Source organism: Phaeobacter sp. JH204B (genome assembly GCF_048055755.1).
Classification (GTDB): Bacteria; Pseudomonadota; Alphaproteobacteria; order Rhodobacterales; family Rhodobacteraceae; genus Phaeobacter; species Phaeobacter bryozoorum.
The window spans coordinates 57,672-115,342 of sequence record NZ_JAYMXF010000020.1 but is presented as its reverse complement, the minus strand read 5'-3'; the positions used below and the strand labels follow the sequence as shown (position 1 = coordinate 115,342).

51 protein-coding genes and 1 pseudogene (2 of these 52 cut by a window edge) are annotated in these 57,671 nt (G+C 61.7%); 25 read left to right on the top strand and 27 right to left on the bottom strand.

Going from position 1 to position 57,671, the window contains the following annotated elements:
• Together VXL81_RS12195 and VXL81_RS12190 are read right to left on the bottom strand one after the other, a co-directional pair.
• Positions 1–685, bottom strand: partial view of a DUF3306 domain-containing protein gene (locus tag VXL81_RS12195; protein ID WP_416554462.1) — the 5' portion only. It extends 80 nt beyond the left edge of the window; 685 of the gene's 765 nt are visible here — the first part of the coding sequence; the start codon lies at positions 683–685; its stop codon lies beyond the left edge, outside the window.
• Positions 682–1,218, bottom strand: a complete 537-nt coding sequence (locus VXL81_RS12190; RefSeq protein ID WP_340547534.1) for a DUF3305 domain-containing protein — start codon at positions 1,216–1,218, stop codon at positions 682–684. The genes VXL81_RS12195 and VXL81_RS12190 overlap by 4 nt, the downstream gene beginning before the upstream one ends.
• A 394-nt stretch (positions 1,219–1,612) precedes the next feature.
• Here VXL81_RS12190 and VXL81_RS12185 point away from each other — a divergent pair, with 394 nt between their 5' ends.
• Positions 1,613–3,562, top strand: a complete 1,950-nt coding sequence (locus VXL81_RS12185; RefSeq protein WP_416554460.1) for a 4Fe-4S binding protein — start codon at positions 1,613–1,615, stop codon at positions 3,560–3,562.
• 29 nt (positions 3,563–3,591) lie between these two features.
• Here VXL81_RS12185 and VXL81_RS12180 read toward each other — a convergent pair whose 3' ends face one another.
• A complete protein-coding gene (locus VXL81_RS12180; RefSeq protein WP_340547417.1) occupies positions 3,592–4,374 on the bottom strand; it encodes a hypothetical protein in 783 nt (260 codons plus the stop codon).
• A 129-nt stretch (positions 4,375–4,503) separates the two neighbouring features.
• Between VXL81_RS12180 and apbC the strand changes: the two genes are divergently transcribed.
• The 3 genes from apbC to VXL81_RS12165 are packed head-to-tail and all read left to right on the top strand — an operon-like array spanning position 4,504 to position 6,765.
• On the top strand, positions 4,504–5,568 hold the full coding sequence (apbC, locus tag VXL81_RS12175; protein WP_340547418.1) for an iron-sulfur cluster carrier protein ApbC: 1,065 nt from the start codon (positions 4,504–4,506) through the stop codon (positions 5,566–5,568).
• Between the two features lie 13 nt (positions 5,569–5,581).
• Positions 5,582–6,289 carry a DUF4444 domain-containing protein gene (locus VXL81_RS12170; RefSeq protein WP_416554573.1) on the top strand — a complete coding sequence of 236 codons (708 nt, stop codon included), beginning with the start codon at positions 5,582–5,584 and terminating at the stop codon, positions 6,287–6,289.
• A complete protein-coding gene (locus VXL81_RS12165) occupies positions 6,289–6,765 on the top strand; it encodes a DUF6505 family protein (RefSeq protein WP_416536615.1) in 477 nt (158 codons plus the stop codon). Before VXL81_RS12170 ends, VXL81_RS12165 begins: the two co-directional genes overlap by 1 nt.
• A 142-nt stretch (positions 6,766–6,907) precedes the next feature.
• Here the strand turns inward: VXL81_RS12165 and VXL81_RS12160 are convergent, their stop codons facing one another.
• From VXL81_RS12160 to VXL81_RS12150, 3 genes are read right to left on the bottom strand one after another with little or no spacing between them, the layout of a single operon-like run.
• Positions 6,908–7,711, bottom strand: coding sequence for a substrate-binding domain-containing protein (locus VXL81_RS12160; RefSeq protein WP_416554458.1), 804 nt, complete (start codon positions 7,709–7,711; stop codon positions 6,908–6,910).
• Positions 7,708–8,424 carry an ATP-binding cassette domain-containing protein gene (locus VXL81_RS12155; RefSeq protein ID WP_416540009.1) on the bottom strand — a complete coding sequence of 239 codons (717 nt, stop codon included), beginning with the start codon at positions 8,422–8,424 and terminating at the stop codon, positions 7,708–7,710. The genes VXL81_RS12160 and VXL81_RS12155 overlap by 4 nt, the downstream gene beginning before the upstream one ends.
• 5 nt (positions 8,425–8,429) lie before the next feature.
• The gene (locus tag VXL81_RS12150; RefSeq protein ID WP_340547422.1) at positions 8,430–9,134 is read right to left on the bottom strand and encodes an ABC transporter permease; all 705 of its coding nucleotides are present in this window, start codon (positions 9,132–9,134) and stop codon (positions 8,430–8,432) included.
• Between the two features lie 346 nt (positions 9,135–9,480).
• On the opposite strand from VXL81_RS12150, the gene nadA reads away from it, so the two are divergent.
• The 3 genes from nadA to nadC are packed head-to-tail and all read left to right on the top strand — an operon-like array spanning position 9,481 to position 13,058.
• A complete protein-coding gene (nadA, locus tag VXL81_RS12145) occupies positions 9,481–10,533 on the top strand; it encodes a quinolinate synthase NadA (protein ID WP_340547423.1) in 1,053 nt (350 codons plus the stop codon).
• Between the two features lie 3 nt (positions 10,534–10,536).
• Positions 10,537–12,207 (top strand): L-aspartate oxidase, encoded by a 1,671-nt coding sequence (locus tag VXL81_RS12140; RefSeq protein WP_416554456.1) that lies wholly within the window; start codon positions 10,537–10,539, stop codon positions 12,205–12,207.
• The gene (gene nadC / locus VXL81_RS12135; RefSeq protein ID WP_416554455.1) at positions 12,204–13,058 is read left to right on the top strand and encodes a carboxylating nicotinate-nucleotide diphosphorylase; all 855 of its coding nucleotides are present in this window, start codon (positions 12,204–12,206) and stop codon (positions 13,056–13,058) included. Before VXL81_RS12140 ends, nadC begins: the two co-directional genes overlap by 4 nt.
• A gap of 94 nt (positions 13,059–13,152) precedes the next feature.
• Here nadC and VXL81_RS12130 read toward each other — a convergent pair whose 3' ends face one another.
• The 8 genes and pseudogenes from VXL81_RS12130 to VXL81_RS12095 form a co-directional block, all read right to left on the bottom strand.
• Positions 13,153–14,613: a hypothetical protein gene (locus tag VXL81_RS12130; RefSeq protein ID WP_416554453.1), complete on the bottom strand. Its 1,461-nt coding sequence runs from the start codon at positions 14,611–14,613 to the stop codon at positions 13,153–13,155.
• Positions 14,613–15,398, bottom strand: a complete 786-nt coding sequence (locus tag VXL81_RS12125; protein ID WP_416554451.1) for a hypothetical protein — start codon at positions 15,396–15,398, stop codon at positions 14,613–14,615. The genes VXL81_RS12130 and VXL81_RS12125 overlap by 1 nt, the downstream gene beginning before the upstream one ends.
• Positions 15,399–15,414: 16 nt before the next feature.
• Positions 15,415–15,816, bottom strand: a complete 402-nt coding sequence (locus tag VXL81_RS12120) for a GtrA family protein (protein WP_340547428.1) — start codon at positions 15,814–15,816, stop codon at positions 15,415–15,417.
• Positions 15,813–16,817, bottom strand: a complete 1,005-nt coding sequence (locus VXL81_RS12115; protein WP_416554449.1) for a glycosyltransferase family 2 protein — start codon at positions 16,815–16,817, stop codon at positions 15,813–15,815. The genes VXL81_RS12120 and VXL81_RS12115 overlap by 4 nt, the downstream gene beginning before the upstream one ends.
• 211 nt (positions 16,818–17,028) lie before the next feature.
• Complete coding sequence (locus tag VXL81_RS12110; RefSeq protein WP_416554447.1) at positions 17,029–19,017, bottom strand: CocE/NonD family hydrolase; 1,989 nt, start codon at positions 19,015–19,017, stop codon at positions 17,029–17,031.
• Positions 19,018–19,089: 72 nt separating this feature from the next.
• Positions 19,090–20,217, bottom strand: coding sequence for a CaiB/BaiF CoA transferase family protein (locus VXL81_RS12105; RefSeq protein WP_416554445.1), 1,128 nt, complete (start codon positions 20,215–20,217; stop codon positions 19,090–19,092).
• 573 nt (positions 20,218–20,790) lie between these two features.
• Positions 20,791–21,018, bottom strand: coding sequence for an amidohydrolase family protein (locus tag VXL81_RS12100; protein WP_416554571.1), 228 nt, complete (start codon positions 21,016–21,018; stop codon positions 20,791–20,793).
• A pseudogene (locus tag VXL81_RS12095) lies at positions 20,999–21,142 on the bottom strand (IS5/IS1182 family transposase); the annotation flags it as partial. The pseudogene VXL81_RS12095 and the gene VXL81_RS12100, both read right to left, overlap by 20 nt.
• 537 nt (positions 21,143–21,679) lie before the next feature.
• On the opposite strand from VXL81_RS12095, the gene VXL81_RS12090 reads away from it, so the two are divergent.
• The 7 genes from VXL81_RS12090 (at position 21,680) to VXL81_RS12060 (ending at position 30,856) form a co-directional block, all read left to right on the top strand.
• Complete coding sequence (locus VXL81_RS12090; protein WP_416554443.1) at positions 21,680–22,582, top strand: LysR family transcriptional regulator; 903 nt, start codon at positions 21,680–21,682, stop codon at positions 22,580–22,582.
• 77 nt (positions 22,583–22,659) lie between these two features.
• A complete protein-coding gene (locus VXL81_RS12085) occupies positions 22,660–23,490 on the top strand; it encodes a putative hydro-lyase (protein ID WP_416554441.1) in 831 nt (276 codons plus the stop codon).
• Positions 23,491–23,510: 20 nt separating this feature from the next.
• A complete protein-coding gene (locus tag VXL81_RS12080) occupies positions 23,511–24,548 on the top strand; it encodes a TRAP transporter substrate-binding protein (RefSeq protein WP_416554439.1) in 1,038 nt (345 codons plus the stop codon).
• 26 nt (positions 24,549–24,574) lie between these two features.
• Positions 24,575–25,129 carry a TRAP transporter small permease subunit gene (locus VXL81_RS12075; protein ID WP_340547435.1) on the top strand — a complete coding sequence of 185 codons (555 nt, stop codon included), beginning with the start codon at positions 24,575–24,577 and terminating at the stop codon, positions 25,127–25,129.
• Positions 25,126–26,412 carry a TRAP transporter large permease gene (locus tag VXL81_RS12070; RefSeq protein ID WP_416554437.1) on the top strand — a complete coding sequence of 429 codons (1,287 nt, stop codon included), beginning with the start codon at positions 25,126–25,128 and terminating at the stop codon, positions 26,410–26,412. The genes VXL81_RS12075 and VXL81_RS12070 overlap by 4 nt, the downstream gene beginning before the upstream one ends.
• A gap of 75 nt (positions 26,413–26,487) precedes the next feature.
• A complete protein-coding gene (locus VXL81_RS12065) occupies positions 26,488–30,117 on the top strand; it encodes a hydantoinase B/oxoprolinase family protein (RefSeq protein WP_416554435.1) in 3,630 nt (1,209 codons plus the stop codon).
• Positions 30,118–30,226: 109 nt separating this feature from the next.
• The gene (locus VXL81_RS12060; RefSeq protein WP_416554433.1) at positions 30,227–30,856 is read left to right on the top strand and encodes a Glu/Leu/Phe/Val dehydrogenase dimerization domain-containing protein; all 630 of its coding nucleotides are present in this window, start codon (positions 30,227–30,229) and stop codon (positions 30,854–30,856) included.
• Positions 30,857–31,151: 295 nt separating this feature from the next.
• On the opposite strand, the gene nagA is transcribed toward VXL81_RS12060, so the two are convergent.
• The 4 genes from nagA to VXL81_RS12040 are packed head-to-tail and all read right to left on the bottom strand — an operon-like array spanning position 31,152 to position 35,064.
• Positions 31,152–32,312: an N-acetylglucosamine-6-phosphate deacetylase gene (gene nagA, locus VXL81_RS12055; RefSeq protein ID WP_340547438.1), complete on the bottom strand. Its 1,161-nt coding sequence runs from the start codon at positions 32,310–32,312 to the stop codon at positions 31,152–31,154.
• Complete coding sequence (locus VXL81_RS12050) at positions 32,309–33,337, bottom strand: SIS domain-containing protein (protein WP_416536599.1); 1,029 nt, start codon at positions 33,335–33,337, stop codon at positions 32,309–32,311. Before VXL81_RS12050 ends, nagA begins: the two co-directional genes overlap by 4 nt.
• Before the next feature lie 24 nt (positions 33,338–33,361).
• A complete protein-coding gene (locus VXL81_RS12045; RefSeq protein ID WP_340547440.1) occupies positions 33,362–34,120 on the bottom strand; it encodes a GntR family transcriptional regulator in 759 nt (252 codons plus the stop codon).
• The gene (locus VXL81_RS12040) at positions 34,117–35,064 is read right to left on the bottom strand and encodes a BadF/BadG/BcrA/BcrD ATPase family protein (RefSeq protein ID WP_416554431.1); all 948 of its coding nucleotides are present in this window, start codon (positions 35,062–35,064) and stop codon (positions 34,117–34,119) included. The genes VXL81_RS12045 and VXL81_RS12040 overlap by 4 nt, the downstream gene beginning before the upstream one ends.
• Before the next feature lie 177 nt (positions 35,065–35,241).
• On the opposite strand from VXL81_RS12040, the gene VXL81_RS12035 reads away from it, so the two are divergent.
• The 10 genes from VXL81_RS12035 (at position 35,242) to eda (ending at position 47,506) form a co-directional block, all read left to right on the top strand.
• A complete protein-coding gene (locus tag VXL81_RS12035; RefSeq protein WP_416554429.1) occupies positions 35,242–36,171 on the top strand; it encodes an N-acetylmuramic acid 6-phosphate etherase in 930 nt (309 codons plus the stop codon).
• A 77-nt stretch (positions 36,172–36,248) separates the two neighbouring features.
• Positions 36,249–37,502: an ABC transporter substrate-binding protein gene (locus VXL81_RS12030; RefSeq protein ID WP_416536596.1), complete on the top strand. Its 1,254-nt coding sequence runs from the start codon at positions 36,249–36,251 to the stop codon at positions 37,500–37,502.
• An 83-nt stretch (positions 37,503–37,585) separates the two neighbouring features.
• Positions 37,586–38,512: a carbohydrate ABC transporter permease gene (locus VXL81_RS12025; RefSeq protein ID WP_416536595.1), complete on the top strand. Its 927-nt coding sequence runs from the start codon at positions 37,586–37,588 to the stop codon at positions 38,510–38,512.
• 10 nt (positions 38,513–38,522) lie between these two features.
• Positions 38,523–39,362: a carbohydrate ABC transporter permease gene (locus tag VXL81_RS12020; protein ID WP_044040979.1), complete on the top strand. Its 840-nt coding sequence runs from the start codon at positions 38,523–38,525 to the stop codon at positions 39,360–39,362.
• A gap of 157 nt (positions 39,363–39,519) precedes the next feature.
• Complete coding sequence (locus VXL81_RS12015; RefSeq protein WP_416554427.1) at positions 39,520–40,620, top strand: Gfo/Idh/MocA family protein; 1,101 nt, start codon at positions 39,520–39,522, stop codon at positions 40,618–40,620.
• A 12-nt stretch (positions 40,621–40,632) separates the two neighbouring features.
• Entirely contained in the window at positions 40,633–41,628 is a 996-nt protein-coding gene (locus VXL81_RS12010; protein ID WP_416542983.1) for an ABC transporter ATP-binding protein, read from the top strand.
• 184 nt (positions 41,629–41,812) lie between these two features.
• Complete coding sequence (gene pgi / locus VXL81_RS12005) at positions 41,813–43,453, top strand: glucose-6-phosphate isomerase (RefSeq protein WP_416554425.1); 1,641 nt, start codon at positions 41,813–41,815, stop codon at positions 43,451–43,453.
• A gap of 49 nt (positions 43,454–43,502) precedes the next feature.
• The gene (zwf, locus tag VXL81_RS12000) at positions 43,503–44,963 is read left to right on the top strand and encodes a glucose-6-phosphate dehydrogenase (protein WP_340547448.1); all 1,461 of its coding nucleotides are present in this window, start codon (positions 43,503–43,505) and stop codon (positions 44,961–44,963) included.
• Between the two features lie 68 nt (positions 44,964–45,031).
• Positions 45,032–46,855 carry a phosphogluconate dehydratase gene (gene edd, locus VXL81_RS11995; protein WP_416554423.1) on the top strand — a complete coding sequence of 608 codons (1,824 nt, stop codon included), beginning with the start codon at positions 45,032–45,034 and terminating at the stop codon, positions 46,853–46,855.
• A gap of 3 nt (positions 46,856–46,858) precedes the next feature.
• Entirely contained in the window at positions 46,859–47,506 is a 648-nt protein-coding gene (gene eda, locus VXL81_RS11990; protein ID WP_416554421.1) for a bifunctional 4-hydroxy-2-oxoglutarate aldolase/2-dehydro-3-deoxy-phosphogluconate aldolase, read from the top strand.
• Positions 47,507–47,598: 92 nt separating this feature from the next.
• On the opposite strand, the gene VXL81_RS11985 is transcribed toward eda, so the two are convergent.
• The 6 genes from VXL81_RS11985 to VXL81_RS11960 form a co-directional block, all read right to left on the bottom strand.
• Positions 47,599–47,928: a GFA family protein gene (locus tag VXL81_RS11985; RefSeq protein WP_374015609.1), complete on the bottom strand. Its 330-nt coding sequence runs from the start codon at positions 47,926–47,928 to the stop codon at positions 47,599–47,601.
• Positions 47,929–48,125: 197 nt separating this feature from the next.
• Positions 48,126–49,097, bottom strand: coding sequence for a carbohydrate kinase family protein (locus VXL81_RS11980; RefSeq protein ID WP_416554419.1), 972 nt, complete (start codon positions 49,095–49,097; stop codon positions 48,126–48,128).
• On the bottom strand, positions 49,094–49,738 hold the full coding sequence (locus tag VXL81_RS11975) for a nucleoside/nucleotide kinase family protein (protein ID WP_416554417.1): 645 nt from the start codon (positions 49,736–49,738) through the stop codon (positions 49,094–49,096). Before VXL81_RS11975 ends, VXL81_RS11980 begins: the two co-directional genes overlap by 4 nt.
• The gene (locus VXL81_RS11970; protein ID WP_340547453.1) at positions 49,735–50,511 is read right to left on the bottom strand and encodes an ATP-binding cassette domain-containing protein; all 777 of its coding nucleotides are present in this window, start codon (positions 50,509–50,511) and stop codon (positions 49,735–49,737) included. The genes VXL81_RS11975 and VXL81_RS11970 overlap by 4 nt, the downstream gene beginning before the upstream one ends.
• Complete coding sequence (locus VXL81_RS11965; protein ID WP_340547454.1) at positions 50,511–51,572, bottom strand: ABC transporter permease; 1,062 nt, start codon at positions 51,570–51,572, stop codon at positions 50,511–50,513. The genes VXL81_RS11970 and VXL81_RS11965 overlap by 1 nt, the downstream gene beginning before the upstream one ends.
• A gap of 169 nt (positions 51,573–51,741) precedes the next feature.
• Positions 51,742–52,758, bottom strand: a complete 1,017-nt coding sequence (locus VXL81_RS11960; RefSeq protein WP_340547455.1) for a sugar ABC transporter substrate-binding protein — start codon at positions 52,756–52,758, stop codon at positions 51,742–51,744.
• Positions 52,759–52,926: 168 nt separating this feature from the next.
• On the opposite strand from VXL81_RS11960, the gene VXL81_RS11955 reads away from it, so the two are divergent.
• Entirely contained in the window at positions 52,927–54,129 is a 1,203-nt protein-coding gene (locus tag VXL81_RS11955) for an ROK family transcriptional regulator (protein ID WP_416554415.1), read from the top strand.
• 9 nt (positions 54,130–54,138) lie between these two features.
• Here the strand turns inward: VXL81_RS11955 and VXL81_RS11950 are convergent, their stop codons facing one another.
• The 3 genes from VXL81_RS11950 to dnaE all read right to left on the bottom strand — a co-directional run.
• Positions 54,139–54,669 carry a GNAT family N-acetyltransferase gene (locus tag VXL81_RS11950; protein WP_416554413.1) on the bottom strand — a complete coding sequence of 177 codons (531 nt, stop codon included), beginning with the start codon at positions 54,667–54,669 and terminating at the stop codon, positions 54,139–54,141.
• 86 nt (positions 54,670–54,755) lie between these two features.
• Positions 54,756–55,436, bottom strand: coding sequence for a hypothetical protein (locus tag VXL81_RS11945; RefSeq protein ID WP_416554411.1), 681 nt, complete (start codon positions 55,434–55,436; stop codon positions 54,756–54,758).
• Position 55,437: 1 nt separating this feature from the next.
• On the bottom strand, positions 55,438–57,671 hold the 3' portion of the coding sequence (dnaE, locus tag VXL81_RS11940; RefSeq protein WP_340547458.1) for a DNA polymerase III subunit alpha. The gene runs 1,279 nt beyond the window's last position; 2,234 of the gene's 3,513 nt are visible here — the last part of the coding sequence; the start codon falls outside the window, past its right edge; it ends in the stop codon at positions 55,438–55,440.

Here is a 57,671-nt window from a genome sequence, read left to right as displayed (position 1 = left end):
GATCAGCAACAGCGGCAAAGACGGGATCAGCCGCTGTCGGCATTGACGGCATCCGGGCCGCCGCCTCCTGTGCATGGTCTGGACCGGCACCATCTGACGGCGACTGCAAGCCCATGGTCGGGCGGCGCACGGATTCGAGCGGCGCTGTCTCGGCCTGCCCAGCACCGGCCTGCAAAGAGTCGCATGAGGCTGCCTCATGCGGCGCGACAGCCGCGACCGTCTCCTCAGCGGCCAGCGCTTCGGCCTCCTGCTCGGTGTCAGCGGTCGTGGCTGCGGCCTCTTCCGCCTGCCGCGCCAGCTCCTCTACATGCGCGGTCATGCCCTTGCCGACCTGATATGCGGTCTGAAGATTCTCGATCACCATGGCGCTGTCGGTGAAATCCTCGCCGTAATCCAACAGCCCGTCGACATTGGCCAGAACCGGATTGCTGGTCCACAAACGGCGAAGGGCGCGGGTACGGATCCGCGCCGGAATGGTCTCTTTCAGGAACACGCTGAAGTCATCGCCCTGTTGCATCTCATCGGGGTCCGGCAGGTTCAGCTCTTGCAGGATCTCGGCGTCACTTTTCTCCTCCAGCGCCTCTTCGGCGGCCTGACGTGCGGCAGCAGCGACCTCGGCAGCCTCGGCCTCCTGTTCGGCCGCAACACGGGCGCGGCGGCGGGACCAGAAATCATCCCGGCTCATGACAGGCGCGCCTTCTTCAGGGCGGGCGAGCGATAGACATCGGTCATCTGCGAGATGCGCGGATCGCCGATTCCGTCCTCGCTGGCGTCGGTCTTGACCCGGTCCCGGCGCCGTTTCTTGAACGGCTCGTCGTGAAAATGCAGCTGCGCAAAATCGCGGACCCAGGCAATCAGCCCGTCCGGCATCGGTACTTTTTCCACCAGATCCTCGCCGTTGTCGGCGTAATCCTGCGCCTCATAGGGCGAGGCCGTCACCAAGAGCACCTCAAGCGGCCGATCGTCCGACACGCCGTCGCGCAGGACGACATAGATGCAGGGTGGTTCCGCGGTCAGCCCGTGCAGATAGGCCTCGGCCTCGCTCCGGTGCAGCTCCAGCGGCAGGGTGGCGGCGTGGTACTCCCGCACCTCGCCCGCTTCGCGTAACAGCTGCCAGTCCGCCTGCGCCGCACCCGGTAGCACCGAGGTTGCCTTCCACGACCAGCGCGCCCAACGGGTCACCCCTGGCTGACGCCGCAGGACGACACCCAGCGGCATCACATCCGTCTTTGCACTGCGATCCCCGGTCTCAGACACGTCAACGCCCTATTTGGTCAGTTCGGTTGACAAAACAGTGCCGCATTCTGCGACCACACGGGAAGATAACTTTTGCTGATGGCGCGTTAAATCAACATCAAAGGTCAATTTGACCAGCCCGATATGCCCCCTTTGGACAGTCCGGACGAAAAGTCTAATTCGACTAATTGACTCAGGCTTAACGCAGGGGAAGCGCGATGCCCCGACACGGCGAATCACTTGCCTCATCTAAGCCACCCGGCGGCACGGCTGACCGGCAAATTGCGGTTTACCTGCTTGCGCAAACATGCCTAGTCTAAGCCCGGAGCGGCGGATTTCTGCTGCTTTCACCAAGCGAGAAACACGCGGAGAAAACATGTCTAAGCAATTGATTCTATGTGATTGTGCCGGAACGCAATCAATCGATTCCGAGGCATTGTCCCGTAGCACAGGCCTGCCCTGTTCAAAGCTGCATTCAGCGCTTTGCACCGATCAGATCGAACAGGCGGCACAGGCCATCTCGCAGGGGGACGCAATTATTTGCTGCGCCCAGGAGCACCGGATTTTCGAGGCGCTGGCAGAGGAAATCGACCAGCCGGCCCCGGCCTTTGCCGACCTGCGCGACCGGGCCGGATGGACCGCTGATACCGCCTCGACGCTGCCCAAAATGACCGCGCTGATTGCTGAGGCAACGCTGACACCGCCCCTGTCAAAGACCATAGACCTGCATTCGGAGGGGCTCTGCCTGATCCTTGGCGCGCCGGAGGTGGCCTATGCCGCAGCCGAGCGGCTGCAGGAGAGCCTCGCGGTGACCGTGCTTCTCGAGACGCCGAGCGACGCCCCTCATAGCCGCGCCTACGATGTGATTTCCGGCCAGCTGCGCCATGCGCGAGGCGCCTTGGGACAGTTTTCCGTCACCATCGACCGGCTGCAACAGCTGGACGTCACCGGGCGCAGCTGGACCTGGGACGAGGCGCGCGACGGCGGGCAGTCGGTCTGCGATATCATTCTCGACCTGCGCGGCGTCCAGCCGTTGTTTCCCGCGCCCGAAAAACGTGACGGCTACCTGCGCGCCGATCCAAAGTCCGCCCCGGCCGTCGCCGAGGCCACGCTGAGCGCCAGCCAGCTGGTCGGCACTTTCGAAAAACCCCTCTACGTGCGCAGCGAGCCGTTGCTTTGCGCCCATTCGCGCGCCGAGCAGACCGGTTGCACCCGCTGCCTCGATGTCTGCCCGACCGGTGCCATCAGCCCGGCCGGCGATCATGTCAGCATTGACCCGATGATCTGCGCCGGATGTGGCTCCTGCGCCGTGCTCTGCCCCTCCGGCGCAATCACCTATGACGCGCCGCCAACCGATGCGCTGATGCGCCGGATCCAGACCCTGGCCAAGGCATATGCAGAGGCTGGCGGCAGCGCCCCCCGCCTGCTGGTGGTCGATCAGCACGGTGATCAGATGGTCGAGCTGGCCGCCCGCCACGGCCGCGGCCTGCCGGCGGATGTGATCCCCCTGTCGGTTGAGGCGCTCAACAGTTTTGGTCACGCCGAAGCCCTCGCCGCCCTCGCTGCCGGTTTCGCCGAGGTTTCGGTGCTGCTCTCGCCTAGGGCTGAGCGCGACGTGCAGGACCAAGAGCTGGCTCTGGCCACGGCGATTGCCGGGCCCTACCTGCATCTGCTGGAGCTGAACGACCCGGATCAGCTGAGCGACCGCCTCTTTGACCGCAGCGGCGCTCAGGCGCGGGTGGAAACCCCGCAGCGCCCGATGGGCACACGGCGCCAGATCACCCGTCAGGCCGCCAAGGCTCTGCTGCCCGAAGCCGAAACGCTGCCCCTGCCCGAAGGCGCCCCCTATGGCGCTGTTCTGGTCGCCGCCGACAAATGCACGCTCTGCCTCTCCTGTGTCTCGCTCTGCCCCTCCGGCGCGCTGGGGGACAACCCGGACCTGCCGCAGCTGCGCTTTCAGGAGGATGCCTGTCTGCAATGCGGTCTCTGCGCCAATGTCTGCCCCGAGGACGCGATCCGCTACGAGCCACGCCTGAACCTGACCTCCGACGCGCTGTCACAGGTGGTCCTGCACGAGGAAGAACCCTTTGCCTGCGTCGAATGCGGTTCGCTCTTCGGCGTCAAATCCACCATCGACAAGATCACCGAGAAACTGGCCGGGAAACATTCGATGTTCGCCAACCCGGATGCCGCCCGGATGATCCAGATGTGTGACAATTGCCGAGTCAACGCGCAGTTCCATCAAAAGAACTCGCCCTTTGCAGGCGCGGAGCGCCCCCGTGTCCGCACCACCGAGGACTACCTCAGCAAACGCAAGGATCACTGATCCCGAAATGCCGCGATAAGATGATGACGCTACTTATGCTCCAACGGCGCCCCCAGATCCGCGGGGCTGAGCACGGCCACATAGGCGAGGATATTCTCCAGCTCGTCCAGCGTGAGTTCGACCGGAACAATCGGCGAGGGGCGTGCCTCGTCGAAGGGCGGCGTGATCTCGGCAATCTGGGTAAAGGCGGGATGCGGGTTCAGCGCGTAGAAGGCCTGAAACCGCTCCTCCCAATTGGCGAGGCTGCGCAACACATAGAACGACGGGGTCGAGCCGATACTGTTGATCCGTCCGGCCTCCTCCACCGCGTGACAGCGCCCGCAGTGGGATTTGGACAGATCGTATCCGCGTCCGGCGTCGCCGTCCCATGTGGTCACAGCCACCGCGGCCTGTGCCTGCTTCGGCACCCGGAACATCTGGCGCCCCTCGGGGGCAAAGGCGGCGATCGTGCGCGCGCCCACATCAGAGGTCAGCCAGTCTGCAAAGCGCCGCGCCCCGGCGTGATCCGGCGCGATCAGCTCCAGATGCCAGACGGTCCCGTCCCCCTCCATCACGGGCTGGCCGGTCGTGCCCAGCATCATCTCGGCGACATCATTGCTGTCGACCAGTTCGATCCGCACCTGCGTCTTCAGCGAAAACCGCGGCAACAGAAACCCCAGCACCCCGGTCTCCACCAGTGGCGCAGGCGCGGCCAGTCGCAGCTTTGCCGGATCGCTCTCGGCCTGTCCGCTGGCCGGTCGCAGGATCAGCGCAAGCAGAATTATCGCCAGTATTCCCGCGTAACCGCGCAAAAGAGTACATACCCAGACCATATGAAATGCTAGGAAACCACCTACATCCCCGTCAAGAGCCGTTACAGCCGGGGCCAAAAGCCCCGCAGGCCATCAAAAACAATCAAGCCAGCTTAGACCAAGCTCGCCCCAATAAGGAGCAACCCCGGCGTGTCCCTCACTCGTGAAACTGTCCTAGAGGCGCTCAAGACCATCAAAGACCCGGTGTCCGGCAGCGATATTGTCGCCGCTGGCATCGTCCGCGCGCTCAATATCGAAGAGGGCACAGTCCGCTTTGTGCTGGAAATCGACCCGGCCAAATCCGATATCTACGCGCCCGTGCGCGATGAAGCCGACGCCAAGGTGACGGCGCTGCCCGGCGCGGGCAAGGTTTCGGCCATGCTGACGGCCCATTCCGAAAAGGCGCCGCCGGACCTGAAGCCCAAACCGGCCGCCCAGCCGCAGGGGCCGCAGAAAATTCCCGGCGTCGACCGGATCATCGCGGTTGCCTCCGGCAAGGGCGGCGTCGGCAAGTCCACGGTTTCGGCGAATATCGCCTGTGCCTTGGCCGCTCAGGGCCGCCGTGTCGGCCTGCTTGATGCTGATGTCTACGGCCCTTCGCAGCCCAGGATGCTGGGGGTCTCCGGTCGCCCCGCCAGCCCGGATGGCAAAACCATCCTGCCGATGCGCAACCACGGGGTCACCATGATGTCGATCGGCCTGATGACCAACGAGGATCAGGCGGTTGTCTGGCGCGGCCCGATGCTGATGGGGGCCCTCCAGCAGATGATGATGCAGGTGCAATGGGGCGCGCTGGACGTGCTGATCGTGGACCTGCCGCCGGGCACCGGTGATGTGCAGATGACGCTGGCGCAAAAGGCGCATGTGGACGGCGCCATCGTGGTGTCCACCCCGCAGGACGTGGCGTTGATCGACGCCCGCAAGGGCATCGACATGTTCCAGAAACTCAACGTGCCGATCATCGGCATGGTGGAAAACATGTCCACGCATATCTGCTCCAACTGCGGGCATGAGGAACATGTCTTTGGCCATGGCGGCGTTGCTGCCGAGGCTGAGAAACTGAATGTGCCGCTGCTGGCGGAGATCCCGCTGCATCTGGATGTGCGCGTTGCCGCCGACGGTGGCGCGCCGATTGCGGTCAGCAAACCCGACAGCGCGCAGGCCAAGGCGTTCCATGATCTGGCGGCAGATCTGATCGCCAAGGGTCAGGCCTGATCCGATGGCCGAAATGAGCGACCTCAGCTTCCCCCCCCTGATGGAGGGGCTCGCGCTCAGCGGGGCCGACGATCCCTTTGCCATCGCCTGTCAGAAGGCGGTTCTGGGCTGCGACGCAGGTCTGGTGGTGCATAACCTGCTGCATGACCGGCTTCAGGCGGCCTTTGTCTTTGCGCCCGAGGTTGCCCTGCGGCAGGCCATGACCATGCTTCCGGTCTGCGGTATTGCACTGCAAAACGCCCTTGGCGCGCTGGCCCCGCCCGAGGTGGCGGTGCATCTGCAATGGGACTGCGGTCTGCGCATCAACGGCGGGCGCTGCGGTCGGCTGCGTGCCGCCGCCAGTACAACCGCGCCATCAGAGGTGCCAGACTGGCTGGTCATCGGCCTCGACCTGCCGCTCTGGCCGCCGAGCGACGGGGAAACCGGCGATCGTCCCGAGGATACCGCGCTTTATGCCGAGGGCTGCGCCGATGTGGATGCAGGCCAGTTGCTGGAAAGCTGGGCCCGCCACGCGCTGCACTGGATCAACCGCTGGGAAGAGGACGGCACGGAGCCGGTGCACACGACCTGGCGCGGCCTTGCCCAGGATATTGGCGAAACCGTCACCCATGCGGGCCTGAATGGCACCTTCCTTGGCGTGGACGAAGATTTCGGCCTGTTGTTGCGGGACGAGGCGACAACCCATCTGATCCCCCTGACCACCCTACTGGAGACACCGTGATGCAGCTTGCCCGCGCCATTCATTTCGACGAGAGCGATCAGAACGTCTTTGCCAGCCCGGCCCGCACCGGCGAATGGTGTATTTCGGGCGGGTTTGAGTTTTCCAACTGGGAAGAGGCCGATCTGATCGGCAAGCAACGCCAGGCCTTTGCCAATGGCTGGATGGGGCTGGAAACCGGCGGGCGTGTCACCTTCGTTGCGGTGACGCGGATCGAGGAGAGCGAGCTGGCAGGCCTCACCGATCTGCTGGCCGCGCATTTCGTCAGCTACTACGGCGCCCCGGATCTGGCCGCCGCCCGCCCGGTGGCTGCGGAAGAGCTGACACATATGGCGGAACTCTGCGCCGATCACGCGCCCAATACGCTGCTGACGGTGATGCGCGAGCTGACAGAGGCGGGTGTCAAGGAAAGCTATCGCAGCATCGAGCCGCAGGAGGCGGGCCTGGAACAATTCGCCATCCATGTGACCGACGACTGATTGACCACGCACGGCGCGAAGCCCGCAACCGGCCCCTCCCGCCCGGAGTGCGGCGGGTCAAAGCCCCCCGCTCCCGTTGGGCCAGGCGCCGCGCTCAGGCGCGGCGTCTGCACATTGCAACCGCTGTGGATGCCGCTATCGCCTATGGCGCCGCGTTGAACACAAACAGCGCCTCGCCATTGATCTGGTAGCCGTTGATCAGCTCCTTGGCGGTATCCGACACCAGCCAGCCTTCCAGCCGGGCTGCGGATTCTGCCTTCACATGGGGGTGTTTCTGCGGGTTGACCGGCAGATAGGCATATTGGTTGAACAGCACCGGATCCCCCGCATAGAGCAGCGCCAGATCGCCCTTGTTGGCGAAATTGAGCCAGCTTGCGCGGTCCGACATGATGTAGCCCCCCATGCCAGAGGCTGTATTCAGCGCTGCCCCCATGCCTGCGCCAACAGCGTTGTACCAGCCGCCAAATCCGTCAGGTGACAGATCCGCCGCGGCCCACAGGCTCAGCTCTTTCTTGTGGGTGCCGCTGTCATCGCCGCGACTGACAAAAGCCACCTCGGATGCGGCCACTTTTTGCAGTGCCTCCGCTGCCGACTGCGCGCGGCCAATGCCCGCCGGGTCCGCCTTGGGGCCTACAAAGACGAAATCATTATACATGATCTCGCGGCGATGGGTGCCGTTGCCGCCTGCCAAAAACGCCTCCTCGGCCTTCTTCGAATGCACCAGAATCGCAGCCACATCACCCGCCTCGCCCAGACGGATCGCCTGACCGGTGCCCACCACCAACAGATGCACCTCCAGCCCCAGATCCGACTTGATCTGCGGCAGCAGAACCTCTGCCAGACCGGAGTTGTGAAAGGATGTGGTCACCGCCAGCTTCATCTCCTCCGCCAGCGTCGCCGTCCCCATTGTCAGCGCAGCCAGTGCCCCCAGCACAATCCGTTTCATTCGACAATATCTCCTCTTAGAAATGCGCGGCCCTGTTCGGTATGGGGTCGGGTAAAAAATGCCTCCGCCGCTGAAAACTCGGCAATCTGACCGTGCAGAACAAACAGCACCTCATCCGCCAGACGCTGCGCCTGACCCATATTGTGGGTCGACATGATCAGCCGGGTGCCTGCCGCTGCCGCTTCGGTCAGGATCTCCTCGATTTCGCGAGTGGCGCGCCCGTCGAGCGAGGCGCAAGGCTCATCCAGGAACAGCAGCTGCGGCTTGCGGATCAGGGCCCGTGCCAGCGCCAGTTTCTGCCGCTCACCGCCCGACAGCAGCACCGCAGGCCGGTGCAGCGCATCGCCGCCCAGACCGATCCGCTCAGCCCAGATCTCGGCCTCGGCCAGCGCCACCTTGCGGGGCACCCGGTTCAGCCGCAGCGGATAGGCGATATTTTCCACCACAGAGCGGCGCATCATCACCGGCGTCTGAAACACAAAGGCCTGGCGCCGCTGGGCTTCGGCCATGGCGCAGCCCCAGCTGATCCGCCCCTGCCCCAGTCGCAGGATGCCATGCAGCATCTTCAGCAGGGAGGTCTTGCCCGAACCATTCGGCCCGATCACGATGGTCGTCCCCTGCCCGTCCAGCCGCAGATCCACCGGACCGATCAGTGTCTTGCCACGGCGGCGCACCTGCGCCGCCTCGACAACCAGCGGAAAAAGACTGCTCACCTTGCTCACCAGCGGCCCTCGCTCTCGGTCTGACCCAGCCAGTGGATGGTCAGATTCACCGCCACCGCCAGCGCGATCAGCACAAAGCCAAGCCCCAGCGCCATGGCAAAATCCCCTTTGCCGGTCTCCAGCGCAATCGCCGTCGTCAGCACCCGGGTGGCATGGTCGATATTGCCGCCAACGATCATGATCGCCCCCACCTCACCGATCGCGCGACCAAACCCGGCCAGCGCCGCCGTGAGCAGCGCCCGCCGCCCGTCCCACAGCAGCGTCGCAATGCGCTGGCTCTGGCTGGCATTCAGCGAAATCAGCAGATCGTGGTAATCGCTCCACAGATCGCGCAGCGACTGATGCGCGATCGAGGCGATGAGCGGCACGATGATGATCACCTGCGCAATGATCATCGCGGTCGGGGTGAACAGCAGCCCCAGTACCCCGAACGGACCGGCCCGCGACAGCAGCACATAGACCACCAGCCCCACGACCACCGGCGGCAGCCCCATCAGGGCGTTGAGCACCGCAATAGTGACCCGACGCAGGCGAAACCGGCGCACCGACAGCAGCGCCGCCAGCGGCAGCGCAATCACCGAGGCCACCAGCAACGCGGTCAAAGTGACCCGCAACGAACGCAGCGTGATCTCGACCAGATCGCCATCCAGCGTGACCACCAGCCAAAAGGCCTGGACCAATCCTTCCCAGAGATCAGACATGGAGGCGGATTTTCTCCCTTGTGGGACCGGTCTTACCGCTTCCCGATACTGTGTGAACGCTATCTGCAAACCACAATATCAGCCCGCCCAATAGACAAAAACGACACCGGGTGTGAAAATTGGACAAATTGACCGCGCACTGTTTGCGCTGACATCGCCCGATGGTCAGATGGTCTTGGCACCGCCCCCAGCGTCAGGTTGCCGATGCGCCCCGATTGCCGCCGATTTGCACCAGGATTTCCGGTTTTTACGCAACAAAGCGGCTGCACTCGCTTGCGTGCTAAATGTGAACATGAAACAAGAATTCCCCAAAGTGCCACGTCAGGCGCAGCTTTGAGGAAATGCCATGTTCGATCTGCAAACCATGCGCGATCAGCTCGCCAATCACTATGACCTTGCGCCAAATCCTGCTCTGGCCGCAGAGATGTCAGAGATCTACGCCAAGATGGACCGGGTGGTGAACCCCGTCGACTGGGCCACCTACGCGCCCTATGTCGCCGCCATCCTCGCCTTGAAAAAAGAACGCAACGCTGTGATTCTGGCGCATAACTACATGACGCCTGAAATCTACCACGGGGTCGCCGACGTGGTGGGCGACAGCCTCCAGCTCGCCATGGAGGCCACCAAGGTGGAGGCCGACGTCATCGTGCAATGCGGTGTGCATTTCATGGCCGAAACCTCCAAGATCCTCAGCCCCGACAAGATCGTGCTGATCCCCGATATGGAGGCCGGCTGTTCGCTGGCGGAATCGATCACCGCAGAGGGCATCGCCCAGATGCGGGCGAAATATCCCGGCGCGCCGGTTGTCACCTATGTGAACACCACGGCTGAAGTCAAAGCCGCCTCCGATATCTGCTGCACCTCCTCCAACGCGGCCCAGATCGTGGCCGCACAGGACGCCGACACGGTGATCATGACCCCGGACCAGTATCTGGCGCAGAACATCGCTCAGCAGGTGCCGGAAAAGAACGTGGTTTGGTGGGAAGGCTCCTGCATCGTGCACGAGCAATACACCGCCAAGGACCTGCGCGATTTCCGCGAATGGAACCCCGGCACCCGGCTGATTGCGCATCCCGAATGCCCGCCGGATGTGGTGAATGAGGCCGATTTCTCCGGCTCCACCAGTGGCATCATCAAATATGTGACCGACGAAAAGCCCGAAAAGGCGATGTTGATCACCGAATGTTCGATGGCCTCGAACATTGCCGACCAATTGCCGGAGGTTGAATTCGTCGGCCCCTGCAACATGTGCCCCTACATGAAGAAAATCACGCTGGAGAAAATCCTCTGGTCGCTGCACACGATGTCCGAACCGGTCGAAGTCGATCCCGAGGTCGCCGAAAAGGCCCGTGTGGCGGTGCAGCGGATGATTGATCTCAGCCAGAAACTGGGAATCTGATCCTTGGACACCCCCGGCGCCAAGGTCGTCTCTGACCATCAGGCCGACAACACGGCAGAGGCCCAGCTGGATGTGCAGGCCCTGACCGAAGCCACCGCCGCCTGTGACACTGATCGCGTGGTGATCGTTGGCGCGGGGATGGCCGCGCTCTATGCCGCCCTCGAACTGGCCCCGCGGCCGGTGCTGATGATCTCACCCGAAACACTTGGTGAGGGGGCCAGCTCGGCTTGGGCGCAGGGCGGCGTTGCCGCCGCGATGGATCAGGCCGACAGCCCTGCCGCCCACGCCACCGATACGGTGCGCGCCGGTGCTGGCACTGTCGACCCCGAGGTCGCCGCCATGGTCACACAGGTTGCCCAGGATCATATTCTCGATCTGACCGACCTTGGCACACCCTTTGATCGCACCGCTGACGGCGGCTTTGTCATGAGCCGCGAGGCCGCCCATTCCATGGCTCGTGTCGTCCGGGTGAAAGGCGATCAGGCCGGTCGGCAGATCATGGAAACGCTGATTGCCGCCGTGCGCGCCACAGCCTCGGTTCAGGTCCACGAAGGCACCCAGGCCGTGCGGCTGGAGGTGGCAGACGACCGCGTCACCGGCGTCTGGGTCAGCGATGCTGGCGGCACCTCGGTGCCCGTGCTGATCCGCGCCCCTGCGATCCTTCTGGCGGGGGGCGGTTCCGGGGGGCTGTTTGCGCATACCACCAACCCGCCCCGCATCCGGGGCCAGGTGATCGGATTTGCCGCCCGCGCCGGTGCCCGCATTGCTGATCCTGAATTTGTCCAGTTTCACCCCACCGCCTTTGACATCGGCGAAGACCCCGCGCCTCTCGCCACCGAGGCGCTGCGCGGCGATGGCGCCACGCTGATCAACAAGGACGGCATCCGCTTCATGCTGGCCGCGCACCCGGACGCCGAACTGGCCCCTCGTGACATCGTCGCCCGCGCAATCTTTGCCGAAACCCAGGCCGGCCGCCGCCCGATGCTGGACACCCGCGAAGCTCTTGGCGCCGAGGTGCTGACCCGCTTTCCAACCGTGGCTGAGACCTGCGCCCGCGCCGGTATTGATCCCGTTGCGGACCCGATCCCGGTGGCGGTTGCCGCCCATTATCACATGGGCGGGATCGACACCGACATGCAGGGGCGCGCCAGCCTCGGCCGTCTATGGGTCTGTGGCGAAGCCTCCTCGACCGGGCTGCATGGCGCCAATCGGCTTGCCTCCAACGGGCTTCTGGAGGCTCTGGTCTATGCCCGCACCGCTGCCCGGGACATTGCCGCAACACTTGGCCCGCAACCGGACCAGATGCGCACGCCGCCTGCACTGTCCCTCAGTTTCGCCCCTGCCACAACGCCCGCCGCCCCGGCCAGCGCCATCGCCCGCCTGCGCGAAACCATGACTGCCCATGTCGGCGTTCGCCGCGACGAAGCCGGGCTGAAAACCGCCCTCAGAACGATCGAGGAGCTGCTGGCAGAGTTCGGCGACGACGAGAGCTTTGCCAATATGTGCGCCACCGCCACCCTGATTGCTGCCGCCGCGCTGGACCGCCGCGAAAGCCGGGGCGGCCATTTCCGCGACGATTATCCTGAGGCCGACCCGGCGCAGGCCCATCGCACCCGTATTACCCTCACCGAGGCGCGTGCGATCCGCGCCGCCGCCGTCAAGGATCCGACATGACCCCGTCCTTTGCCACTCTGCCCGACCTGATCCTGGAACCGCTGGTCCGCGCTGCCTTGCTGGAAGACCTCGGCCAGAGCGGGGATATCACCACCCGCGCGGTGATCCCGGCAGGCACCACCTATGAGGCCCGCCTCAATGCACGCGATACCGGCGTTGTCTCCGGTATGCAGATTGCCCGCATCGCTTTTCATCTGGTTGATCCCTCGCTGAAGATCGAAACGCGCGTGGCTGACGGCAGCCCCTGCACTCCCGGTCAGACCCTGATGACCATCGCAGGATCAGCCGCGTCGATCCTCTCGGGCGAACGTGTGGCGCTGAATTTTGCAGGCCGCCTCTCTGGCATCGCCAGCCTGACGGCCTCCTTTGTGGCAGAGACCAAGGGGACCGCCACCCGCATCACCTGCACCCGCAAGACCACACCCGGTCTGCGCATGGTCGAAAAGCAGGCCGTGCTGCATGGGGGCGGATACAACCACCGCTACGGTCTCTCCGATGCGATCCTGATCAAGGACAATCACATCGCCGCCGCAGGCGGTGTCGCCGCCGTCCTGCGCGCAGCCACGGCCAACGTCAGCCACATGATGAAGGTCGAGATCGAGGTGGACACCCTCGAACAGTTGCAGGAGGTGCTGGAGACGGGCGGCGCCGATGTGGTGCTGCTCGACAATATGGACACGCCAACCCTGACGAAGGCCGTGGCGATGGCCAAAGGTCATCTGGTCACCGAAGCCTCCGGCAATATGCGCCGCGACCGCATTGCCGAGGTATCAGCCACGGGGGTTGATTATATCTCCTCCGGCGCGCTGACCCATTCGGCGCAGACGCTGGATCTCGGTCTCGATTTCTGAGGTCTTCGCACCTTCTGGTTTCTTGACCAGACCTGATCAGAAAAACGGGGGCCCGCACGCCCCCGTTTCTCGTTTGATGTTCTTTGCGCCGTCCTCAGCCGCCCGCAGGCACGTTATGCGCCGCCGCACGGATCGGCGTTGCCGACAACATCACCACGCTGCCCACGTCCAGATTGCGCACCTCATAGTCGGGCCCCTTGGCACCGGCCTGAACCTCCGCCGGCAGATGGGCGCAGGCCGTCGGTGTCATCGCGCAGATCACCACATCACGCCCGGTCAGTTGCGTCAGGCGAAAGGCCACCGACAGATCGTGCTGCAAGCCGGATTTCTTGCCCGATGGCAGCGACAGATAGGTGCCGGTGACATAGATCGGACCGTCCACAGGGAGGATCTGATCGGCCATCCTGCGGCTGTCGGCTTGCCAGGCGGTCACATCGCGATGCTGGAGCAGGTTGAACGCCAGGTAGATCAGCGCCACAAAGGCCAGGAGATTGCGTCCGATGCGGTCCCAGACGCCGCCCCGCGCCGCCAATTCCTGCGAAAGCAGCCCCAGCAGCACCGCGTAATACAGCCATACAAAGCCGGAGACACGCGGCGGCAGGGTGATGCCGGTCTTGATCGTCTGCACAAAGATCAGCCCCATCCCGAGGCAGATCCCCGCCAGCGGATAGATCGCGCGCCAGGGGTCGGATCTGCCGACCAGCCAGACGGCCCAGCCAAACAGCGCCACCTGAAATACGGTCAGCGGCAGGAAGTGGAACGAGACCAGCGAGGCCGAGCTGCCGAGGAAATCACCAATCAGCCCGATATTTGCCAGCAGCGATGCCAGATCATGCGCCGGCTTCGGCATCCGCCACTCCGCCATCGGGATCCCGAAGACACCGTGAAACAGGTAGTTCAGCGTATAGATCGACGCCATCGCCAGCGCAAAACACAGGATAAACAGCCCCAGCAGCGATGCCAGATCCCGGGCAGAGCGCTGCGTGTCCGCACGGGTCAGACAGAGCGCCAGCAGAAAGAACGGATAGGTCGTATAGGCGGTCAGCGCCAGCGGCACAAAGGGCACCAGCAGCCAGCGGCAGGCCCGATCCGACAGTTGCGTGGTCGCCAGCGCATAGATGGCAAGGATCGCCATGCCCGGGATCAGCGTGTTGAACCACAGTGAAATCAGCAGCGCAGGCGCCGACAGCCCCGCAATCAGCGCCACCGCGCCCTTGCGCCACAGCGCCGCCCCGGCCCCCAGCGCATTATGCGCCAGACAGCCCAGCACCACCGCCCATAACCCGTTGTAGATCAGATAGTTGGCCCAGCTCGGTAACAGTGTCTCGCGCAGGTGCCACAGGTAATTGACCCAGCGCCCCTCCATCAGGGTTTTGACATAATAGGTCTCTGCATCGCCAAACAGCGCAGGGTAATCATCGTGACGGATCAGCGGATCCGGCAGCTGGAACACCGCCGCGATCAGCAGCCCGAAAAAGGCCACCGCAATTGTCGCCAGCAGGGGCATTGCAGCGTCCCGGCGCGCCACAACCGGGCTGTCCATCACCAGTGTCATTATATCGTGCCCTTTGCCGTATCCGCACCCACCAGCCCTGCCGCCCGCGCCTGCCGCGCGATGATCGCAGCGCGGATCTGTGCGATCCGGGTCACCATCAATTGCGGCATCAGCGACACCACACCCCGGCGCAGCCGCCAGCAAAGACTGCCCGCAGGCGGCACCGGCTGCCCCGCCAAAAGCTCCGTTGCCAGAACCTCCTCCGGCAGACCCGCACGCCCCGCTTCATTCACATAGAGCACGGTATTGTAGCGATACCAGGGTTCTACCCCCTCGGCCTCTCTCAGCGCCGGGCGTACGCAGTCAAACGCCCGATAGCCCCGCGCGGCAAAGAGATCCTGCCAGAAGGACAGCGGCTGTTCATTGATATGAAACTCGCCGCCCTGCCCCGGAACAGCCGCCGAAAACAGCACCCGATCGGCATGGCGCGTCAGCCCCGCAACCAAGGTTGCGGAGGCCGCCGTCGGCAGATGTTCACCAACCTCCAGGCTCTGCGCCAGCTCGAACCGCCGACCCAGATCAAACTCGCCAGTCAGATCCGCCGCATGGTAACACGCCGCCGGGATCGCCAGACGGTTACGATCCACATAATCGCCGTCCACCCCGGCGATGTCAGCAACGCCGGAATTCGCCCATTCACTGAGCCAGACACCGCGACCGCTGCCCAGATCCAGCACGCTCCGCGCGCCAAGCCAGGGCTGCACCGCCGCGATCAGCGCCTTCGCCGAGCTGCGCGCGCCGGCCTCGATGTAATCGTAGAATTCATTTGAATACACATGCGACATTTCTTGCCACTCCTCTTTACGCGCCGTGTCCGGCGTAGACCCAGATCTTGAAAAACAGGTAGTTCTGAACCGGCAGCCAGACTGCGGCGGTGGTTGCCGCCAGCCACTCCGGCCAGCCCAGCATCGGACCGATGACACCCGTCAGCAGCGCTGAAGTCACAAACCCAAGGCCGACCGTGCAGCCAAACCGCAGCGCCTGGTCCGGCTGGCCCAGCTTCTGGCGGAACGTCCAGACGGTCTGGCCGACATATTGCGCCAGAACCGCCAGGCCAAAAGCCAGCGCATTGGCCAGCCCCGCCGCCAGACCGATATGCAGGAACCCCAGGAACGCCAGCACATAGAGCGCTGCAACCGAGACGCCGACAATGGCAAAGCGGATCAACTGGCCGAGATCTTTCTGAACGGCGGCGCGGATCATGACGCTTCTTTTTGGTCCGGTTCAGCCAGTGGCGCCGCTACGGCGCGGCTGTCGCCGATGAAATCGACCGCATGGGCGGCGGGATGCCCGGTCTGCTGCGACAGGAAATACAGCGGGCGCTGTTTGCTCTCCATATAAAGCCGTCCGACATATTCGCCGAGGATCCCCAGCGTCAGCAGCTGGATCGCGGAGAAGAAAGAGATCGCCAGCAGAACCGAGGCCCAACCGGCAACGGTGTTGAACAGGATCAGCGAGCCAAAGACATAGATCGCCATCAGCACGGTCACCAACAGGCTGAAAAACGCCAGCCGTGTGGCCATTTTCAGCGGTTTGGTGGAGAACCCGGTCAGCGCATCGGTGGCAAAGCGCAGCATCGCCTTGAACGGATATTTGGTTTCCCCCGCGACACGCGCTTCGCGGATGTATTCGAGACCAATCTGGTGAAATCCGGCCCAGGCAAACATGCCGCGGATGAACCGCGCGCGTTCCGGCATTTTCAGCACCGCATCCAGCGAGCGACGGCTGACCAGGCGGAAATCGCCGGTGTCTTTGGGGATATCCACATCCGACAGCGTATTGAGAAAACGGTAGAACAGATAGGCCGTCGCCTTCTTGAACAGGGTTTCCCCCTGGCGCTCGGCGCGGCGGCCGTAGACCACGTCATAGCCGCGATCCATCATCATCATCATGTCGGGCAGAATTTCCGGCGGATCCTGAAGATCGGCATCCAGCATGAAAATCCGCGCGCCGGTCGCCGCCTCCAGCCCAGCCGTCAGCGCAACCTGATGGCCGCGATTGGCCGACAGACGGATGCCCCGCACCACCGGATGACGCTTATGCGCCGCTTCCATAGCAGCCCAGGTGTCATCGCTGGAACCATCATCGACCAGAATGATCTCGGCCCGTTCCGCCCAAGGTTCGATTGCCTGCACCAACCGATCCACCAACAGGGGGATGGACTCTTCCTCATTATAGCAGGGTACAACAACGGATAGATGCACCTTCTCGCCCCAATTCTGTTTATCGTCTGCTCACAACCGGGGGACCATCCGCCCGGCATTCCAGCGCGATGAAAACATCTCAAGGGGGGTATTCTCACCCGAAATGGTTAACGCGCAGTTCCGTTTTTGGTCACAGAACGTGGCCAAACCGTGGCGAACTGGGGGTCAATCCGGGGAAAAACGGCGATTTTTAACAGGATTTGATGCGAAATCACAAACAATCGCGCGGCAGGCTCTCGCTCCATTCCTTAACGCAGACTTCGGTCTGCCCGGCACCTTCGCAGGCGACAACCCTGCGCCAGAGATGGAAATCCTCCCGATCACCGCGCATCTCATTGTCGGTATCGACCTGCACCTGCCAGTCACCGCGCGCGAATGTAAACCGCCACTGGCTGGTAAAGGTGGCGCTGGCCGGATCATCCGGGTGCACCGCATAGCGCATGGCGACATGGCTGCCGACCTCCATCCCATGCACCGGGTCAATGGCCGCGCCATAGTCATCAAAAGTTTCCAGCACCAGCGTGCCGTCGGCCTCTTCATAGGTGTTCGATGTGCCGGAGGGCGCGCGGGTGACCTCTGCCTGATAGGTCGGATAATCCCGCGCGGCGCTTGGCGCCTGCGCCTCGACCTCCTCAGCGAGTGAACGTTCCGGCAGGATCAGCGCACATCCCTCCAGATGCAGGGTCAGCGCCACAGGCTCGGGCGCGGGCCAGACGATCGGCCAGTAGGAGGTCGACAGCGCCAGCCGCAGCTTATGCCCAGCCCTCAGACGATGCGCGCATTCATTAAGCGCAAACTCAACCTCATAGCGCCTGCCGGGAACCAGCCGCGCCGCGTTCTCATGGCTCTCATCATGGCATAGGTTGCGTCCCCGATAGGTGATGCGCTGCGACACGCCATTCGGGGCCACATCACACAGCCGCGCCATCACCTGCGCCACCGGTCTGTCGACAGAGAACGCCAGCCGCAGCCGCGCCCGACCCAGCAACTCCAGCGGGGTCTCAAGCGGTGCCATATCGAAACAGGCCGACAGCGCATCATCACCCGCCTGATCGCCCGGCAGTTCATTGTCGATCCGCATACCTGCGCAGAAATACCCGCTCCCCATGCCCAGGGTTGCTGGATTGGATACCACAACCTCCCCCGCACCCGGCACCGCCTGCAACGTACCCTGCTGTCCCAGATGATGCGCCACCTCGCGCACATTCGGGGAGGGCCATGCAGTCTCAGCAATCCAGCGCCCCTGCCGGGGTTTGTTTTCCTTGGTCGGATTGAAATGCTCCTGCATGTAGGTGCGATAATCCGGCAGATCCTCGGCGCCGCTGTCTGCGCCCTTCAGCCAGCGATCAAACCAGCGCAGCACCTCGCCGTGAAAATCATGCCCTTCCAGCTTGGAAATATGGGCATAGCGGTGCTCCCACGGGCCGATCAGCGCCTTGGCGGGCGCCTGCATATGGGCCGCCAGTGCAGGTGGTGCATTCACATAGGCATCGGCCCAGCCGGTGATCGCCAGCACTGGCGCCTTGATCGCAGACCAATCCTCGCAGATGGAACCGTGTTTCCAGAATTCATCGCGCTGCGCGTGGGACAGCCAGTCCGCGGCCATAAACGGCAGCGTCTCGATCCGCTCCACCCAGGCCTCGCGCCAGTCCGGGCGCAGCTCGGGATCCAGCGGGCGGGTTTGATAGGCAAACATCTGCGAGGCCCAATTGGCATTATCGCTGAGCAGGCAGCCCCCCATGAAATGGATATCATCGGCATAGCGATCCACGGTTGAGGCCACGCTGACCACCGCCTTCAACGCCTCTGGCTGACGCGCGGCCAGCTGCAACCCGTTGAAGCCGCCCCAGGAAATCCCGATCATGCCGATATTGCCATCGCAACAGGCCTGCGCCGCAAGCCAGGCCAGCACCGCCTCGCCGTCGCTCAGCTCCTGTTCGGAATACTCATCGTCAAACACCCCCTCGCTATCGCCCGTGCCGGCGATATCCACCCGCAGGCAGACATAGCCCTCAGCCGCAAAGACCGGATGCGTGGTGGCATCGCGCGGCGCGGTGCCGTCTCGTTTGCGATAGGGCAGATATTCCAGGATCCCAGGATAACACCCCTCTGCCGCTGGCCGCCACATCCGCGCCGCAAGCCGACGCCCATCTGGCAGCGGGATCCACAGATGTTCAACTCCGGTGATCTCCATCGCCATGGCGCGCCCTCTTCCTGTCTGGTTCAATCTCAAGCTGTTGCCGCCCACCCAATCGGCAGGCGGCCCGTAGGTCTAGTCTCCCTGCGACATATCCTGCGCCACCGGCAGGATTGGCGCGGATTTCTCTAGCGCCAGCTCCGCATCGGAAAACACCCAAGGACCACGCACGCCCGGCACATCCTCCGGCGCAATCTGCATCTGGCGGTGCCTGATCTGCGGGTCCTCAAACGCCTGCCCAATGGTGTTGATCGGCCCCGCAGGCACGGTCGCGGCCTCCAGCGCCGCCAACAGATCCGCCTGCCCCCATTGCGCCAGCGCTGCCGCCAGCATCGGAGTCAATTCGCCCCGGTTGGCCACCCGCAGCTGGTTGGAGGTAAAGCGCGGATCAACCGCAAGCGCCGCCATATTCAAAACCTCGCAGAGCCGCGCAAACTGGCCGTCATTGCCAACGGCAAGGATCACATGCCCGTCGCGCACCGCCATCACCTGATAGGGCGCAATATTGGGATGCTCATTGCCCATCCGGGTCGGGCTGGTGCCGGTTGCCAGATAGTTCATGTTCTGATTGGCCAGCATGGCGGTGGCGCAATCCAGCAGAGACATGTCGATATGCTGCCCCCGCCCGGTTCTATGGCGCTGTTCCACCGCTGCCAGAATGCCGATGGTGCCATAAAGCCCGGTGACAATATCGGTGATCGCCACCCCAACCTTCTGCGGCTCACCATCCGGCGCACCGGTGATCGACATCAGCCCGGACATGCCCTGCAACAGGAAATCATAGCCCGCCCGCGTCGCATAAGGCCCATCCTGCCCAAAGCCGGTCACCGAACAGTAGATCAGACGTGGATTGACCGCTTTCAGACTGCCATAGTCCAGCCCGTATTTCGCCAGCCCGCCGACCTTGAAATTCTCGATCAGGATATCGGCATCCCGGATCAGCTCCAGCACCGTCTGTTTGCCGTCTTCAGTGCGAAAATCCGCAGTGACGCAGGACTTGCCCCGGTTCGCCGCATAGTAATAGGCCGCTGTTTTATCACCGTCGCGCTCGATAAAAGGCGGGCCCCAGCGACGGGTATCATCCCCCTCGGGGCTCTCGACCTTGATGACCTCCGCCCCCAGATCGGCAAGCGACTGGCCAATCCATGGCCCCGCAAGAATACGGGCCAGCTCGACCACCTTCAAACCTGCAAGCGGTGTCATGGGCACTCCTGTCAGTCCGCCCGCAATCTGCGGGACATCCCCCTGCCAAGGCACGGCAGAGTGTTCTGACAGAGACTTAGCCTATCCATTCCTCTGCGGGCAAATAATTTGATCAAAACATGCGGAGAGTCTTAAGAAGGGAGTGGCCAGGCGGAACAAGCGGATGTTGCTCTCTTAAGTGTGATTATTGCGATCGGTTAGCATAATTCCGCAAGAATTTCCACGCTACGAACCCAAGCAATACTAATCCAAGCAAAGCGAAGGGTACTGCTGATCGCAAATCGGTCATAAAACAACATTCTCGATACGCTGCCAAAAACTCCTCATCCCACTCCGCAAAACCGCTATGGGTGAAGAACACGCCTTTGCCCACTTGAACGATTAGCCAAGCTGCAAAGATGAGTAATATTCCACAAACGAGGACAATCCATTTCATATTTGCAATATAGCTGCGTTGCAGAAAGGAGCAACGATGACCTCAGCGCAGACCAGCAGGGCGTCCGGAACCAGCAAAACAATTGGCGCCAAATTTCACCGTATAAGACATCGCAGAGCGACTCGCCGCAACAGCAACTACAGCGCCAGCCCGCCCTGCCAGACCTGCTGCAGCTCCAGCTCGTCGTTCAGATGCAGCACATCGGCGCGCGCGCCGGGTTGCAAGCGCCCCAGATCGGGCCGCCTGATCAAATCCGCCGGCCGGCTCGTGGCCAGCTCCAGCGCCGTCTCCAACGGCAGATCGCAGGTCTCGACCAGGATCTGCACCGCCGTGGCCAGCTCCAGATGGGCGACCGGGGCTGCCATCATGCGGCGCGAGCCAGGTCATCTCTTTGTCCAACCAGATCAGAAGCGACCCGCGCTTTCTGAGCGCATCGTTGTAGCTGAACCAATTCGTCTTACGGTAGCGGGCAGGTGCGGGCTTGCTAATCTGCCCGGTCTAACCGCATGGATTCGTGATGTGAATCCTTAGCACTCAGAGTTCTGCAACAACGCCTTCAAAGCTGCCAATGCGACTTTCACCTTGAATGCAGGGCTGTTGTTCTGTCTGGGTCGTCTTGCCATCGTTGTTCCTTCGTCCCGGCACACTGCCGGATGAGGAGCGGGAAATCCACCTAGCTCAACTGTTCATATTTCTCGGGCCACATCTCCATCACGGTCAAGGCAATGTTTCCCCCCACTCTGTAACAAGCTTTTTGGCCCGACTGAGCACTTCGTCACCAGAGGTCGGGTGATCCGGTGCGATCGGTACTAGTATTTTCCGGGGCATGAATGTGATCCTTTGCTGTGACGAAGGTTAGATGACTGCCCCTCGAACCTATCGACGTTGCCGACCATCAGTAAAAATCAAAAAAACTCTCAAATTTCATAAATGAAATTTATACGATACCTTGCGCGGTGAACACAGTAAGCCTCAATGAAACATTTTCCGAACGACCTCTATCGGAGAAGACAGGAACAGAACCAAATGAACACTCGTCTCAACTTAGAACAAATACGGGCATTTCTGACCGTCGTGCGCCTCGGTGGATTTAGCAAGGCAGCCGATGAGCTAGGCTTGACACAACCAGCCGTGACTACGCGGATCAAAAACCTAGAAAACACCTTGGGCGTGGAGTTGTTTGAAAGAACGAGTGGAGGCGTTCTTTTGACCAAGAGAGGGGATATTCTCGCCCGCTATGCAAAACAGTTCGAACAGCTTTCAGAGCTCGTGCAACGAGATGTTATGGATCCCTCAGGTATCGAGGGCCATCTTCGCCTAGGAGTTTCCGAAACTATCGTTCAATGCTGGTTACCGTTATTCATTGAAGAGCTTCATCGAATGTATCCTGCCCTCGAAATCGAGATCAACGTCGATATATCGGTCAACCTCCGTACAATGTTGCTTGATAGAGAGATCGACCTTGCCGTCTTACTAGGGCCAATTTCTGAGTACTCTGTCGACAACGTCGAGTTACCAGAAGTGGATCTTGCCTGGTACCGAGCCGAAAGTGACCAAAGCTCCAACGACCAACCGTCTCGATACCTAGAAAAGCCCATATTTACATATGCAAGAAATACGCGTCCTTTTCGGGAATTGCGCTCTGAACTTCTTGAACATTTGGGTCCAAACTACTCACTCTTCCCCTCCTCTTCGCTGTCAGCTTGCTTTCGCTTAGTTGAATCTGGCTTGGGCGTCGCTGCATTGCCGCGTGTCTTGGGGCAGCGCTTCGTATCTGAAGGGCGAATTTGCGAGTTCGATCCTGGGTGGCGCCCAAACCCCCTGAAATTCTCAGCGTCTTTCCTCGGTGAACCAAAGAGCCATCTACTAGAAACCGCAGCGGCCATCGCAAGCGCCACTGCACAAAACTTCGACGATAAAAAACTTTAATGGGATTGCGAAGATCTTTTTAATTTGTTTTTATGTTAGCCCAGATCGATACTCCCACCACTGGGAGGAATCGTACTTTGCCAATCTCACATGCAGAACTTGTCCAAAAACCTCTAGCAGAAATTCGAGAGGTTATTCGCCGCGACAGCTACCACTCTCACACAGCTGGGCTGGGTAACGGATTTCTTCAAGCCAACATCGCAATCATGCCCTCAGAGTCCGCCCTGGACTTCATGCGCTACTGCCAACGCAACCCCAAGCCATGTCCGTTGACCGGTGTCTCTGACACTGGGAATCCAAAGATGTTCACCATGGGCAGGGACATCGATATTCGTACTGATGTTCCGGCTTACAATATTTATCGTGACGGGAAGCTGGAAAGCACTGTCGGGAACATTCGAGACATCTGGCACAACGACTTGGTCGCATTTGCTCTGGGCTGCTCTTTCACATTCGAGCATGCACTCAATGATGCAGGCATTCAACTGTGGCACATTAATAATAACAAAACAGTGCCAATGTTCCGCACATCAATCGAAACCGTTCCATCGGGCCCGTTTGGCGGTCCGATGGTCGTCAGCATGCGGGCAATTCCTGAAGATCAGCTAAAAACCGCAATCGCCATTTCTAAGAACTACCCCCTTGCGCATGGGGCACCAGTGCATTGGGGCGATCCTGCGGAAATCGGGATTCAAGACGTTAACCTCCCTGATTGGGGCGATCCAGCGCCAGTGGAAGCCGGGTTTATACCCGTTTTCTGGGCCTGCGGCGTTACTCCACAGGCAGCTATCGAGCAGGCCAAACTCCCTCTCTGCATCACACATAAGCCGGGTCATATGCTGATTACCGATATACCGCAGGATGCAGAGAATCCGATCTTAGCACCCGACAATCATCAATCAAACTAAGTCCAAACAGGAGAACTAAGATGAGAAAATTCACTGCATATATGGCGGCAACCGCATTGCTTGCATCGCCTGTAATCGCAGAAGATTTGGCTGTCGTCGGCAGTTGGTCCGGCTTGCCACTTCACAAACAATTTGAAGCACCTTTCTGGTCGGAAACCCTTCCAACAGCTTCCGGTGGATCAATCAACGTAAGCCTGACCACGCACAACCAAATGAACCTTGGGGTTGGAGACGTTTTCCGTCTGCTCGGGGACGGCGTTTATGACGTTGCAATGACAGTTGGCGACTATGCAGTGGCCGATGCGCCAGAACTCGAAGGTCTGGATGTCCCGCTGCTTGCACTTACGGCCGACGAAGCCCGCGCGATGGTCGATGCTGCACGTCCGATGGTTAGCGACATCTATCGGGACCGCTTCAACAGTCACGTTCTGGCGATCGCGCCCTACCCACCACAGGTCGTATTCTGCAATGGTGACGTGAACTCTCTTGCTGACCTCAAAGGCCTAAAGGTCCGTGCCTCTGGGCGTATGACCGCCAAGTTCCTCGAAGCCCTTGGAGCTGAGGGTGTCAACGTCAGCTTTGCCGAAGTACCTGGTGCTCTCCAGAAAGGGGTGGTCGATTGCGCGGTAACTGGTGCCGGATCTGGCTACAGCTCTGGGTGGTGGGAAGTATCTACCAATCTTTTGGCCATCCCCTTGGGTGGTTGGGATCCGGTGGTCACCGCCATCAATCTGGACAAATGGAATTCTCTAAGCACCGAAACTCAGGAATTGATCCAAACCCAGGTGTCAGCCGAATTTGAGGAGCCTGCATGGGAAGTCGCTCAAGACGCGCTGGTCAATGACATCGCCTGCTTGACAGGGAATGGCGAGTGCCCATCTGGCGAAACGCGTAACATGAAGCTTGTCGAAGTTTCGGAAGAGGACTTCAACAACGCGAGGGAAACCCTGGTCAGCGAAGTTCTCCCGGCGTGGGCTGAACGCGCCGGTGCTGATTGGGCCAAGCGGTGGAACACTAGCGTCGGTCAAGTCGTCGGCGTGTCTGTTGCCGTAGAATAACAGATAGTTCCCTGGGAGTGCTTCCAATGCCCGAGAAAATACTTGCGACGATGAAGCGGCTCAATCGAGCAGTAGCAATGCTGATTGGTGTTCTGCTCTTGACATGTGTCGTGTTCATCATCGCTGAAATCATGATCAGGCAGTTGGGAGGCACTCTCGGCGGAACTGATGAAATAAGTGGCTACGTCATGGCTGTTGTGACGTCCTGGGGTATGGGATTTGCCCTGCTCGAACTCAGTCACATTCGGATCGATATTCTCCGGGGGCGTGTCAACGCCCTCGGACGGTCCCTCTTCGACCTGTTCTCTCTGTTCGTCTTGTCGAGCACCGTCACCGTGATTGCCATCAGGTCCTGGCCTGTCGTTGAGCGGTCAATCATAAACAGTTCGCGCGCCAATACACCGCTGGAGACACCTCTGGCACTGGTTCAACTACCGTGGTTTGCGGGCTGGCTTTGGTTTGCGTTCATCGCATGGCTCACGTTGGTCGCCGCAGTCATGCTGGTGTTGCGCGGTGAATTTGAAAAATCCGAAGCTGCCGTCGGGATCGTCGGCGAAGAAGACGCGGAGATCCACACATGATTTGGTCAATTTCAGTCGGCCTGCTGGCCCTGCTTTCGCTCTCAATCCCTGTTGGGATCGTGTTATTCCTCCTTGGTTTCGGAATCGACGCATTCTTCAGCCCTTTTCCGCTGACCAAAGGACTCGGAAACTTGGTCTGGTCGACATCAAACAATGCCACATTGATCGCCATTCCATTCTTTGTCTTGCTCGGTGAGGTCCTGGTCCGCAGCGGTATCGCCAACAGAACTTACGCCGCGCTGGACCGTTGGGTGTCTTGGATGCCAGGGGGGCTGGTCCACGCGAATGTGGCTACCTCGACGATGTTTTCGGCCATTTCGGGCTCGTCTGTCGCGACGGCCGCGACCGTCGCAACGGTCGCCATGCCACAGGCTGAAAAGCTCGGGTATGACCCAAAGCTCTTCTCAGGGGCCATCGCCGCTGGCGGTACACTTGGCATCATGATCCCGCCATCAATCAACCTTATCGTATACGGTTTCCTGACGCAGTCATCTATCCCGCAACTTTTTCTCGCGGGTCTCATGCCAGGTCTTTTGCTTGCGGTGGGCTTCATGCTCATCACTGTGCTCATTTGTATGATCCGACCCGAATTGGGCGGTGTTCGACGGGTGTTCCCGATCTCTGAGATGATCCGCGGACTCTTTCAGCTCATCCCCATCGTCATCCTTTTCGGTGCTATCATCGGGACCATCTACATGGGGTGGGCCACTCCGACAGAGGCAGCGGCAGTTGGTGTTGCAGGCGCAGTGCTCATCGCAGCAGCCTTTGGTGGCGTTTCAATCAAGATGATCAGTGAGAGCATCGTTGGCACCATCAAGATCACCTCCATGATCATGCTGGTTATCATTGGGGCGTCTTTCCTGAACTTCACACTGGCCTCAGCCGGTCTGGGCGCGGAACTTCAGGCTCTGCTCAATGGGCTTGGGTTTTCACCATTGATGACCATGCTGGTGATTGTCTGCATGTACATTGTACTCGGATTTTTCATCGAGACCTTGTCGCTGATGGTTGTAACGATCCCGATCATCGTGCCCCTGGTCACGGCGCTTGGGTACGATGTGATTTGGTTTGGGATAATGATGATCGTTCTCGTTGAGATGGCTCTTATCTCACCTCCGGTCGGCTTGAACCTCTATGTCGTGCAAGGCGCACGTAAGAGCGGGAAACTGAGCGACGTGATGCTGGGTACCATCCCGTTCGTCTTTGTGATGCTGCTTATGGTAGCGGCCTTACTCGCGTTCCCTCAGATCGCTCTCTACCTTCCGGAATCCATCCAGCGATAACCGCGGCCCTAAGGGGCCGCATTTCACCAAAGAAAACATGCCAGGCAGTTGCCCGGCAAACAAAGGAGCTATGCCATGTGGCAATTTTGGGTCGACCGAGGCGGTACGTTTACCGACATCGTCGCACGAAAACCGGACGGAACGCTTCAGTCCCATAAACTACTTTCCGAAAACCCCGAGCGTTACAAAGACGCGGCAGTTCAAGGGGTCCGAGAAATTCTAGGCTTGGACGCGGACAGCCCTATCCCCGAAGGCACGATCGATGCAGTCAAGATGGGGACAACCGTCGCAACCAATGCGCTTCTGGAACGCAAAGGCGATCGGACAATCCTGCTCATCACAAAAGGAATGAGAGACTTGCTGCGCATCGGCTACCAGAACCGGCCGCGCTTATTTGATCTGAACATTCAGTTGCCTGAGCTGCTCTATGAAGAGGTCATTGAAGTTGAAGAGCGCGTCGATGCCGATGGCAATGTCATCGAACCCTTGAACCTGCGTCAAGTCCGCGACGCGCTGTCTCAGGCCTACGGGCGCGGGTACCGCTCTGTCGCGGTGGCACTGATGCATGGCTACAGATTCCACGACAACGAGCTAAAGATCGGCGAGATGGCAAAGCAATCCGGCTTCACCCAGGTCTCGCTTAGCCACAAGGTTAGCCCGCTGATCAAGCTTGTCTCCCGTGGGGATACAACCGTTGTGGATGCCTATCTGTCGCCAATCCTTCGCCGATATGTTCAGCAAGTCAGCGATGCGCTTGGTGCCACACGCGGTGGATGTAGGTCCTTGATGTTCATGCAGTCCAATGGTGGGTTGACCGATGCAAACCTGTTCCAAGGTAAGGATGCAATCCTATCTGGCCCTGCTGGCGGCGTGGTCGGCATGGTGCGCAGTGCAGAAGCCCTTGGTTTTAACAAACTCATCGGTTTTGACATGGGCGGCACTTCTACCGATGTGTGCCACTATGCGGGAGAATTCGAACGTTCCTTTGAAACCGAGGTCGCAGGCGTGCGGATGCGAGCACCGATGATGAGCATCCACACTGTTGCAGCTGGCGGTGGCTCGATCCTCAGCTTCTCAAACGGACGCATGCAAGTGGGTCCCGAGAGCGCCGGTGCAAACCCAGGCCCGGCTTCATACCGCCGTGGCGGCCCGCTTGCCGTAACCGACTGCAACGTTTTGCTTGGCAAGCTTCAACCAGATCACTTCCCGCATGTGTTTGGCCTCAATGGCGACGAACCGCTGGACGTGGCGGTCGTGCGTGAGAAATTTACAGCGCTTGCCAAAGAAATATCGGCAGAAACCGGGGAACCAGAGCGCAGTCCGGAACAACTTGCCGAAGGTTTCCTGCGCATCGCCGTGGAAAACATGGCAAATGCGATCAAGCAGATCAGTGTTCAGCGCGGCTATGATGTGACCCAATACACCATGAACTGTTTTGGTGGTGCGGGGGGGCAGCACGCCTGTCAGGTTGCGGATGTCCTGGGCATGGAGAGTATATTCATTCACCCGTTTGCGGGCGTTCTCTCAGCATTCGGTATGGGGTTGGCGGATGTACGTGCCCTGCGGGAATACCAGTTTGCGCAGCCCATCAAAAATATCTCTGAAGCGGAGACTGTTCTGAAAGGGCTGGATGCTGAAACGCATAACGAAGTTCTGGAACAGGGTGTATCCAAAGAGGCGATTCAAATTGTTCGCACAGCTCATATTAGGACCGATGGCTCACATCAGACCCTGGACGTTCCTTTTGGAACCGTCGAGGAGATGCGTAAAGGATTTGAGGAAGCGCACGAGCAGCGCTTCGGCTTTGTGCCGGACTACAATCAGCTAATCATCGACCTTCTGACATCAGAATCCATCGGATCCACTGGCGAAGATGTAACGCTTCCTGTCAATGAAGAAGGGCGTGGTAAGAACCTGAACGCCTCCATGTATAGCAATGGCCGTTGGCAAGATGTTCCAATGGTGGATCGAACCGGCTTGACCATTGGTGACAAGGTCACCGGACCAGCAATCATTTTTGAGCCCACTGGGACCAATGCCATCGAAGATGGTTGGCAAGCAGAATGCCGCGAAGGTGGCAACCTTGTGCTGACGCGGATTGTGCCATTGGAACGCAAAGAGGCGATTGGCACGACCGTCGATCCAGTAATGCTTGAGGTGTTTAACAACCTGTTCATGTCGATTGCCGAACAAATGGGGGCAACTTTGGCCAACACCGCTTATTCGGTAAACATAAAGGAACGGTTTGATTTTTCCTGTGCGATCTTTGATGCCAACGGCGACCTGGTGGCCAATGCACCACACGTGCCTGTCCACCTTGGGTCCATGAGCGGCAGCGTCAAATCCATCCTCAGCGAAAACACAGACAAGATCCGCCCGGGCGATGTGTTCATGATGAACAATCCCTTTAATGGCGGCACACACCTGCCGGATGTCACCGTCATCACCCCGGTGTTTGACGCGGATGGGAAAAACATCATCTTCGTCACAGCATCCCGCGGTCACCATGCAGATATTGGTGGCAAAACCCCGGGTTCAGCCCCGCCAGACAGCAAGACCATTGATGAGGAAGGTATCCTGATCGACAACTTCCTGCTGGTGGATCGCGGCACTATGCGCGAAGCAGAAGCGCGCGCTTTGCTGGGCAGCGGACCATATCCCTGCCGGAATATCGATCAGAATATGGCTGATCTGGCAGCGCAGGTGGCTGCAAATGCCACGGGCGTCAAAGAGTTGCAGAATATCGTAGAGCAGTTTGGGCTTGGTGTCGTGCACGCCTATATGGGCCATGTGCAAGACAACGCCGAAGAAAGCGTACGCCGGGTTCTGGATGTTCTAAAGGATTGCTCGTTTGAATATCCACTGGACGGTGGTGCAAAGATCTGTGTCAGCATTTCGGTGGACAGAGTCGAGCGCAAGGCGATCATCGATTTTGAAGGCACCTCTGATCAGAGTCCTTTGAATTACAATGCTCCTTACTCGATTTGCCGCGCAGTTGTTCTTTACGTTTTCCGCACGCTGGTCGGGTCCGATATTCCGATGAACGAAGGTTGCATGAAGCCGCTGGAGGTTCGAACGCCAAAGGGATCAATGATCAACCCGGAATTCCCAGCTGCGGTGATCTCCGGTAATACCGAAGTCAGCCAGGCCATTGCCGATACGCTTTATGGTGCTTTGGGTGTTATCGCCGGCTCGCAGGGCACTATGAACAACTTCGTTTACGGGAACGATGAGTATCAAAACTATGAAACGATCTGCGGTGGCACAGGCGCAGGGGATGGTTTTGACGGGGCCAGTGCGGTGCACAGCCATATGACAAACACCCGCATGACGGACCCGGAGGTTCTGGAAACTCGGTTCCCGGTGCGCGTGGATGAATTCTCGATCCGGCAGGACTCTGGCGGCGCGGGAGAAACCACGGGCGGCAACGGGATTATCCGCAAGCTGCGGTTCCTCACTCCGATGACCGTCACGGTGCTGTCTTCGCATCGGGAAACCGTGCCCCATGGCGCAGCAGGTGGTGAACCGGGCAAACCCGGTGAAAACTCGGTTAAGCGCAGCAACGGGGATGTCGAAATGCTGAAAGGGAATGATGAAACTCAAATGGGGGTCGATGACGTCTTCATAATGAAAACCCCAGGCGGAGGCGGCTTTGGCACCGCAAAGGCATCTTTGATGCCCCGCCTGCTGGGGGCCATCCGATGAGTCGTGCGTTCTTGCCTGATGTGAATGCCATATTTAACGACATAGCATCCACAATCGATTTGCCAGAAGGGCTGGATGAGAAATAATCCGCATCTGCCACGCGACCTATGTGACCCGCTTCGGTGTGCGGCTGCGTGGCAAAATGCACTCCTTTACAGGGTGGCGCGCGGTGCATTCCACCCAAAACCCTCCGGCAAAGGGCGGCATCCGATATTCTCCGGATACCGATCAAGAAGAGGTTGAGGCGCTGGCGGCGCTTATGACTCATAAATGTGCTTTGTTGGGGCCGCCGTTCGGCGGCTCCAAGGGCGCCCTGCGGATCGACCCACGCGACCGGGAAGAACATGAGCTGGAAAAAATCACCCGGCGCTTTGCCCAGGAATTGATCCGCCATGGGTTCTTGAACTCAGGCATGAATGTTCCGGCACCCGACAGGGACACCAATGAACTGACCATGATGTGGATCGCCGATGAATACCGGCACCAGAAGCCCGAAGATATCAACGGCCTGGCCTGTGATACCGGCAAACCCCTGGGGGGGGCAGCGGGATTGAAGGCGGCACCTATGCGCCAGATGGAGCAGAGGCGCTGCACGATGAATGTGATATTCCGATCCCAGTCGCATTCGCACGGAAGGTGGCTTAAACGAGCACCTGGGGCGGCACTAAAACGTGACAGGTCCAACACGGGCCGCATCGCAGAATTATTTTTGCTGCAACCGCGAGAGATTGCTGTGTAAGCACTGGCTGCATTAGCAAAAGTCGGGTCCGTCCCGCATTGTGTCAGCTCACCGGCTGCAAAACCTCGCAGTCGCAGCGAACGGCCGGCTGCGGCGCAGCAGAAACCCTCGGCTGGTTGCGTCAAATGACCGACTTTGCAACGCACACTATCCGCGCTTTTCTGCCGTTCGTGGGTCGTGCAGGATCGGTCAGCATGACCTCAGAGCAGACCAGCAGGACTTCCTGCCCCAGCAGAACAGTTGGCGCCAAGTTTCACCGTATGAGGCATCGCTGAGCGACACGATGCAACAGCAGCTACAGCGCCAGGCCGCCCTGCCAGACCTGCTGCAGCTCCAGCGCGTCGTTCAGATGCAGCACATCGGCGCGCGCGCCGGGTTGCAAGCGCCCCAGATCGGGCCGCCTGATCAAATCCGCCGGCCGGCTCGTGGCCATCTCCAGCGCCGTCTCCAACGGCAGATCGCAGGTCTCGACCAGGATCTGCACCGCCGTGGCCAGCTCCAGATGGGCGCCCGCAAGGGTGCCATCAGCCAGCGTCAACCGATTGCCGTCACGGCGGATTTCGCGACCATTCAGGGTAAAGCGGTCGATATCGGAGCCGCCGGTGGCCATGGAATCGCTGACCAGAAACAGTTGCCCGGGCCCGGTCTTGGCCGCCAGCGCCGCCCGCATGGATGCCGGATGCACATGCACCGCGTCCGCAATCAGCCCCGCTGACAGCCCGCCAAGATCAAGGGCGGCGCCGACAACACCGGGTTCGCGATTGCCAAGCTGGCTCTGGGCGTTGAACAGATGGGTGACGCAGCGCGCGCCTGCCGCAACCGCCGCCACGCAATCGGCGTGGCTCGCATCGGTATGACCCAGCGACACCAGCACGCCCGCCTCGCTCAACCGCCGGATCTGCGCCGGCGTCGCCGCCTCGGTCGCCAGCGTCACCTTCAGCACAGGCAACCGGGTGGCCGCTGCGCATAACATCTCCAGATCGGTCTCGCTCATCGGGCGTATCAAAGACGCATCATGCGCGCCCTTGCGCGACACCGCCAGATGCGGCCCCTCCAGATGCAGCCCGATGATGCCCGGAACCCCGGCGGCAATCGCGGCGTCCACGGCGTCGATGGCGCGGGCGACGAAATCCGGCGTATCGGTAATCAGCGTCGGCAGGATCGAGGTCGCGCCAATCTGCGCATGGGCCGCTGCGATGACCTGCAACTGCTCCAGCTCGGGCGCGTCGTTGAACATCACCCCGCCGCCACCGTTGACCTGCAGGTCGACAAACCCCGCCGTCAGGATCCCACCGGTCAGCTCCGTCACCTCCGCCCCCTCGGGCAGTTTGCCGACGGGCAGGACGGCCGCGATCTGGTCGCCGCGCAGGACCAGCGCGCTGTCCTCCTCCCAGCCCACCGGGGTCAGGATGCGGGCACCGGTCAGCGCACGCAGCGGTTGCCGGTCGCCGGTCATACCGTTTCCGTCACTTTTTTCAGGTGGCGGGGCGCATCGGGGTCAATCCCGCGCGAGGCGGCAAAGGCTTCAACCATCGCATAAAAGGACACGATCAGGCTGATCGGATCGGTCAGCGCATGGTCCGTGCGGATATGATCCACCCGTCGCGCCGCCGTCACCTTGTCGCTGGTGGCAAAGACCTGCGCGCCCTTGCCCGCGATCTGATCGGCGATACCCGCCAGCGCGTCCTCAGCGGCATCCGCCGCCGCAAAGCCCAGCACCGGAAAGCCCTCTTCCACAATAGACACCGGCCCGTGCAAAACCTCCGCCGAGGAATAGCTCTCCGCATGAAGCTGGCAGGTTTCCTTGAACTTCAGCGCCGCCTCATTCGACACCGCCAGCGCCTGACCACGCCCCAGCGTGAACAGCGATGACCGCGCGCCGATGGCCTCGCGCACCTCTGGCCAGTCAATGCGGCAGGCGCGCTCCAACTGCTCCGGCAAGGCGTGCAGCGCCGCAAGCACCGCTTGGTTGCGATCCCATTTGGCCAGCAGCCACAGCCCCGCCACCGCCGAGGTGACAAAGGTCTTCGTCGCGGCCACGCTCAACTCGGGCCCTGCGTGAATATCCAGCGCATGGTCCGACGCAGCCGCCAGCGGCGAGGCGGGATCATTGGTCAGCGCCACCGCCAGCGCCCCGTCACGGCGCGCGCTTTCCGCCATCGCCACGATGTCCGGGCTTTTGCCCGACTGCGACACCGCCAGGCTCAGCGCCCCCTGCAGCCGCAACGGCGCCTTGTAGATCGACGCGACCGACGGCCCGACCGAGGCAACAGGCACTCCCAGCAGGATCTCGCTGGCATATTTCAGATAGGTGCAGACATGGTCGGACGATCCGCGTGCCACCGTCACCATAATATTCGGATCAAGGCGGCGCACCGCCTCGGCCACCGCGTCAATATCCGCCTCGCCCTGGCTCAGCAGCCGATCCACGGCGGTCGGGATCTCGTCGATCTCGCGACGCATCTTGGTGATATCTGTCATGGTTCCCTCCTCAGGGTCGCCAGGTTAGCTCGTCCCGAGCCGCAGCTCGGCGACAAAATCATAAGCATCGCCGCGATAGATCGAGCGGGTGAACTCCACCACGCGACGGTTGCGCAAGTAAGACGTCCGCACGATGCTTAGGCCCGCCATTCCCGGCTCCACCCCCAGCAGCTGCGCCTCATACTCCGGCAGGTTGATCGCCGAAATCCGCTGCAAGGCCCGCACCGGGCGGCTGCCGGTCTGCTCCAGCACCTCATAAAGCGACCCCCGGACTGCCTGCGGATTGGGCAGGATATCCACCGGAAGCGAGGCCCGCTCGATCGCCATCGGACGCCCATTGGCACGCCGCAGACGGGCAATACGCGCAACCGCCTCCCCCGAGGTCAGCGCCAGCGCCATCACCTCCTCGGGCGAAGGGGTATGGATGCCGCGTTCCAGCCATTCGACGCTGGTGTCATAGCCGCGCCGCTCCATGTCCTCGGTAAACGAGGTGAGCTGCGACAGCGACTGCTCCACCTTGGGCGTGCCATCGGACACAAAACTCCCCGAGCCCTGCCGCTGCACCACGATGCCCCGATCCACCAGATCCTGCATGGCGCGGCGCACGGTGACGCGCGACAGTCCGGTCAGCGTTGCAATCTCTCGTTCGGCGGGCAAGGGCGCGCTCTTGGGCAGCAGCCCGGTCTCGATACCGTCCTCGATACGCTGGCGCAGCCGCACATAGCGTGGCCCGGCGGCGTCCTCCAGCCAGGCGGCCGGTTTCAGGAATTCCTCGACCGTCATAGCGCCTCCTGCCGGATCTCGCGGGCAAAGCGGCGCGCCAGCTCCAGCGCCCCGTCCAGCGGCGAGCCCTCCGGCGCCTGCAGGTACTCCGCCACATCAGCAGGCAGATAGGCGGCGTATTGCGCCGCCACACCGCCGATATGATAAACCGGTTCCTCCGGTCGACGTCCCAGCGCCTGCAACCCGTGGCACAGATACTCCGCCCCTTCGGCCATCAGCCGCCGCCCCACGGAATCGCCCGCAGCGGCAGCCTGCGCCACCCGCGGCGCATAGGCGCCAAAGGCCGCCGGACGCGCGGTCTGGGCAAACCGGACAATCTCGGCAGTCTGATTGGAAAAATCCCTGAGACAGCTGCGCAGCAGCGGCGTCATCGGCTCGATCCCTTCGGCCGCCTGTAGCGTCAGCTGCAACACACGCCGCCCCAGCCAGCCGCCCGAGGCCTCATCGCCAAGAACCGCCCCGTGACCACCAATAAGCGTGACCTGCCCCGCCACCTGACGGCCGAGAAATGACCCGGTGCCGACACCGATCAGACAGGCAGTGCCCTCGCCAAGCGCCCCGACAACCGCAGGCATCCGGTCATCTTCGACCCGGATATGCCGATGCGGCAGGGCCGAGGCGACAAAGGCTGCCGACCCGGCATCAATCACCCCCGCCAGCCCTGCATAGACCGGGATCTGGTGAAAAGCCTCATCGTCAAGGCCCGCCTGACGTTGCAGATCGCCCAATCCCGCGCGCAGCGTCTCAACCGCAAGCTCGGGCGCGGTATAGACATTGGCGCTTCCCCCGGTGACCACCAGCCGACGCGGCGACGCCCCGCAGCTCTTGGGCGCGGAGGCATCAGGCAGATCAGCCGCGGGATCGCCCGCCCCCAGCAGGACAAAGCGACAGGAGGTCCCCCCTCCGTCCACGGCGATCAGATATGGAAAGCACGAGTCAGTCATGCAATACCTATAAGATACCTTTTAACCAAAAGAAAGACCTATCGGCCGCAAGTGTTGACACCACAGTAGATAACAGCTTGAAAAATCTACATCAGATCAAGAAAATAATTAAATGGTAGACAAGTGGTATTGTATAGGTATTAAATACTTCTCATTCACCTGAGGGGGAGGAATCACATGGCATCGACCAGCGAACAACCGTCCGCAGCACGCATATCGGCGCCCACCGATGCGCAGACGGAAACGCTGCACCCCGGCGCCAGGGGGCTCGATCTGCGCGCCGATGCCGATATCCTCGACACGCTTCTCGACGGGCAATCGCGCGCACTGGCAGCTGTAGACAGCGCCCGCCCCGCCATCGCCGCAGGCGCCGCCCTGCTGACCGAATGCCTGCGCAACGCTGGTCACCTGCACTATGCGGCGGCAGGCTCCTCGGCCCTTATGGCGCTGGCTGATGGCGCCGAACTGCCCGGCACATTCGGCATCAGCGCCGATCAGATCTCCATTCACATGGCCGGCGGCATCCCATCCGACGGGCGGATGCCCGGCCATACTGAAGATGACAGCGCGGCCGGCAGCAAGGCTGCCGCCGCAGTGACCGCAGGTGATGTGGCGATCACCCTTTCCGCCAGCGGCACCACGCCATTCCCGATCGGCTTTGCAAAAACCGCACAGGCCGCCGGCGCCAAGGTCATCGCGATTGCCAACAACGCCGACACGCCACTGCTGCAACTGGCCGATGTGGCAATCTGCCTGCCAACACCGCCGGAGGTCATCGCAGGCTCCACCCGCATGGGCGCCGGAACCGCGCAGAAGGCCGCGCTCAACATGATGTCGACGCTGGCAGGCATCCGGTTGGGGCATGTGATGGACGGTATGATGGTCAATCTGATCGCAGATAACGCCAAGCTGCGCCAACGCGCGATCCGCATAGTCTGCACCCTCACACAGCAGGACGCCGAGGCCGCCGCCCGCGCGCTGGATCAGACCGGCGGCGCGGTGAAAGCCGCCATTCTGCTGTTGCAGGGTGCGGCCTCCCCCACTGCGGCGGAAGCGCTGCTGCGCCATAACAAGGACAACCTGCGAGCCGCGCTCGCACAGGTGTAACGGTCGGCCACGCGCCACCCAAGAGGTCACCAAGACCCTGATTTCAAATACCAAACATGCAAACTGGGAGATACAGAATGACACGCAAACTCTTTACCCTCGCGCTGCTCGGCTCGACCGTGCTCGGCGGCGCAGCCGCTGCCGAAGACGTCACGCTGACGATTGAGAGCTGGCGCAACGATGACCTCGCCCTCTGGCAGGACAAGATCATCCCCGCCTTTGAGGCCGCCAACCCCGGCATCAAGCTGAAGTTCACCCCCTCTGCCCCGGCGGAATATAACGCCGTGCTGAACTCCAAATTGGATGCGGGCAGCGCCGGCGATTTGATCACCTGCCGCCCCTTTGATGCCTCGCTTGGTCTGTATGACAAGGGCCAGCTGGCCGATCTGTCCGATCTTGAGGCGATGAGCAGCTTCTCCGACGTGGCCAAATCCGCCTGGCAGACAGATGACGGCTCCGCCACCTTCTGCGTGCCGATTGCTTCGGTGATCCACGGCTTCATCTACAACAAGGACGCCTTTGCCGAGCTGGGCGTGGACGTACCGGAGACCGAAGACGAGTTCTTCGCGGCGCTGGAGAAAATCAAACAGGACGGCAATTACATTCCGCTGGCGATGGGCACCAACGACCAGTGGGAAGCCGCCACCATGGGCTATAACAACATCGGCCCGAACTACTGGAAAGGCGAGGAAGGCCGTCTTGCCCTGATCGCAGGCGAGCAGAAACTGACCGACGAGCAGTGGGTCGCCCCCTATGAGACCCTGTCGAAATGGGGTGCCTACATGGGCGACGGCTATGAAGCCCAGACCTATCCCGACAGCCAGAACATCTTCACCCTGGGCCGCGCCGCGATCTATCCGGCAGGCAGCTGGGAAATCTCCGGCTTCAACACCCAGGCCGATTTCGCCATGGGCGCCTTCAAACCGCCAGTCAAAGCGGCGGGCGACACCTGCTACATCTCGGATCACACCGATATCGCGGTGGGCCTGAATGCCGCCTCCCCCAATGCAGAAGCTGCCAAGACCTTCCTGAACTGGGTCGGCTCGCCTGAATTCGCCGCAATCTACGCCAACGCGCTGCCGGGCTTCTTCTCGCTGTCAAACCATGAGGTCGCGATGGATGATCCGCTGGCGCAGGAATTCGTCTCCTGGCGTGGCGAGTGTGAGAGCACCATCCGCTCCACCTATCAGATCCTGTCGCGCGGCACACCGAACCTCGAAAACGAAACCTGGGGGGCCTCCGTTGCCGCAATCAAGGGCACCAAGGCCGCTGCTGATCTCGGCGCTGAACTGCAAGAGGGTCTGGCCAGCTGGTACGAGCCGCAGAAATAAGCGCGCCGCGATCTGACTGACCACAGACTCAGGCGTCCGGGCGGCCTCACGCGGCCCGGACCCGTCGACAGATGGGACACATCATGCAAAATACCCCTCATAAACCGCGCAGACGCTGGCATATCGCCGTTTTTCTGGCGCCCGCTGTGCTGGTCTATACGGCCATCATGATCTTCCCGCTGTTCAATACCCTGCGGCTCGCGCTCTATAGCGAAAGCGACCAGATCCGCCAGTTCGTCGGCCTCGCCAATTTTCAAACCCTGTTCGGCAACCCCAACTGGTCTGAACAGTTCTGGAATGCGCTTGGCAATAATTTCTGGTTCTTCATCGTGCATATGCTGGTGCAGAACCCAATCGGGGTGGCGCTGGCGGCGATCCTCAGCCATCCCCGGCTCCGGTTTGCCGCACTCTATCGCACCGCGATCTTCGTGCCGACCATCCTCAGCTTTGTCATCGTCGGCTTTGCCTGGAAACTGATCCTCTCGCCGATCTGGGGCATCACCCCCGACCTCCTGGACGCCATTGGCCTGAAGTGGCTGTTTGCCCCCTGGCTGGGCAAGGAAGACTACGCGCTGACCACGCTGGCGCTGATCTCTGTCTGGCAGTTTGTCGGCATCCCGATGATGCTGATCTACGCAGCCCTGCTGTCGATCCCCGAAGAGGTGATCGAAGCCGGCGAGGTTGATGGCATCACCGGCATGTCCGCCTTCTGGAAAATCAAACTGCCGCTGATCCTACCCTCCATCGGGATTATCTCGATCCTGACATTTGTGGGCAACTTCAACGCCTTCGATCTGATCTACACCACCCAGGGCGCACTTGCCGGGCCGGATTTCTCGACCGATATCCTCGGCACCTTCATGTATCGCACCTTCTTCGGCTTTCAGCTGCAACTGGGCGATCCGCATATGGGGTCCGCCATTGCCACCGCCATGTTCGCGATCATCCTGATCGGTGTCTGCATCTATCTCTTCGGCATCCAGACCCGTCTGCGCCGCTACCAGTTCTGAGGATCCGATGATGCATAAATCCCGCTCAAACCCGTTCAACAGCATCCTCGCCCACGGTGCGCTGATCACCTACACGCTGATCGCCCTGTTTCCGGTGTTTGTGATCCTGGTGAACAGCTTTAAAACCCGCAAAGCGATCTTTCGCGACCCTCTCGGCCTGCCGACATCCGACACATTCTCGCTGGTCGGCTATCAGACCGTCCTGAAGCAGGGGGATTTCTTCCTCTACTTTCAGAACTCGATGATTGTCACCGTGGTGTCGCTGGCGCTGGTGCTGCTGTTTGGCGCAATGGCCGCCTTCGCCCTCGCGGAATACCGGTTCAAGGGCAATATGCTGCTCGGCCTGTACCTCGCCCTCGGCATCATGATCCCGATCCGCATCGGCACCGTCGCCATTCTGGAGCTGATGGTGGACACCGGGCTGGTCAATACGCTGACTGCGCTGATCCTCGTCTATACCGCGCAGGGCCTGCCGCTGGCGGTGTTCATCCTGTCGGAATTCATGAAACAGGTGAGCGATGATCTGAAGAACGCCGGCCGCATCGACGGGCTTTCGGAATACACCATCTTCTTCCGCCTGGTGCTGCCGCTGGTGCGCCCGGCCATGGCCACCGTCGCCGTCTTCAACATGATCCCGATCTGGAACGATCTCTGGTTCCCGCTGATCCTGGCCCCGGCCGAGGAAACCAAGACGCTGACATTGGGCAGCCAGGTCTTCATCGGCCAGTTCGTGACAGACTGGAACGCCGTGCTCTCGGCGCTGTCGATGGCGATCCTGCCGGTCATGGTGCTCTATGTGATCTTCTCGCGCCAGCTGATCCGCGGTATCACCTCAGGAGCGGTGAAATGAGCCGACATATCACGCTATGCGCTCGTCCGGCAGCGGTGCCGGGCTGCGTCGGGCCAGCCCCCCGGAGCGGCAGTCTCCAGCCGCTTGTTGGCCCGGCGCTCAGCCTGTCCTCTCGCCATCGTCACAGCAGCCACCCTCACCACAGCGGAGGCCCCAAATGACCCGCGTACTGATCGCAGGCCTTGGCAATATGGGCTTTGCCCATGCGCTGGCTCACCACAATGACGAAACCGCGCAGATCGTCGGCCTCGTCAACCGCTCCGGCGCGCCTGCACAGGCCCCCTTGCAGGACTATCCGGTTTATAGCGATTTCCATCAGGCGCTGGCGCAGACCAAACCCGATCTGGTGGTCATCGCCACCTATTCCGACAGCCATGCCGCCTATGCCATTGCCGCAATGGAGTCCGGCGCGGATGTCTTCGTCGAAAAGCCGCTGGCCACCACGGTTGCCGATGCCCGCGCAGTGACCGACGCCGCCCGCCGTCTGGGGCGCAAGCTGATGGTGGGCTATATCCTGCGTCACCATCCCAGCTGGCAGCGCCTGATTGCCGAGGCCCGCGATCTCGGGCCCCCGTATGTGTTCCGCATGAACCTCAACCAGCAGTCCGATGGCCCTACATGGCAGACCCACAAGGCACTGATGCAGACCACTTCGCCAATCGTGGACTGCGGCGTGCATTATGTTGATGTGATGTGCCAGATCACCGATGCCACACCCCAGCGCGTCCATGGCATCGGCCTGCGCCTGTCGGATGAAATCGCCGAGGATATGTATAACTACGGCCAGTTTCAGGTGACCTTCTCTGACGGGTCCGTCGGCTGGTACGAGGCAGGCTGGGGACCGATGATGTCCGAAACCGCGTATTTCGTGAAAGACGTGATTTCCCCCAACGGATCCGTCTCGATCACCGAAACAGGCAAGGCTGGCTCGGACGATGTCGATGGCCATACCGCCGTCGGCAGCCTGATCGTACATCGCAGCACGCAAGACACCCCGGACCGCCGCATCGACCTGCCCGAGGAACCCGACCATCAGGCGCTCTGCGCTGCCGAACAGACCCATATGCTGCGGGTCATTGCCGAGGACATCGACATGGAGCGGCACATGCAGGACGCCGTTGCCTCGCTGGCAATCTGCTTGGCCGCCGACCAGAGCATCCGCAGCGGCGCGCCCGTTGACCTGACCACAGTACAGACAGAACGGACCGAGGCCGCGGCGACAGCGCCCACCTCGCCCTCTGCGAACCCGAAGACCTGAAGGATCCCCGCCATGACCGCCCTACAGCTTACCAATGTCTGCAAATCCTTCGGCCCGGTCGAGGTGCTGAAAGATATCAACCTCACCGTGGAGGACGGCGAATTCGTGGTCTTTGTCGGCCCGTCGGGATGTGGCAAATCCACCCTTCTGCGGGTGATCTCCGGGCTTGAGGACGCCACGGCGGGTGAGATCACCATCGGCGGCCAGACCGTCACCACCACGCCCCCCGCCAAACGCGGCATCGCCATGGTGTTCCAGTCCTATGCGCTTTATCCGCATCTCACCGTGCGCGAAAACATGGCGCTCGCCCTGAAACAGGAACGCCAGCCCAAGGAGGAAATCGCCGCCCGCGTCGCCGAAGCCAGCCGGATGCTGTCGCTGGAGGACTACCTTGATCGCCGCCCCTCGGAACTGTCGGGCGGTCAGCGGCAGCGCGTCGCCATTGGCCGCGCCGTGGTGCGCGAACCCAAGCTGTTCCTGTTTGACGAACCGCTCTCCAACCTCGATGCCGCCCTGCGCATGAACACCCGTCTGGAAATCGCCCGCCTGCACCGTCAGCTGTCGGCCAGCATGATCTACGTCACCCATGACCAGATCGAAGCGATGACCCTTGCGGATAAAATCGTCGTGCTGCGCGACGGCCGTATCGAACAGGTCGGCACCCCGATGGAACTCTACAACAATCCTGCCAACCGTTTTGTGGCGGAATTCATTGGCGCACCAGCCATGAATTTTGTCCCCGCCCCGCGTCTGGGCGGCAACCCCGGACAGTTCATCGGCATTCGCCCGGAATATGCCCGCATCAGCCCGGATGGCCCGCTCACAGGCGAGGTGATTCACGTGGAAAAACTGGGCGGCGACACCAATATTCTGGTCGACATGGGCGAGGATCTGACCTTTACCGCCCGCCTCTTTGGTCAGCATGACACCCATGTGGGCGAAACGCTGACCTTTGACTTTGATCCCGCCAACTGCCTCGCCTTTGATGCTGCGGGTCAGCGGGTCTGATCCGGCACGCCCCGGCCCGCCCCTCATTCCGGCTCCCATTTTCACCCGTGACAGCCCGATTTGGGCCTATTCGCTCGGCCTGCTATATTAGGGCGTTACAAATGCACATGTTAGCGCTAACTAATCGGCAGCGGTGCCCTTGAGTGATTCGCAACGGGGCAAGGACAACCGAGGGAGACCGACGATGACGCAGACCCGGACGCAGATCTGGCAGCTTCTGGAACAGCACCGGACAGAGACCGCCGATATCCCGCTCCTGTCGCTCTTCGAGACGCCAGACCGGTTTCAGAGCTTCTCCGCCGAAACCGACGGGCTGCTGCTGGACTATTCCAAAACCGCGCTGGACGCCACCGCGCTCTCGCTGCTGGAGCGCCTCACCGCCGAGGCCGGTCTTGCCGATCGCATCAGCCAGATGTTTCGGGGCGAGAAGATCAACACCACCGAAGACCGCGCCGTTCTGCATACTGCCCTGCGGGCACAGACTGACGCGTCGATCCTGGTCGATGGCGAGGATATCCTGCCGCCGGTGCGTCAGACCCTGCAACAGATGGAAAGCTTTGCCGAGGCGCTGCGCGATGGCAGCCTGCGCTCCAGCACCGGCGCCAAATTCACCGATGTGATCAATATCGGCATCGGCGGCTCCGACCTTGGCCCGGCGATGGCGACGCTGGCGCTGGCACCCTACCATGACGGTCCGCGCTGCCATTTCGTTTCCAACGTCGATGGCGCCCATATCGCCGACACGCTGAAAGCTCTGGATCCGCAGACCACATTGGTGATCATCGCCTCCAAAACCTTCACCACCATCGAGACGATGACCAATGCCCGCACCGCGCAGGACTGGCTGCGGGCCGCACTGGGGGATGACACCTCTGCGCATCTGGCGGCGGTTTCCACCGCGCTGGACAAAACCGGTGCCTTTGGCATTGCCCCCGAACGGGTCTTTGGCTTTGCCGATTGGGTGGGCGGGCGCTATTCGCTCTGGGGGCCGGTTGGCCTGCCGATCATGATCGCCATCGGGGCCACGAATTTCCGCGAGTTCCTGTCGGGCGGGGCGGCGATGGACCGCCATTTCCGCACCGCACCGTTTCGCGAAAACCTGCCGGTGATGCTGGCCGCCACAGGGATCTGGCACCACAATATCTGCGGTTACAACAGCCGCGCCATTCTGCCCTACGACCAGCGCCTGTCCCGCTTCCCGGCCTATCTTCAGCAGCTGGACATGGAGAGCAACGGCAAGAGCGTCGCACTGGATGGCAGCCCGCTGCCACGCAACTCCGGTCCCATCGTCTGGGGCGAACCCGGCACCAATGGCCAGCACGCCTTCTACCAGCTGCTACATCAGGGCACCCGCGTGGTGCCTGCCGAATTCCTGATCGCCGCCGAGGCGCATGAGGGCGATCTGACCGATCACCACCAGCTGCTGGTCTCCAACTGCCTCGCCCAGTCCGAAGCCCTGATGCTGGGCCGCTCCCGCGAGGAGGCCCGCGCCATCGCTGCCAAACGCGGCTTTACCGGCGACGCGCTGGAGCAGATGGCAGGCCATCTCGCCTTTGCAGGCAACCGCCCCTCGGTGACCCTGGCCTATCCGAAGCTGACGCCCTTCGTGCTGGGCCAGCTGATCGCGCTATATGAACACCGTGTGTTTGTCGAAGGTGTGGTCTGGGGGCTCAACTCCTTTGATCAATGGGGCGTCGAACTGGGCAAGGAGCTGGCCGTCAGCCTGTTGCCGCTGGTTGATGGCAGCGCTCCGGCCGAGGCTTATGAGGCCAAAGACGGCTCCACCCGTGGCCTGCTGTCGAAACTCACCCAACCGCAACCCTAGCCACCAAAAAGACCGCCAATTTCCCCTTCGAGCTGTCAGAGAGAGAGCCATGGTTTCCCGCGTCATTCCCGTCCAGTCCTTTGATCTCGTGCTGTTTGGCGCGACCGGGGATCTTGCCCGCCGCAAGATCCTGCCCAGCCTGTTCCACCGCTTCCAGATCGGCCAGTTCTCCGACGATTGCCGCATTATCGGCACCTCCCGCAGCGACATGGACCGCAAAGGCTTCCAGCAGATGGTCGCCGATGCCATCCGCACCTTTGGCCAACCGGGCGAAACCAGCGACGACGAAATCGCAGCCTTCGTCACTCTGCTGCATTACACCGCCGTCGATGCGCGCGGCGACAATGGCTGGCAGGCGCTTGGCGATCTGCTGCGCGACGATGCCATCCGCGCCTTCTACCTCTCGGTCGGGCCCAGCCTGTTCCCCGATATCGCCGGCCGTCTGCGCTCCACCGGGATCGCCACCCCCGACAGCCGCATCGTGTTGGAAAAACCCTTCGGCCATGATCTGGCCTCGGCCCAGGCGCTGAACGCCGCCTTGCGCGCCAATTTCGAAGAACATCAGATCTACCGGATCGACCATTATCTGGGCAAAGAGACCGTCCAGAACCTGATGGCCCTGCGCTTTGCCAATTCGCTGTTTGAACCCCTGTGGAATTCCTCCCACATCGACCATGTGCAGATCACCGTCGCCGAAAGCATCGGCGTCAAAGGGCGCGGCGAATATTACGACAAATCCGGCGCCATGCGGGATATGGTCCAGAACCACCTGATGCAACTACTGTGCCTCACCGCGATGGAGCCCCCCGCCCGTTTCACCCCCAACGCCGTGCGCGACGAAAAGGTGAAGGTGATCGAGGCGCTGAACCCCGTCGCCCCGGATCAGATCGCCCGTGGCCAATACCGCGGCCCGGAGGGAGAATCCTACCGCGAGCACGCAGGCAACCCTTCCAGCACCACCGAAAGCTTTATCGCGATGAAGGTGGAGGTCGCCAACTGGCGATGGGCCGGCACGCCGTTTTATCTGCGCACCGGCAAATGCCTGCGCGCCCGCGAGTCAGAAATCGCCGTCTTCTTTCGCGATCCGCCGCATAACATCTTTGCCGAGGACACCGGCACCGGCGGTATCAAGGGCAATGTGCTGGTGATCCGCCTGCAACCGGACGAAGGCATCACCCTGCGCACCACGATCAAGGATCCCGGTCCCGGCGGCATGCGTCTGACCGGCGCCAATCTCGACATGACCTTTGCCGACAGCCTGCCAGAGGCTGGCCGGCCGCAGGACGCCTATGAACGGCTGATCATGGATGTGATCCGCGGCAACCAGACGCTGTTCATGCGCGGCGATGAGGTCGAGGCCGCCTGGGCCTGGGCCGATCCCATCATTGCGGGTTGGGCTGACAACAGCAATGACACCCCGCAGCCCTATGATCCCGGCAGCTCCGGGCCAGAGGACGCGCTGCTGCTGATGCACCGCGACAATCGCCGCTGGCGTGGCATCGGCTCCTGAGCCTGCCCGCCCACCCCGCCACTGAGACCCACGACCAACCGGCACCTGACGACTGAAAGAGGCACCCGATGCGTTTGAACCAGACACTCCGCGACGTCACAGACCGAATTATCGCCCGCAGCGCCAAACCTCGCGCCGCCTATCTCGACCGGATGCGCGCCGCCAAGGGCAAAGGCCCCGCCCGCGCCCATCTGTCGTGCAGCGGTCAGGCCCATGCCTATGCCGCCACGGGCGAGGATCAGATGCCCCTTGCCGAAGGCACCGCCGGACACCTCGGCATTGTCACCGCCTATAACGACATGCTCTCGGCGCATCAGCCGTTTGAAACCTATCCGCAGCGGATCCGCGACGCCGTGCGCCGCGTCGGCGGCACCGCGCAGGTGGCCGGTGGCGTCCCTGCCATGTGCGATGGCGTCACCCAGGGCGAGGCGGGAATGGAGCTGAGCCTGTTCTCCCGCGATACCATCGCCATGGCCACCGGCATCGCCCTCAGCCACAACGTGTTCGATGCCACTGTCTATCTCGGCGTCTGTGACAAGATCGTGCCGGGTCTGGTCATTGGCGCGCAGGTCTTTGGCCATCTTCCCGCCGTCTTCCTCCCCGCAGGCCCGATGACCTCTGGCATCTCCAATGATGACAAGGCCAAGGTCCGCCAGAAGTTCGCCGCCGGTGAAATCGGGCGCGACGAGCTGCTGAAATCCGAGATGGCCGCCTATCACGGCCCCGGCACCTGCACCTTCTACGGCACCGCAAATACCAACCAGATGCTGATGGAGTTCATGGGCCTGCACCTGCCCGGCTCCTCCTTCGTCAATCCCGGCACCGACATGCGCGCCGCCCTGACCGAGGAAGGCGCCCGCCGCGCCCTCGCGCTCAGCGCGCTTGGCAATGATTACACACCGGTCTGCGACATCCTTGATGAACGCGCCTATGTGAACGGCATCGTCGGGCTGATGACCACCGGCGGCTCCACCAATCTGCTGATCCACCTGATCGCCATGGCCCGCGCCGGCGGCATCATTCTGGACTGGCAGGATTTCTCCGAACTCTCTGACGTGGTGCCGCTGCTGGCGCGGGTCTATCCCAACGGTCTGGCCGATGTGAACCACTTCCACGCGGCTGGTGGGCTTGGCTATGTGATCGGCCAGCTGCTGAACTCCGGCCATCTGCATCCCGACACCAAAACCGTGGCGGGCACCGGGCTGGACCGCTACACCAGCGAACCCTTCCTGACCGGCGAAGGTCTGGTCTGGAAACCCGGCTCCGGCGAGACCCTCAACGACAAGATCATTCGCCCCGCCAGCGACCCCTTCCAGCCCACCGGCGGGCTCTCCCGCCTCTCCGGCAACCTCGGCACCGGCGTGATGAAGATCTCCGCCGTGGCCGAAGAGCACCGCATCGTCGAGGCCCCCGCCCGCGTCTTTCATGATCAGGAGGAGGCCAAGGCCGCCTTCAAGGCGGGTGAACTGGACAAGGGCGATGTGGTGATTGTTGTCCGCTTCCAGGGGCCAAAGGCCAACGGAATGCCGGAACTCCACTCGATGACGCCCTTCCTCGGCATCATGCAGGGGCGCGGCCAGAAGGTGGCGCTGGTCACCGATGGCCGCATGTCCGGCGCCTCGGGCAAGATCCCCTCCGCCATCCATGTGGTGCCAGAGGCGCTGGATGGTGGTCCGATTTCCAAACTGCGCGACGGTGACATGCTGCGGGTTGATGCCCTCACCGGGACGCTGGAGGTCAAGGCCGAGGGCTTTGACGACCGCGCCCCCGTGGTGGCCGACCTCTCCGCCTATCAGCACGGCACCGGCCGCGAGATGTTCGCACTGTTCCGCAATGCCGTCACCTCGGCCGACACCGGCGCCACCGTATTCTCGACCCTGATCGGAGACTGACCCATGCCCATCACCCCAAAAGATGCCAGCGCCCGCGCCCGCGAGATCTGCCAGCTGGCCCCGATCGTGCCGGTGCTGGTTGTCCATGACGTCGCCCACGCCCGCCCGCTGGCCGAGGCCCTGGTCGCCGGTGGCCTGCCCGCGCTGGAGGTCACCCTGCGCACCCCCGCCGCGCTGGATGTGATTGCCGAAATGGCCAAGGTCGAGGGCGGCGTCGTTGGTGCCGGCACGCTGATCACGCCGGAGGATGTGACCCGCGCCGTTGCGGCCGGTGCGCAATTCGGCGTCTCCCCCGGCGCCACCGACACGCTGCTGGACGCGGCCGAGGCCGCCGGTCTGCCGATGCTGCCCGGTGCCGCCACCGCCTCCGAGGCGATGCGCCTTCTGGACCGCGGCTATGACATGCTGAAATTCTTCCCGGCTGAGGCCTCCGGCGGCGCTCCCGCGCTCAAGGCCATCGGCGCTCCCCTGCCGCAGATCAGCTTCTGCCCCACCGGCGGCGTCAGCCCGGACAATGCAGACAGCTACCTGTCGCTGTCCAATGTGGTCTGTGCCGGCGGCAGCTGGGTCGCCCCGTCCAAACTGGTTGAGGCAGGCGACTGGGACGGCATCCGCGACCTCGCCCGCGCCGCAAGCCAACTGGCACGCTGACCGCGCAGACCCGATGCCCCCCATCCCCCGCAGCCCCGTGCAATACGGCGCTGCGGGGCAGTCACGCCCCTATGGGTCTAGATCCAGATCGATCAGGCCGGATGGCCGCTGGATTTTGGCGCATCGTCGCAAATCTCGTACCAGCCAGGCTTCTCCGACACGAATTCATGAAACCGGTTTCTCGTCGCAATCTCGCTGTCCAGCGCATTTGCGGCAATCGGGAAACTGTCCTCCTCTGACAGGATCTCCCCAAGCGAGCTGCCGCAGACCCTGCAGAAACATCTGCCGTATTTGTAAGGCGGGGCTGGTTGGTACAGGGCCACCTGATCTTTGCCCTCAACCCAGCTCAGATCCTCCCGCTTGACAAAAACGATGGTGCTCGCCCCTGCCTTTCGGCAACGCGAACAATGGCAGGTCCCCATCATGGATGGTTCCGCCTTCAGTCGGAATTTGACCGCTCCACAGCAACAGCTCCCCGCAATCATCTGATAATCCTTCACTAGACAATTCTGAAGAACATTACGTGAACATATGACGCCTGACAATCCCCAACGCAAAGCGCCACACCGGCAGTTGTGACCAGGTGGCGCCTCAGCAGATCAAATGTTGGATCGCGGCCCTAGCCCGCCAGCTCGTCGCGCCAGGGCGGATTGGCACCGGGGCGGGAAACGGTGACAGCGGCGGCCCGTGCGCCATAGCCCAGACAGGCCCGCAGCTGCTCCAGATCCATCGCGCCGCTGGCGGCATCCTCCAGCACGCCTGCCTCGCTCGCTGCCGCCAGAAAGCCTGCGTTGAACGTGTCGCCCGCGCCCACCGTATCGGCCACCTCCGCCGCCTGTGCGGGCACCTCCACCGTCGGGCCGGAGCGCAGATAGCCCTTGGCGCCCTTGCTGCCCAAGGTGAGGATCACCAAGCCGGGGCCCTGTCCTGCCTCTGCGGCCAGAACCTGCCGGATCTTGTCCTCAATCGGAGCGTCGCCCGGATAGATCCAGTGCAGATCCTCATCCGATACCTTGACGATCCCGGCCCCTGCCACCATCGCCGTAAGCCGCCTGCGATAGGCCGCCTCGTCGCTGGCAAACCCGGCCCGCACATTGGGGTCAATCATGATAATGCGCTGTCCGGTTTCCCGCGCGGCCAGACGCGCGTAGGTCTCAGCCGCCGCGCCGTTGCACAAGGATATCCCCCCGAAGAACAGCGTCTTGACCTGTTCCGGCAACTCGGGCAGCCGGTCCGGTCGCAGGCTGGCCCCGGCCGAATTCTCGTCAAAGAAATGATAGGCCGCATGGCCATCCTTCAGATGCACAAATGCCAGTGTGGTCGGCTGATCAGAGACCTCCGCCAGCGCGTGATCCACATGCGACGCGTCGAGCGCCGACATCAGCTGCTGCCCGAAGAGATCCCGCGACAGGCCGGTGAACAGGCCGGTTGCCTGCCCCAGCCGCCCCAGAGCGATTGCGGTGTTGAACACCGCGCCGCCGCAATGGGGCACAAAACCGGTCTGCGCGTCCGCGCCGTCCACCATTGGCACGGCTCCCGCGACCGGTGCCGGGATCATGTCGATCAGCGCCTCGCCACAACACAGGATCATTCTGTCTCACCTTTCCAGATCACATCCGCAGGCAGGGCCGCAGCGGCCACACGATCCGCGTTGACCATGTCATTGCCCTCCGCCCGTGCCTCGGCCTCGGCATCGCTCAGCCCATGGGCCTGCCAGCGCGCCACAAGCCGCTCCCGCAGCACCTCGCGCGGCACATCGACCCGGACCGACAGATCCCAGATTGCCGCCAGATCCCGCCAGACGGGCGCGTCGAACAGCAGGTAATTGCCCTCGACCACGGCAACCTCGACCCCTGCATCAACCCGCGCTGCGCCTGCAATGGCGATATCCTGCGCCCGGTCGAACAGCGGATAGACCACCTCCTCCTCTGTCGCCATCGCCGCCATCAGCCGCTGAAACCCCGCCGCATCAAAGCTCTCGGGCGCGCCTTTCCGCGCCAGCAAATCCATTTCGGACAGCAGCCCGTTGTCCAGATGAAACCCATCCATCGGCACCACCGACGCCGGTGTGCCATTGGCGCAGAGCGCCCGCACCAACAGCTCCGCCAGAGTGGATTTGCCGCTGCCCGGCGCGCCCGCCAGCGCCACCAGACGGCGCGCGCGCCCATCGGCAACGGGCAGCGCCTGCACGGCGGTCACCAGATCCGCCAGATATGTCATGTCCCGTGTCATGCTGCTGTCAGATCCCCGGATGGGTCCTGCGCGCCAGTCATATAGGCCACCGCATCGGACATGCTGTGCTGTTTGGGGTCGATCACGCAAAGCCGCTTGCCCAGCCGATGCACGTGAATGCGATCGGCAACCTCGAACACATGCGGCATGTTGTGGCTGATCAGGATGATCGGGATGCCGCGCGACCGCACGTCCTGGATCAGCTCCAGAACCCGGCGGCTTTCCTTCACGCCCAGCGCCGCCGTTGGCTCGTCCAGAATAATCACCTTGGACCCAAAGGCCGCCGCCCGCGCCACGGCCACGCCCTGACGCTGACCACCCGACAGCGTCTCCACCGCCTGATTGATGTTCTGAATGGTCATCAGCCCCAGCTCATTCAGCTTGTCGCGGGCAATCTGCTCCATCCGCGCGCGATCCAGCTGCCGCAGCAGATTGCCCCGCCAGCCGGGTTTGCGCAGCTCCCGCCCCATGAACATATTGTCGGCAATCGACAGCGCAGGCGACATCGCCAGCGTCTGATAGACCGTCTCGATCCCCTCTTCGCGGGCATCAATCGGCGACTGGAACGCCACCTTTCGCCCCTCCAGCCAGACCTCGCCCGCGTCGGGGATCACCGCGCCGGAAATCGCCTTGATCAACGAGGATTTCCCGGCGCCATTGTCACCGATCACCGCCAGAATCTCCCCCGGCATCAGATCGAAATCGCAATGGTCCAGCGCCGTGACACGCCCATAGCGCTTTACCAGACCTCGGGCTTTCAAAATGGGTTCCATCAGACCGATACCTTTCTGATCCACTGGTCTACCGCCACTGCGGCAATGATAAGCAGGCCGATCAGCAGATAGGTCCACTGCGCATCCGCCCCCAGCAGGCGCAGCCCCAGGGTAAAGACGCCCACGATCAGCGCGCCGAAGAATGCCCCCAGGATCGAGCCGCGTCCGCCAAACAGCGAAATGCCCCCGATCACCACCGCCGTGATGCTCTCGATATTGGCGAGCTGTCCCGAGGTCGGCGAGACCGACCCGATCCGCCCGATCATCGCCCAGCCTGCAAAAGCGCAGATCAGCCCCGACAGCATATAGACCGAGATCAACACGCGGTTCACCTTGACCCCCGACAGCTCCGCCGCCTCCGGGTCATCGCCAACCGCATAGACATGCCGCCCCCAGGCCGTATGCCGCAGCACATAGGCCAGCAGAACCACCAGAATGACCAGGAAAATCACACCATAGGTGAAGACCGCACCACCAATCTTGATCTTCTCGCCAAACAGCTGCAACAGCGGGGCGTCGGTGGCGATCACCTGGCTGCGAATGGTCTCATTTGCAGAATAGAGGAAATTCGTCGCCAGCACGATCTGCCACATGCCCAGCGTCACGATAAACGGCGGCAGCTTCATCCGCGCCACCAGCCAGCCGTTGATAAAGCCGCAGAGGGTACCGCAGATCAGCCCGCAGACCACCGCGATTTCCGGCGGCACCCCGTAGCGAAAGGTGAACTGACCCATCACCACCGAGCTCAGCACCATGATCGCCCCCACCGACAGGTCGATACCTGCCGTCAGGATCACCAGCGACTGCGCGCAGGCCACGATGCCGACAATGCCCACCTGTTGCAGGATCAGCGTCAGCGCAAAGGGCGAAAAGAACTTCGAGCCCAGCAGCAGCCCAAAGACGATCACCGACAGCACCAGCACGATCAGCGGCACCAGCGATGGCGTCACATGCAGCAGATGCTGCAACCGGCTGATAAAGGAGGCCTCTCCCTGGTCAAAATCCGCAACGGCCTCGGGGCTGCCGCTGGCCGCCGCTTCATAGCTGTGGGGCGTGGTCATATCTGTCTCCGTAAGATCCGGCGTCCGATGGGCCTGACACCCACAGCCGGGGATGCGGCTGCGACAGGGATCGCAGCGGTGCAGAAGGGGCGATGTTTCCACCGCCCCCATGGCTCGCCTTGGCTAACAGCCCCTTGTCTGGCCTGCCTCTAAGGGGTGTGTCACCTGATCACCCCCAGCAGAGGTTCATGCCCTCTTCGGTGTCGATGCTCTCGACGCCCTCGGCAGGCTGATCGGTCACCAGCGCCACGCCGGTGTCAAAGAACGCCTTGCCCGGTGTCGGCGCAGGCTTCTCGCCCGTGGTGGCCCAGGCGCTGATCGCCTCGATCCCCTTGGACGCCATCAGCAGCGGATACTGCTGCGAGGTTGCACCGATGACGCCGTCCTTGATGTTCTGCACGCCGGGACAGCCACCATCGACCGAGACAATCAGCACGTCGTTTTCACGCCCGATTGCCTTCAGCGCCTCATAGGCACCGGCAGCGGCGGGTTCATTGATGGTATAGACCACATTGATCATCGGGTCCTTCGCCAGCAGGTTCTCCATCGCGCGGCGACCGCCCTCTTCATTGCCTGCGGTGATGTCATTGCCGACAATGCGCGGATCGGTCTCATCGCCCCATTTGTTGGGATCGCCAAGATCAATGCCGAACCCCTGCAGGAAGCCCTGATCGCGCAGCACGCCCACGGTGGGCTGGCTGACAGCAAGGTCCAGCATCGCGATCTTGGCATTGGCCGCCTCATCGCCAAGGCTCGCCGCCGCCCATTTGCCAATCAGCTCACCAGCCAGGAAATTGTCGGTGGCAAATGTCGCATCGGCCGAGTCGATCGGCTCCAGCGGCGTGTCCAGCGCAATCACCACCAGCCCCGCATCGCGCGCCTGCTGCACCGCAGGCACGATCGACGAGGTGTCAGAGGCGGTCAGCAGGATGCCCTTGGCGCCATCGGCAATGCAGGTCTCAATCGCGGCAACCTGGGTTTCATGGTCGCCATCCACCTTCCCGGCAAAGCTCTTGAGCGTCATGCCCAGCTCCGCCGCCTTGGCCTCGGCGCCCTCTTTCATCTTGACGAAAAACGGATTGGTATCGGTCTTGGTGATCAGGCAGGCCGTCACACCCTCTGCGGCAAAGGCGCTGCCGGTCATGGCAGCAATTCCAACGGCTGTTCCCAGTAGGATCTTCTTCATGATGTCCTCCCTCAGCATCACAACGCAACAAAACAGGACGGGCAAACCGTCGTGTCGCCCATAGTGGGCCGTGATTCTGGCCTCCCTGTCAATATATAAATCAACTTGACTTATTAAGTCGATCTTCGCACTTTTCTTAGGTCTCAAAGCGTGATTAGGGTCCGCCGCATGGAACATGAGCAAGTCAGATCCCTGAGCGGCGGCGTCAATCAGACCGGCGTGCGCGTCTTCAACGAACGGCTGATCCTGTCTCTGCTGCAACGCCACGGCCCGATGCCCGGCAGCGCGCTGGCCCGTGGCACCGGCCTGTCGCCGCAGACTGTCTCTGTCATCCTGCGCAAACTGGAAACCGACGGGCTGTTGCAGCGTGGCGAAACGCAGCGCGGCCGGGTCGGCAAACCTTCGGTCCCGATGGGCCTCAATCCCGATGGCCTGTTTTCCTATGGGCTGAAGATCGGCCGCCGCAGTGTCGAAGTGCTCTTGATGGATGTCTGCGGTGCGGTGCGCCAGCAGCTGCGCCTGCGCTACCCCTATCCCACCCCCGCCGTGGTCTTTGATTTCCTGCGCGACAGCATCGCCCAGATGGAGGCCGCGCTGCCCGCAGACCTGCTGCCCCGCATCTGCGGCATTGGCGTGGCAGCCCCCTTTCAGCTTTGGACCTGGCACGCCCAGATCAATGCCCCGGCAGAGGCGCTTGCGGCTTGGCAAACGGTTGATTTCGCGTCTGAAATAGCGCGTTTCAGCACCCTGCCCGTACATGTCGTGAATGACGCCACCGCCGCCTGCCGGGCCGAGCATATGTATGGCCGGGGCAAGGCCTATCGCGATTATGCCTATTTCTTTGTCGGCGCCTTTATCGGCGGTGGCGTGGTGCTGAACCACCGGGTGCTTGAGGGCAATCAGGGCAATGCCGGCGCGCTTGGGTCCCTGTCGATGCTGGGTCCGGACGGGCAGGAAACCAAGCTGCTGGATCTCGCCTCCATCCATCTGCTCGAACAGCGGCTGCGCGATGCGGGCAAGGATCCCGGCCAGCTCTGGCAGCTGCCGATGCACTGGTCCGGGTTCGAGGCTGAGCTGACCCCCTGGCTCGATCAGGCCGCCGACGCCATCTCCCGCGCCAGCCTCGCCACCTGCGCGGTCATCGACTTCGAGGCGGTGCTGATCGACGGCGCCCTGCCCGACAGCGTGCGCAGCGCCCTGGTCGAGCGTACCCGCGCCGCCCTCACCTCTCTGGATGCCCGTGGCCTGATCCTGCCGCGCATCGACCCCGGTGCCATCGGCCCCAACGCCCGCGCCATCGGCGCTGCCAGCGGTCCGATCATCTCGCAATATCTGCTCGACACCAACTCCGTCTTCAACGCCGCCCTCTAACGGTGCGGCTCACCCCAGACAGTCGCGCGCAAAGACATCGTTGAGGTAAGACTGATCGTTGATCACGAACTGCGTTTCACCAACACGGTCAAACCCCTGCGACAGGTAGAACGCTTTGGCGGGGGTGTTTTCGGCATTGCTGGCCAGCCAGACCCGCGCCGCGCCCTCCTCCGCACAATGGGCCAACGCCGCGCGCAGCAAGGCAGTCCCAATGCCCCGCCCGTGGTGGCGCGGCTGCACATAGAGCGTTGTGATCTCCACGTCCGAACAGCCTGGCACAGGCCCCGGACTGCCCCGACTGATGCGGATATAGCCATCAATGCCGACCCGGTTCTGCGAGACGATAAAATGCTCCTGCGGGTTGGCCAGATGCGCCTCAAACCGCGCGGCTGTCAGCTCTGCCAGTGCATAATCGGCAAAAAACCCGCTCACCCCCTCACGCAGATAGGTGCCAACCCAGACCTCCAGCGACAGCGCCGCCAGGCTGGAGGCATCCGCCATATCTGCCACCCGCAGGGTGAGATCTGGATGGTCCGTCATGTGAATGGATCCTTAGTTGGCAGACATCATCGCGCGGCGATATTAAGGGCGAGGACCACGAAAAAGGTGAATTATTAATAAAGACCCTAACCTGAGTTCTTGGCGATTTTCTCCAGTGCATCAACCATCCTCATTTCAGGAGATTTGTCAGCGCTTAGCTTCTCCATTTCTCTTACATCAAGGATAAAATCACTACGATATCGACCGCCAGCCAAATCCTCGTATCGCAACGTAACCGAAAAGGGCGGTAACGGATTTTCCCCGAGGAGATCCCAACCGAGACCAAGGCTGAACTGAACTGATCTATTCTGCGGGATGACCGAGAAGATGTGGTGCTTCACGAACACATTGACGAATAGATTACGTTTCATGAGATCATCATCTGGTTCCTCAACGTCTAGCTCTACCTTGATTGCTGCGCCTGCTCCAACGTTGGTAACGTTAAGTGTGATCACGTCACGAGCATCTTCCCGTTGACCGAAATGAGCGACTAATACCGGGTCTGTTGCAGCTTCCCTTGCCTGACCTTGTTCAGACAAAGCTCTTGCCGCCAGAAAAGTTGACGCTCCAGCCACCAGAATAGAAATTAGTATTGGCGTAATGTCTACAAGTGAGTTGAAGTCTAAATCTGCAAGTTTCCCGCCAAGCAGCACAATCAATGAAACAGCAGAAAGCAGACCGATAGTTAAGCCTAGTGCCACCTTTCCATCGGCTAGGTATCCGCCCCCTGCTTCGGACTTATCATGCCTAATACTATACTTCCCCACTTCAAATCTCCTCCACGTCCATCACCCCGTCCAGCGACTTCAGGGCGCCTTTGATCTGGGGATTGATGGGGAAGGGCTGGCCCAGATCCATCTCAACGTCACCGGGCAGACCGGGATCCTGCAGGTACATATAGACCTCCCCGCGGGAGGCGTTGCGGGCGGCTTTCTTGGCGTCTTCCAGCACCTGCGCCACCGTCGCCACTGCGCTTGCCTGCGAGATATAGACCCGCAGCGAACTGCGGCCGGCATCGGCAATCGCCGCATCCACCGGCCCGACAGATCGCACCAGCAGTTTCAGCTGATCGCTTTCCATCGTGGCCTCGGCGGTGATCACCACCTTGGCGCCGGTTTCCAGGTATTCGCGTGATTTCTCCAGCACTTCGGAAAACAGCGTGACCTCATAGCCGCCGCTGGTGTCCGACAGCTGGGCAAAGGCAAAGCGATTGCCGCGCGCCGATTTGCGTTCCTGCCGCCCGGCCACAACCCCGGCCATCTTCGCCATGAAGGGACCGCGCTCGGCCTTGGCCGTGACCTCGTCCAGCGTCATCACATCCTTGCGTTTGAGCGCAGGCATATAGTCGTCCAGCGGATGGCCCGAGAGGTAGAAACCAATCGCCTTGAACTCCTCCGACAGCCGTTCGGCGGGCAGCCAGTCGGGCACATTGGGCAGCCGCGGCTCCGGCAGGTCCTCGCCCGCCTCGCCAAACAGCGACACCTGGCTGGAATTGCGCTGATCATGCACAGCGGCGGAATAATCCACCAGCGCGCCGAGGCTCTCAAACACCCGGCGCCGGTTGCTGTCCAGCTGGTCAAAGCCGCCCGCCCGCGCCAGCATTTCCAGCGGACGCTTGCCGACCTTTTTCAGATCCACCCGGCGGGCAAAATCAAACAGCGTGGCAAAGGGTTTGTCCTGCCCGCTCTCGCGCCGCGCCGTTGTCACCAGCCGCATCGCCTCGACACCGACGTTTTTCAGCGCGCCCAGCGCATAGACCAGCTCGCCCTTGACCACATTGAACGTCGCCTCGGAGCGGTTCACACAGGGCGGCACATAGGGCAAGCTCAGGCCTTTTTTGACCTCTTCGAAATAGATCGCCAGCTTATCCGTCAGATGGATATCACAGTTCATGACGCCGGCCATGAACTCCACCGGGTGGTTCGCCTTCAGCCAGCCGGTCTGGTAGCTGACCACCGCATAGGCCGCCGCGTGCGATTTGTTAAAGCCGTAGTTGGCGAATTTCTCCAGAAGGTCGAACACCTCCGACGCCTTCTTGGCAGGCACGCCGTTTTCTGCCGCCCCCTTTTCAAATTTGGGGCGTTCGGCGTCCATCGCCTCCTTGATCTTCTTACCCATGGCGCGGCGCAATAGGTCCGCACCGCCAAGGGTATAATTCGCCATCACCTGGGCGATCTGCATCACCTGTTCCTGATAGACGATAATGCCTTGGGTTTCCTCAAGAATATGGTCGATCAGCGGATGCACCGACTGGATCTTGCGCAGACCATTCTTGACCTCGCAATAGACCGGAATGTTCTCCATCGGACCCGGACGATAGAGCGCCACAAGCGCCACGATATCCTCGATACAGGTGGGTTTCATGCGCTTTAGCGCATCCATCATGCCGGTGGATTCCACCTGGAACACCGCCACCGTCTTGGCCCGCGAATAAAGGTCATAGGTAACGGCATCGTCCAGCGGGATGGCGTTGATCTGGTTCTCCGCCCCCTCCGGCGGATCATAAAGCTGGGTGCCATCGGCGGCGACATGTAGATCGCGCCCCGACTGGAAGATCAGATCCATCGCGTTCTGAATGACGGTGAGCGTCTTCAGGCCGAGGAAGTCGAACTTCACCAGACCGGCCTGTTCCACCCATTTCATGTTGAACTGGGTGGCGGGCATGTCCGAGCGCGGATCGCGGTAAAGCGGCACCAGCGCATCCAGTGGCCGGTCACCGATCACCACGCCCGCCGCGTGGGTGCCCGCTGATCGCAACAGCCCCTCAACCTGCATGCCGTATTTCAACAGCCGGTCGACAACCTCTTCGTTCTCCGCCTCCTCGCGCAGCCGCGGCTCTTCGCGCAGACTGTCCACAATCGACATCGGTTTCACGCCTTCGACCGGAATCAGCTTCGACAGCCGATCCACCTGGCCATAGGGCATCTGCAGAACCCGCCCCATATCGCGCACCGCCGCCTTCGACAGCAGCGCGCCAAAGGTGATGATCTGCCCCACCTTGT

Bases quoted from the DNA above. Each gene is read 5' to 3' on its own strand.
- VXL81_RS12190 (WP_340547534.1), bottom strand. From the start codon at position 1,218: ATGCCGCTGGGTGTCGTCCTGCGGCGTCAGCCAGGGGTGACCCGTTGG.
- VXL81_RS12185 (WP_416554460.1), top strand. From the start codon at position 1,613: ATGTCTAAGCAATTGATTCTATGTGATTGTGCCGGAACGCAATCAATC.
- VXL81_RS12180 (WP_340547417.1), bottom strand. From the start codon at position 4,374: ATGGTCTGGGTATGTACTCTTTTGCGCGGTTACGCGGGAATACTGGCG.
- VXL81_RS12170 (WP_416554573.1), top strand. From the start codon at position 5,582: ATGAGCGACCTCAGCTTCCCCCCCCTGATGGAGGGGCTCGCGCTCAGC.
- VXL81_RS12165 (WP_416536615.1), top strand. From the start codon at position 6,289: ATGCAGCTTGCCCGCGCCATTCATTTCGACGAGAGCGATCAGAACGTC.
- VXL81_RS12160 (WP_416554458.1), bottom strand. From the start codon at position 7,711: ATGAAACGGATTGTGCTGGGGGCACTGGCTGCGCTGACAATGGGGACG.
- VXL81_RS12150 (WP_340547422.1), bottom strand. From the start codon at position 9,134: ATGTCTGATCTCTGGGAAGGATTGGTCCAGGCCTTTTGGCTGGTGGTC.
- nadA (WP_340547423.1), top strand. From the start codon at position 9,481: ATGTTCGATCTGCAAACCATGCGCGATCAGCTCGCCAATCACTATGAC.
- nadC (WP_416554455.1), top strand. From the start codon at position 12,204: ATGACCCCGTCCTTTGCCACTCTGCCCGACCTGATCCTGGAACCGCTG.
- VXL81_RS12130 (WP_416554453.1), bottom strand. From the start codon at position 14,613: ATGACACTGGTGATGGACAGCCCGGTTGTGGCGCGCCGGGACGCTGCA.
- VXL81_RS12125 (WP_416554451.1), bottom strand. From the start codon at position 15,398: ATGTCGCATGTGTATTCAAATGAATTCTACGATTACATCGAGGCCGGC.
- VXL81_RS12120 (WP_340547428.1), bottom strand. From the start codon at position 15,816: ATGATCCGCGCCGCCGTTCAGAAAGATCTCGGCCAGTTGATCCGCTTT.
- VXL81_RS12110 (WP_416554447.1), bottom strand. From the start codon at position 19,017: ATGGCGATGGAGATCACCGGAGTTGAACATCTGTGGATCCCGCTGCCA.
- VXL81_RS12105 (WP_416554445.1), bottom strand. From the start codon at position 20,217: ATGACACCGCTTGCAGGTTTGAAGGTGGTCGAGCTGGCCCGTATTCTT.
- VXL81_RS12100 (WP_416554571.1), bottom strand. From the start codon at position 21,018: ATGGCAGCCCCGGTCGCCCATCTGGAGCTGGCCACGGCGGTGCAGATC.
- VXL81_RS12090 (WP_416554443.1), top strand. From the start codon at position 21,680: ATGAACACTCGTCTCAACTTAGAACAAATACGGGCATTTCTGACCGTC.
- VXL81_RS12080 (WP_416554439.1), top strand. From the start codon at position 23,511: ATGAGAAAATTCACTGCATATATGGCGGCAACCGCATTGCTTGCATCG.
- VXL81_RS12075 (WP_340547435.1), top strand. From the start codon at position 24,575: ATGCCCGAGAAAATACTTGCGACGATGAAGCGGCTCAATCGAGCAGTA.
- VXL81_RS12070 (WP_416554437.1), top strand. From the start codon at position 25,126: ATGATTTGGTCAATTTCAGTCGGCCTGCTGGCCCTGCTTTCGCTCTCA.
- VXL81_RS12065 (WP_416554435.1), top strand. From the start codon at position 26,488: ATGTGGCAATTTTGGGTCGACCGAGGCGGTACGTTTACCGACATCGTC.
- nagA (WP_340547438.1), bottom strand. From the start codon at position 32,312: ATGACCGGCGACCGGCAACCGCTGCGTGCGCTGACCGGTGCCCGCATC.
- VXL81_RS12050 (WP_416536599.1), bottom strand. From the start codon at position 33,337: ATGACAGATATCACCAAGATGCGTCGCGAGATCGACGAGATCCCGACC.
- VXL81_RS12045 (WP_340547440.1), bottom strand. From the start codon at position 34,120: ATGACGGTCGAGGAATTCCTGAAACCGGCCGCCTGGCTGGAGGACGCC.
- VXL81_RS12040 (WP_416554431.1), bottom strand. From the start codon at position 35,064: ATGACTGACTCGTGCTTTCCATATCTGATCGCCGTGGACGGAGGGGGG.
- VXL81_RS12035 (WP_416554429.1), top strand. From the start codon at position 35,242: ATGGCATCGACCAGCGAACAACCGTCCGCAGCACGCATATCGGCGCCC.
- VXL81_RS12030 (WP_416536596.1), top strand. From the start codon at position 36,249: ATGACACGCAAACTCTTTACCCTCGCGCTGCTCGGCTCGACCGTGCTC.
- VXL81_RS12025 (WP_416536595.1), top strand. From the start codon at position 37,586: ATGCAAAATACCCCTCATAAACCGCGCAGACGCTGGCATATCGCCGTT.
- VXL81_RS12020 (WP_044040979.1), top strand. From the start codon at position 38,523: ATGCATAAATCCCGCTCAAACCCGTTCAACAGCATCCTCGCCCACGGT.
- VXL81_RS12015 (WP_416554427.1), top strand. From the start codon at position 39,520: ATGACCCGCGTACTGATCGCAGGCCTTGGCAATATGGGCTTTGCCCAT.
- VXL81_RS12010 (WP_416542983.1), top strand. From the start codon at position 40,633: ATGACCGCCCTACAGCTTACCAATGTCTGCAAATCCTTCGGCCCGGTC.
- pgi (WP_416554425.1), top strand. From the start codon at position 41,813: ATGACGCAGACCCGGACGCAGATCTGGCAGCTTCTGGAACAGCACCGG.
- zwf (WP_340547448.1), top strand. From the start codon at position 43,503: ATGGTTTCCCGCGTCATTCCCGTCCAGTCCTTTGATCTCGTGCTGTTT.
- edd (WP_416554423.1), top strand. From the start codon at position 45,032: ATGCGTTTGAACCAGACACTCCGCGACGTCACAGACCGAATTATCGCC.
- eda (WP_416554421.1), top strand. From the start codon at position 46,859: ATGCCCATCACCCCAAAAGATGCCAGCGCCCGCGCCCGCGAGATCTGC.
- VXL81_RS11985 (WP_374015609.1), bottom strand. From the start codon at position 47,928: ATGGGGACCTGCCATTGTTCGCGTTGCCGAAAGGCAGGGGCGAGCACC.
- VXL81_RS11980 (WP_416554419.1), bottom strand. From the start codon at position 49,097: ATGATCCTGTGTTGTGGCGAGGCGCTGATCGACATGATCCCGGCACCG.
- VXL81_RS11975 (WP_416554417.1), bottom strand. From the start codon at position 49,738: ATGACACGGGACATGACATATCTGGCGGATCTGGTGACCGCCGTGCAG.
- VXL81_RS11970 (WP_340547453.1), bottom strand. From the start codon at position 50,511: ATGGAACCCATTTTGAAAGCCCGAGGTCTGGTAAAGCGCTATGGGCGT.
- VXL81_RS11965 (WP_340547454.1), bottom strand. From the start codon at position 51,572: ATGACCACGCCCCACAGCTATGAAGCGGCGGCCAGCGGCAGCCCCGAG.
- VXL81_RS11960 (WP_340547455.1), bottom strand. From the start codon at position 52,758: ATGAAGAAGATCCTACTGGGAACAGCCGTTGGAATTGCTGCCATGACC.
- VXL81_RS11955 (WP_416554415.1), top strand. From the start codon at position 52,927: ATGGAACATGAGCAAGTCAGATCCCTGAGCGGCGGCGTCAATCAGACC.
- VXL81_RS11950 (WP_416554413.1), bottom strand. From the start codon at position 54,669: ATGACGGACCATCCAGATCTCACCCTGCGGGTGGCAGATATGGCGGAT.